A 57671-nucleotide genomic window follows, 5' to 3' on the forward strand; every position below is an offset into this window, starting at 1 on the left:
AGCATTCTTGTAATTGCCGAACACGACAATCAATCGATCAAGGCTGCGACCCTGAACACGGTGGCCGCCGCGCTGCAGTGCGGCGACGACGTGCATGTGCTGGTCGCGGGCAACGACGCGAAGGCGGCGGCTGACGCGGCCGCGCAGATCGCCGGCGTGAAGAAGGTGCTGCTGGCCGACGCGCCGTACTTCGGTGACGGCCTGGCCGAGAACATCGCCGACGAGGTGGTGTCGATCGCAGGGGCGTACTCGCACATCCTGGCGCCGGCCACGGCGTATGGCAAGAACATCGCGCCGCGCGTGGCGGCACTGCTGGACGTTGCGCAGATTTCGGACATCACGAAGGTCGACAGTGCCGACACGTTCGAGCGTCCGATTTACGCGGGCAACGCGATTGCGACGGTGCAAAGCGCGGACAAGGTGAAGGTGATCACGGTGCGCTCGACGGGGTTCGATCCGGTCGCGGCAAGCGGTGGCAGCGCAGCGGTGGAAGCCGTGGCGGCGACGCCGGACGCGGGCGTGTCGCAGTTCGTGGGTCGTGAAGTGACGAAGCTGGACCGTCCGGAACTCACGAGCGCGAAGATCATCGTCTCGGGCGGCCGGGGTCTGGGCAGCGGGGAGAACTACACGAAAGTGCTCGAGCCGCTGGCGGACAAGCTGGGCGCGGCACTGGGCGCCTCGCGCGCGGCGGTCGATGCCGGTTACGTGCCCAACGACTACCAGGTCGGTCAGACGGGCAAGATCGTGGCGCCGCAGTTGTATGTGGCGGTGGGCATTTCGGGCGCGATCCAGCACTTGGCGGGGATGAAGGATTCGAAGGTGATCGTGGCGATCAACAAGGATCCGGAAGCGCCGATCTTCTCGGTGGCGGATTACGGTCTGGTGGGCGATCTGTTCACGGTGGTGCCGGAGCTGACGGGCGCGCTGTAAGCGAGTTCGGAGGTGAGGCTGCGGGATCGTCTCCCGCAGCCGATCCGCATGAGGAGGCTGGCCTGCGACGGTGTGGCGTCTTCATGCGAATCGGAAAGTCACGAAGGAACAGCGATGGATAAAGTCGATTGCGTGGTGATCGGCGCGGGCATCGTCGGGTTGGCCGTCGCACGGGCGATGGCCATGGCCGGCCGGGAAGTGATCATCCTGGAATCCGAGCGCGCGATCGGCACCGGCACCAGCTCGCGGAACAGCGAAGTCATTCACGGCGGCATTTACTACCCACCCGGCTCGCTCAAGGCGACGTTGTGCGTCGAAGGCAAGCATCGCCTGTATGCGTTTTGCGCCTCGCATGGCGTGGCGCATCGGCGTTGCGGCAAGTTGATCGTCGCGACCAGCGATCGTCAGGTGGGCGAGCTCGAGGCCATTGCCGCCAACGCGCGCGCCAGCGGTGTCGACGACCTGCAATGGCTCACTGCAGGCGAAGTCGCGCGGCGCGAGCCGGCACTCAACACCTTTGGTGCGTTACTGTCTCCGTCAACGGGCATCGTTGACAGCCACGGTTTGATGCTCGCCTTGCAGGGCGATGCGCAGAGCGCGGGGGCCATGCTCGCGTTCGACGCGCGCGTCGTCGGTGCCCGGGTGGGCCACGCAGAGGGCATTGAACTGGATGTCGACACGGCAGGTGTCACGTCGACGCTGCGCGCCAGCATCGTCGTCAACAGCGCAGGTCTTTATGCTGTGGATGTCGCGCGTACGTTCGTCGGCCTTGCCCCCGAATACATTCCGCCGCGCTATTACGCGAAGGGAAGTTACTTCACCTGTGCGCAGCGCGCGCCGTTCTCGCACCTGATCTATCCCGTGCCGGAGCCGGGCGGGCTGGGCGTACACCTGACGCTCGATCTCGCGGGACAAGCGCGTTTTGGGCCGAATGTGGCCTGGGTCGACGAGATTGACTACACCGTCAATGCCGCCGATGGCGATGGCTTCTACGCGGCGGTGCGGCGCTATTGGCCGGCATTGGCAGACGGCGCGTTGCAGCCCGGCTATGCCGGCATTCGACCGAAGATCAGCGCACCCGGCGAGCCGGCGGCAGACTTCCGCATCGATGGGCCGGCGGTGCATGGTGTCGCGGGACTCGTCAACCTGTTCGGTATCGAGTCCCCTGGACTGACGGCGTCACTCGCGATTGCCGAAGCGGTGCGCGCGGCGCTTTGACGTGCGTTTCGATGTGAAAACGCGCGAGGTGACCGGTGGTCACCTCGCGCGCATTAGGCCGCTATCTGGCTAACCCCGTCGTGCGGTTCCAACGGTGCCGCGGGCGTTGCGCGGCATGCCTGTCGGACAAGAATCGGTGTGAAGGTGGTCGTGGTGGGTTTGCCGATCAGCGGACGGCAACCGGCGGCTTCCACGAGGCCGGGTTGGTCCAGAACACCCCGCGCAGGCGATCGGTGTCGCCGCAGGGCGTGCTGCGGGTCGGCTTGCTGATCTGACCCGCGCAGGTGCTGATGTCGCGGCCCGATTGTTGCAGGCGCTTCAGGATCGTATCGAGCATGCCTGATTCGCGCCACTCGTTGAGTTTGCGGCGGCAAGTCGGCACGGAGGGGTACTGCATGGGCAGCTTGGACCAGCTTTCGCCCGTGAACAGCACCCACAAGACAGCATTAGTCAGCGTGCGCTGCTCGACTTGAGGGCGGCCACGCCGCTCCGTACGGACCGGACGGTCACAAATCAGATCACGCAGGGCGTGCCATTCAACGTCGCTCAGTTCAGTAAACATAACACCTCGACCCAAAACAAACGGAGGCGCCGCAGGGGGCGAGTCCGAGCTTCACGATCCGGCAGGTACCGATGCAATCCGGTAAGTGCTTATTCGTGAAACCTCGGCCAAGGCGGCGTCGTTCCCCGATGCTGGAAATACAAGCAACAAGCATGCCAGATCATCGGGTTCTCTTATGAAGAACGCCGCGGGCGGGGGCGAACCACACTGCGAAGGGAGCGTTTGACCAGCAAAAAAACGCCCACTTGGCAGGTGGGCGCAGCTCCTGGGTGGCTATTGGGATAGGCAATCGCAAAAGCGTCAGGAGAAAAGGAATACGTGCCTTTTGGCCAGTCCGGATCGTTTATTATTCTCGGCCCCGGCCAGAGTGTCTCGCTCCACATGCGCCAGCTTGTCAAGCTTGCAACCGCCATGATGACAAAAAGCGCGCGTCGACGCGCTTCGGAATTACCCCCATTGCGGTGCATTGGCCGTGTTGCCGGCGAGTCGCCCAAGATGGGTGCTCACTTGCGCCCCGATAGGGCATGGTGACGCGAGGTAGGGCGCAACTCCGCGCGTACGCGGTGCAACCGAGTCTCGGGAGATGAGAAAGTGGCCTGGTCGCCGCGTGGCGTTTCGTCATGGCCCGACGGCGGGCCTGTGGCCTATAATGTGCGCCTTCGATGAATATCGTCTATCGGTTGCGCGGCACGCCTGCACACCGGTCGGCGCCAGCGTGCGCAAACGGCATGAGCAACGACAGCGATAACAAATACTCCGTCCCGGGCCTCGAGCGCGGACTGCGCGTTCTGATGACGTTCTCGGCGCGCGAGCCCGTGCTGGCCGGCGCCGACTTGGCGCGACGACTCGGCATCCCACGCTCGACGGTGTTCCGCCTGTTGCAGACACTCGAAGCCGAGGGGTTCATCGAGAAGGCGGGGGACGATCGTCACTATCGGTTGGGCGTGGCAGTGCTTCGCCTGGGTTTCGAGTATCTGAATTCGCTTGAACTGACCGATCTCGGAACGCCGGTCATCGAGAAGCTGCGCGATGCCACGGGTTTCTCCAGCCATATTCTGATTCTCGATCAGCGCGACGCGGTGTTTGTCGCCAAAGCGGCGAGCCGTGAACTGGTGTTCGGCACGGTCCGCGTGGGCACTCGCCTGCCAGCCCATGCGACGGTCGTCGGACACATTCTGCTCGGCGACTACTCGCTGCCGGCGCTCAAGCAGCTTTACCCGGAAGCCAAGCTCGAAGGCTATACGGCCCACACGCCAACGACCGTGGAAGCGCTGTACCGTGTGGTCCAGGACGACATCGCCCGCGGGTACAGCATGAGCCAGGCATTCTTCGAGCAGAACATCTCGACGATCGCGGCGCCCGTGCGCAATCATCTCGGAAAGATCGTCGCCGTGATCAGTGTGACGATTCCTCAGTCGCGCGTAGAAGCGGACCTGCTCGAGAGCGGCATCGTCGAGAAGGTCGTGTCCGCCGCGGACGAACTCTCGCACAAGCTCAACTACCGCTCGGATCGCGCAGGCGCAACGTCGGCGGCGACGAAGTAAAGCGCGCCAGCCCACGCGCCATGCCTTCGGCGTGTCGTCAGCATGTCGTCGACGGTGCACCCGCATCAGTGGGTCTGTATCAGCACGCCTTGATCGCGCGCCTCTCCAGATTGCGCTTGTCTCGCTGAAACCACTTCGTCATAATTGTTTCGCCTAATAACCATCGTTCCATATTTGGTTAATGTGAGGCGAACAAGGTGCCGCTGTCCCGCGGCTTATTACGAGATTCATCATGTCAGTTTCCCTGCGTCCGTCTGCGGCTCAGCGCCCGTCGCGCGTGCGTTTCTGGATGCTCTTCCTGGTCTTCGTCGGCACGGTCATCAACTATGTCGACCGCGCCAATCTCTCCGTGGCCGCCCCGATGCTCAAGCAGGAGTTCGGCCTGGACCCCGTCGCGCTGGGCTTTATCTTCTCGGCGTACGCGTGGACCTATGTCATCGCGAACATTCCCGGCGGATGGGTCATCGACCGGTTCGGTACGCGTGCGATTTACGGCGTCGCGATTCTCGGTTGGTCGATGCTGACATTCATGCAAGGCTTCGCCTCGCGATTTGCCGCGTTGTTTGCCATGCGTCTGGGCGTGGGTATCGCCGAAGCGCCGACGTTCCCGGTCAACAACCGCGTGGTCTCGATTTGGTTTGCGCAACGTGAGCGTGGGGTGGCCACCAGTGTCTATCTGGTGGGCCAGTACATCGGCATGGCGGCCCTCACGCCCGTGCTGTTCTGGATCGCCCACACGTGGGGCTGGCGCGAGATCTTCTACGCGACCGGTCTCCTGGGCATTGTCTGGGCGGGCGTGTGGTTCGTCGGCTATCGCGACCCGGATCAATGTGCCTGGGTGAACGCCGCCGAGCTGGCGCACATTCGTCGCGGTGGGGCGCTTGTCGAGGTGGCGCCAACCGATCGGTCCGCCGCGAACGCTTTCCCGTGGCGCAAGTTGCTCGCGCTGTTCCGGAATCGTCAGATCATCGCGATCTGCGTGGGCAAGTTCGCGTCGCTCTCGTCGTTGTACTTCTTCCTGACGTGGTTCCCGACGTACCTGATCACCGAGCGCCACATGACGGTGCTCAAGGCGGGCGGCATGGCGTCCGTGCCTTTCGTTGCGGCGTCCATCGGCGTGGTTTGCGGCGGTCTGCTCTCGGACTGGCTACTGCGTCGCGGCGTGGCCGTGGGGACGGCGCGCAAGACGCCCATCGTGACCGGCTTGTTGCTGGTGCCGACCATGTCGCTTAGCGTGCTGACCGACGCCAACGGCCTCGTGATCGCCATCATGTCGTTCGCGTTCTTCGCGCAAGGCGTGGCCTCGGCCTCGTGGTCGCTGGTGGCCGACATCGCGCCGAAGGGCATGGTGGGCATCACGGGCGGGGCGGTGAACTTCGCCGGTAACCTGTCGGGCATCGTCACGCCGATTGCGATCGGGTTCATCGTCAAGGCGACCGGCTCGTTCGGCTGGGCGCTCGGGCTTATCAGTCTCTTCGCGATTGCCGGCGTGTTGTGCTACCTGTTGCTGCTGGGCGAGGTCAAGCGCATCGAGCTCGATGACGACGCGCCCGGTGAGCGGGGCGAGCGGGGCGAGGGCGATGATGTCAACGCGGATGCGCGCGCGGTTTGAACGGCCAGATCGGCGTCACGCGGCCACGGCTTGACGGCGATAGTCGCCGGGACGCGCCCCGGTCCATTTTCGGAACGCACGAAAGAACGCGCTCGGATCGGCAAAGCCCAGCGACAGGGCAATCTCCAGCATCGGCTTGGACGTGTGGCACAGCGCATGAATCGCGAAATCGCGCCGCAGTTGGTCTTTGATCGACTGATACGACTGCCCCTCGTCCTCCAGTCGCCGACGCAACGTCGACGGTGTGGTGTGGAACTCGCCCGCCAGCGCTTCGAAGGCCGGCCAGCGATCGGTCGGCATCGTCTTCAAACGCCGCCGCACGCGCGCGACCATGCCCTTCGTATTCTTGTATTTGAGGATGATGTTGCCCGGCGCCGCGCGCAGGAATTCCTTCACGGACTCGTCGTTCTGCACCACCGGCAGGTCCAGGCAGGCCGCATCGAATTCGATGGCCGTATGTGTCGCGTGGAACACCAGACGCGGCGAGTACATCGTCCGATACTCGTCGCTGTATGCCGGCTCGGAAAATGAAAAATAGGCTGTGCTCAACGGCACTCGACGCGCGATCAGCCAGCACGTCAGCGCATAGAAGAGAATCAGCAGTGTTTCGTGCCCGAAGATGCGTGGCGACCGTTCGTCTGCGCGCTCACGGACTTCGAGTCGGGCCAGCGCGCCGTCCCGCACCAGATGCATCTGCAGGTCGTCGAGCAAGAGCCCCATGAAACGCGTTGCGCGTTGCAGCGCCTGCTCGAGGGTGCGGCACGCGACGACGGTGTGACACAGCATCGCAAAGCTGCCGACTTTCATGCGGCGCGAATCCTGCCCGAAGAATTCGTCGTCGAGCGCGACACTGATCAGCCGCCACAGCTGCGCATAGCGATCCGCGGAAACGCGGGCTTGCGGGTGCGCGAGCAGCGATGGCGCGATATCCGCGGCATGCAGCAATGCCGCTGGATCGCCGCCGAGCCGCTCGACATGCGCCAACGCGTTAATCACGAAATGAATCGAAATGCTGCCTTTTTCCATGCGTCGCGAAACGGAACATCGTAGCAAGGGGACGCAACGATTCTAGCAGTGCGGCCCCTGATGACGCCTCCGATGCCGTCTGAAAACAGGATCGGCGCTTTCCGAATTCGCGTGCAGCGTACGACAGCGATACTGGCGACGACTTATTTCGGTGCCATGCGCAGCGCGCCATCGAGACGAATCACCTCGCCGTTGAGCATGACGTTCTCGACGATGTGGCGCACTAGCGCGGCATATTCCGACGGACGGCCGAGGCGAGGTGGAAACGGCACCGAAGCGCCCAGTGCGGCCTGCACCTCCGGTGTCATGCCGGCCATCATCGGCGTTTCGAAGATGCCCGGCGCAATCGTCACCACGCGCACACCAACGCGCGCCAGCTCGCGCGCGGCCGGCAGCGTCAGGGCGGCAACGCCGCCCTTCGAGGCCGCATACGCGGCTTGCCCGATCTGTCCGTCGAACGCGGCGACCGACGCCGTGTTGACGACCACGCCACGTTCTCCCTCGGCGTCGGCATCGCCCGCGGCCATGGCCGTTGCCGCGATGCGCAGCACGTTGAACGTGCCGATCAAATTCACGTTGACGATGCGGGCAAAGCTGTCGAGTCGGTGCGGACCTTGCTTGCCCAGAATGCGTTCGCCCATGACGAGCCCAGCGCAGTTGACCACGCCGTTCAGACGGCCGAACGCGCTTTGGGCCGTGTCGACCAGGCGCTGAACGTCGTCTTCGCGGGTAATGTCGGTCGCGACGAAACGCGCGGCGTCGCCCAATGCCTCGGCCTGTCGGGCGCCGGCATCGGCATTGATGTCACCGAGCACGACCTTGGCGCCCGCGTCGACGAACATGCGGGCGGTGGCTGCACCGAGACCCGACGATGCGCCGGTGACGAGAAAGACACGATCCTTGATTTGCATGGGCTGCGATTCCTGAAAGAAAAGCGCGTTGAGGTTCAGACCGCGCCGGCGGACGTCTGCGCGGCCTTGGCGATTTCCTGGTTGCGCAAGATGAAGCGCTGAAGCTTGCCGCTCGGTGTTTTGGGCAGTTCGGCGACGAATTCGATTTCACGCGGATAGGCGTGCGTGGACAGCCGGTGGCGGACATGCGCCTGCAATTCCTGCGCGAGCGCGTCCGTCGGCGCGAACTGCGGGTGCAGCACGACGAACGCCTTGACCACTTCGGTGCGCTCCGGATCCGGCTTGCCGACCACAGCCGTTTCAACCACCGCGGGATGCTCGATCAGCGCACTCTCGACATCGAACGGCCCGATGCGATACCCGGCCGACGTGATGACGTCGTCGTTGCGTCCGACGAAGCTGATGCTGCCGTCCTCGTTGCGCTCGACAGTGTCGCCGGAGAGATAGTACTCGCCCACGAACGCAGGCGTGTCCCGCTCCCAGTAACCGTTGAACCACATCAGCGGCGATTGCCGTCGATCGAGGGCGAGCACGCCCGGCTGCCCGACCGCGCACTCGCGTCCGTCGTCACCTAGCACGACCACGCGATGTCCCGGCGACGCGAAGCCGGCAGTCCCGGCTCGCACGGGATGGGCCAGCGCATGGTGATTGCAGACGACCATGCCGAGTTCAGTCTGCCCATAGTGGTCGTGAATGGTTACGCCGAGGTGCTCGGCAAACCAGCGAATGACTTCGGGGTTGAGTGGCTCGCCCGCACTGGACACGGCGCGCAGCTGTCCTTTCACGGGCGCGGCCGCCTTGTCGCCGCCCGCGATCAGCAGGCGAAAGGCGGTCGGTGAGCCGGCCAGATTCGTGATACCCAGTTTCTGGATGATTCGGTACGTACTTTCGACGTTGAAGGGGCCGTCGTAGAAGGTCGTGGGAATGCCCATCGCGAGCGGGCCCGTCACGGCGTAGTACAGGCCATAGGCCCAACCCGGATCGGCAATGTTCCAGAACATGTCGGTCGGTCGCAGATCGACGGCGTCGCGCATGTAGCCCACGAACGCCAGGATCGCGCGCAATGGCACCATGACCGGCTTTGCAGTGCCGGTCGTGCCCGAGGTGAACATCATCAGAAACGGATCGTCGCCGCTGCGCGGCACCGGCGCGAAGTCGGGGGCGTGTTGCTCGACTTCATGCCAGAAGCTGAAGTCGCCCCGGCGCACCCCTTGCCCGCGCGGCCCGCTGACCGTGGCGACGGGCGGGCAGTGGGCCACTTCGTCGAGCTTGGCCCGATTGGCACCGTCGGTCACCACGAGCTTGCTCTGGGCGCTGTGCAACCGGTGTTCGATGGCCTTCGGGCCGAACGCCGTGAAGAGCGGTTGATACACCGCGCCCGCGCGCCAGGTGCCAAGAATCGTCACGAGCAGTTCGGGTGTGCGCGGCAACAGCCCGCTCACGCGGTCGCCGGGCTGCACGCCCTGTTCGCGAAGGAAATTGGCAAAGCGCGCGGAGAGCGTTTGCAATTGGCGAAACGTCCACGTTTGGCTCGTGCCGTCTTTCCCTTCCCAGAACAGGGCGATGCGCCCGGGAAGCGCATGGCGGTCGCAGCACTCGACGCACGCGTTCATCGCGTCGAGTTGGCCGGCAAGTGTGGCGCGCACGGTCGCGTCGAGGTCGAACGCGCGGTAGGTGTCGGCGTAGTCGGCAGTCATGGGTCGTCTCCTGTGGTCGGATGCCGGTCTGCAACCGCGCGCCTATGATGGAAAGGCTCGGGCACGCATCGCGGACCGCCGTGGCGCCGTCTTGATCTGGGACGCGGCGCTCACTCGGCATTGGCAAAATTCATCCTAATGCGTGGCGTCGGCGAGAGGCAATGCCCAAACGGGTCAGAGTATGTGAGGGATTTATCCACTCCGTCAGTGGGGACTTGAATGGTGGCGGGGCTCCCCGCCGGGCAAGGCGTTTCGGTGACGCAGACCGAACCGAGGGTTTTACCGAGGGTGGCTTCGTCCGTTTCCGATGGCAATTCCGCTCATGCAATTTGCTGCTTTTGGCTATGGTGCCGATGCGGCGCGATCCCTACACTGATCCCATCGATAGGGCACTGGTGCTGGCGATCCCTTCGGATAACGGCAGGGTGCAGGAGACAGAACATGGATTTCTATACCGAAGACCAACGCATGATTCGCGACATGGCGCGCACGTTTGCCAGCGAGCAGCTTGCGCCGAATGCGGCACAATGGGACCGCGACTGCGCGTTGCCCAACGCCATGGTTGCGCAAATGGGCGACCTGGGTTTGCTGGGGATGATGGTGCCCGAAACGTACGGCGGCTCGTACACGGATTACACGGCGTATGCCCTGGCGATGGAGGAGATTGCCGTCGGTTGTGCGTCGACCGCCACGATGATGTCCGTTCACAACTCCGTGGGTTGCGGGCCGATTTTGAAATTCGGCACCGACGCGCAGCGTGAGCGCTGGTTGCCGGATCTGGCTGCCGGTCGGAAAATCGGGGCGTTCTGCCTGACTGAACCGCAGGCCGGGTCGGAGGCCAATAATCTGCGAACGCGTGCCGAGCGCCGCGGCGACAAGTGGGTGCTCAACGGCAGCAAGCAGTTCGTGACGAACGGCAAGCGCGCGGCGATCGCTATCGTGTTCGCCGTGACGGACCCCGCGGCCGGCAAGCGGGGCATCTCGGCGTTCATCGTGCCGACGCAGACCCCGGGGTTCGAAGTGGGGCATCCCGAGCACAAGCTGGGTATTCGGGCGTCGGATACGTGCCCGATCACGCTCGTCGACTGTGAGGTGGGCGACGATGCGCTCCTTGGCGAACCGGGGCAGGGACTGAAGATTGCGTTGTCCAATCTCGAAGGCGGGCGGATTGGTATTGCCGCGCTCGCGCTCGGCGTGGCGCGGGCGGCGTTCGAAGCGGCGCTGCGGTATTCCGGCGAGCGCCAGCAGTTTGGCAAGCCGATCCGTGAGCATCAGAGTATCGCGAACATGCTGGCGGACATGACGACGCGTATCAACGCGGCGAGATTCCTGATCCTGCACGCGGCGGCGTTGCGCACCCAGGGATTGCCGTGCCTGTCCGAGGCGTCGCAGGCCAAGCTGTTCGCGTCGGAGCTGGCGGAGTCGGTGTGCTCCGACGCCATCCAGATTCACGGCGGCTACGGCTATCTCGAGGACTATCCGGTGGAGCGTCACTACCGCGATGCCCGTATCACGCAGATCTACGAGGGCACCAGCGAGATTCAGCGTCAGGTCATCGCCCGCGCGCTGGACTGATCGCGAAACGGCAACGGTGGCAAGCGATACGGCGACGAGATCATGGGCCTGGCGGCGACGATCGGCGCAGCATGGCTAAGGGGGAGGGGGAGTGACTCAGCATGAGCGCGCCGTCGAGGCGCAAGACGAAGTGTTGTTCGACGTGGTCAATGGGTTCGGCGTTATCACCCTGAACCGGCCGAAAGCGTTGAACGCGATCACGCACGGCATGGTGCGATCGATGTGGCGCCAGCTCAATGCGTGGGCCGACGACCCCGCGGTGCGGGCCGTGCTGATCGAAGGCGCGGGCGAAAAGGCCTTCTGCGCGGGCGGCGACGTGCGAGCGCTTTATGAAAGCCGCGTGAACGAAGCGAGCGATCACCAGGCGTTCTTCATCGACGAATACCGTCTCGACTATCTGATACACCGGTATCCGAAGCCATATATCGCGCTGCTCGACGGGATTGTGATGGGAGGCGGGATGGGCGTCGCGCAAGGCGCGGCGCTGCGCATCGTGACGGATCGCACTCGACTGGCGATGCCGGAGACGGGCATCGGCCTGTTCCCCGACGTGGGCGCCAGCTGGTTCCTCGGGCATCTGGCACCGACGCTTGCGCGCTATCTCGGTCTGACCGGCGCAACGATTACTGCGGCCGACGCTCTGTATTGCGGGCTCGCCGACGTCTGGCTCGAAGGAGACGCGCCGCAGCAATTACGTGCGGCACTCTTGCATGTCGATTGGCCGGAGGGCGCCCCCGCCAGCGATGCGAAGCTCGGTGCAGGACGGGCTGGACCGGCGTGCGACGCGAGCGAGGCCCACGATGCAGGCGACGCAAGCCGGGCAGACCGCCATGCGTCGGTATCTGCGTCCGCCGATCTGCTGGAACGGCTTCGATCCGCTATCCTCCCGCTGGGGCGCACGTGGACCGACGCCGCGCCGTTGGCGCACGTGCGCGCCACCCTCGACCGGCATTTCAGTGCGATCGACGTACGGGGTATCGTGGCATCGCTCGCCAGCGACGCGCAGACCTCCTGGGCCGTCGACACGCTCGCGTTGTTGCAGCAGCGCTCGCCGCTGAGCCTGTGCGTGACCGACCGACAATTGGCGAAGGGACGTCGGCTCGATCTGGCCGACGCGTTTCGCATGGAGCTGGTGCTGGGATATCACGCGTTCGCGTCCGGTGATTTCGTCGAGGGCGTGCGCGCCCTGCTGATCGACAAGGACAAACAGCCGCGATGGCGCTACGCCACCCTGGATGAAGTCCCGCAGGCACAGGTCGAGGCCTTCTTCGTCTCGCCGTGGCCGCAAGGCGAGCATCCCCTGAAAGCGTTGGGAGATCATTGAACTTCGGCGAACGCATGCGACAATGCCCGCTTTGCGGGGGACCGCACCATCCGTTGGAGTCCAGATGCTTGTCGAAATCGCCCGTCTACTCTTAGACCTCGTCTTCTCGCTATTCGGCGCGTTGTTGCTGTTGCGCGTGTGGATGCAAGCGACGCAATTGCCTCCGCGCAATCCGCTCTCACAAGGGGTGTTCCAGTTCACCAACTGGATGGTGTTGCCGTTGCGGCGTATCGTGCCGGGCGTGGGCGGCATCGACTGGGCGAGCGTGATCGCCGCATGGCTGTGCGGCATCGTCTATCTGGTGCTGATCACCGCCGTCGTGGGCGTCTCGCCGGTCGCGGTGTTCCCGCGCGGCTTGCTGGTGGCGTTGGTGTTGGTGGCCAAGTGGGGCGCCAACCTCGTGATGTGGATGACGCTGCTGATGGCCGTGCTGTCCTGGGTCAATCCGCGTGCCGCCGCCATGCCGATTCTCCAGCACTTGCTCGACCCGCTGCTGCGCCCGATCCGTCGCGTCATTCCGATGGTCGGCGGCTTCGATCTGTCGCCGCTGGGACTGTTCCTGCTGATGCAGATCCTGCTGATCGTGCTCGCGCGCTTAAGCCTTTTCTTCGCGACGCTCTGATGCATTGGCGGGCAGCGTCGCTGCCTGCCGACACTCACGGGCGGTTGAGCCGACGGGCCTTCCCGTTGACTCCATCGACCCCGCTGCCGCTGCCGTCCTCGCTGATGCGGTCGGTGCGGACCGCCCGCTGACGACACGCCCTCCCGCTTGCCCTGCGCGATGCGCGTGCGCCATCGTTGGCCGCGCCGCTTACACGCGCTCTCCGCCCGCTCGCGCCAGCCCCAGCCGATGCAGGACGCGGCGACCATCCTCGGTCACGATCACTTTGGCTTGTCCCTCGTCGACATTGACATGCACCAGGTGCGCTTGCTCGAGCGCCGCGAGGTCCGGCGGTTCGAGCGCATCGGCATCGATCGGGCCAAGGGATGCGGCCGCCAGCAACAGCGTGGCGATTTCATGCGGGCTCAGCATGGTCATGCTCCTTGAGGCAAAGGCTTCTCGTCAGCGTACCGGGCAAATGTAAGCCCTCGGCTACGCCATGTTTACCGCACGTTACGACTCGCCTCCGACCCCACCTCCCCAGAAGATCCTTCGACAGTGCTGTGGTGCGGCGGCCTGACGGTTCACGTCGGTCGCAAATCGCCGCGCGGTGACGCCGTACGCCTAACGTCGGATCGCAAAGCGTCCGGCAAGTTCGTGCATTCGGGTTTCCCCTAGTATGACCGCTTTTTGCGTCTCGATGGCGGGCTTCCCCCTTGTTTTGACAGGGGTTGCCGCGAAACTCGAGGGGACGCGCGCTCGCCTCGCCCTCATTTGAACTATTTTTTTTCTTTTGACGGGGGGTCAATGAAAATATACTTTCTTCGTCACCCATAGAACGCCTTGGTCCATGATTAACGCCGATTCGTTGCCCGCCGATTTGCCGCTCACCGAGCGCATCGTGCGCGCCATGCCCGATCTGACGCCCGCGCAGCAGCGCATGGCGGCGTTCGTGCTCGAAAACACGTTTCGTGCGGCGACCATGCGTATCGACGAATTTGCCGACGCCGTCGGCGTGTCGCTCGCCACTGTCAATCGCTTCGCCCGCGCGCTCGGCTTCGACGGCTATCCGCAATGCCGGGCCGCGATGGTGCGCGGGTTCGAGGCGACACTGGCCCCCATCGAAAGCCTGCGCACGAGCAAAGCGCAGGCGAGCGCCAGTGCCGATGTGATGGCGGCGTCATTGGCGCAAGCCGCCGAGAACCTCGAATGGACGCGTCGCACGCTCGACGCAGCCACTTGCGAGCGTGCCGTCGACGCGATTCTGCAGGCGCGGCGCATCTACGTGCTGGGGCTGGGCGCGAGCGGTTATCTCGCCGGCCTGCTGCATCACGGTCTCGATCCATACTGTGAGAACGTGCAGGCAGTGGTCGGCGCCGGGGGATCGACGCATGCTGCGCGCCAGCTCTTCAAACTGCGCGAGGGCGATCTGGTGATCGCGCTCGCCTTCCCGCGGTATGTGACGGACACCATCACGCTTTGCCGACGCCTGCGCGGGCGCGGCGTGCCCTTGTTGGCGCTCACTGACAGTCCGACGTCGCCGTTGGCTCCGCTTGGCGACATCGTGATTTTCGTGCGCAGCAAGCCGCGGCTGTCCAGCAACTCGGAAGCGAGCGTGCTGGCGATGATCGACGCCCTGTGCGACGCCGTTGCCCAACGCGCCAAACACGCCGTCGATCGCGCGACGGAACTCACCGATTTCCTGCTGCCGTGGCTCGATTCCGCCTCGCTGGCCCCGGCGGCCACGGCAGGCCGTCCGGCTAACGTGCCGGCAGGATCGGCCGTGGGTCAAATCGTTACGCCGCAACGCACGGTGGCCACCACGGCCACGGCGAAGGCGTTGACAAGCGCGACCACGGCGGCAGGCGTCACGATGCAAAGCCAACCGAACCCGGCCCCACCGGCCATGCCCCGCCTTGCGCCGGGCCGTCAGGACAGAAAGGACAAAGCCTCATGAGTCACGCCCAACGCGCGGTCATTGCCATTCATGGCGGTGCCGGAACCATCAGCCGCGACACCTCGCCGGCGGAAATCGCGGCCTATCACGAGGCATTGGCCGACGCCTTGCGCGCGGGCCAAACCGTGCTCGCCGCGGGCGGATCGGCGCTGGAGGCCGTCACCGAAGCCGTGCGTCACCTCGAAGATTGTCCCCGCTTCAACGCGGGACGCGGCGCCGTGTTTACCCACGAGGGGACACACGAACTCGACGCGGCCATCATGGACGGTGCCACGCTCGACGCGGGCGCCATTGCCTGCGTGCATCGCGTGCGCAACCCGATTCTCGCCGCCCGCTCGGTGCTCGAACATAGCCCGCATGTGTTGCTCATGGGCGAGGGCGCGGAAGCCTTCGCGGCGGCCAACGGCGCCGAACTGGTCGAGTCGGGGTACTTTTTCACCGAAGGTCGCTACGCCCAATGGCAACGCGCGCTGGCCGATGCGGCGGTTGCGCTCGACCACGACATGCCGCTCAAGAAAGAGCCGATCGATCCCGACACCAAGTTCGGCACAGTCGGGGCCGTGGCATGCGACATGCAGGGACACGTGGCGGCCGCGACGTCCACCGGGGGCATGACGAACAAGGCAGTCGGCCGCGTGGGTGACACGCCGCTCATCGGCGCCGGGTGCTATGCGAACGATGCGACAGCGGCCGTCTCGGCGACGGGGACCGGCGAGGCGTTCATCCGTACGGTGGCGTGTTACGAAGTGGGCGCGCTGATGGCCTACGCGGGCCTGTCGCTCGCCGATGCCGCCGAGCGCGTGATTCATGAGCGGCTGCCGCGCGTGCAGGGTCGTGGCGGCCTGATCGCCGTCGACGCGCAAGGCAACGTCGCACTGCCCTTCAATACCGAAGGGATGTATCGAGGCGTGGCCCGCGTGGGCGAGACGCCCGTGACGTCCATTCACGAGTAACGCTCCAAGGCGAGGGGCCTGGCCGTCATCGGTCTGGCCCTCGGTATCGCCTGGCATCACTTGGCGTCACACGGCATCACACGGCATCACGCCGAATCAAGATTCAGACCAGCAAGCGAAGATTAGCGAGGACAGGCGTGGCAGAGCGCAAGACAACCCCTACGATTTCGTTGCCCGACGAGCGCGTGCTCGACGTGCGCGGCCTTACCGTGCAGTTCGCGACGTCCGAGCGCATGGTCACGGCCGTGCGCGACCTGTCGTTCCATGTCGACCGTGGCGAGACGCTCGCCATCGTGGGCGAGTCGGGCTCCGGCAAGTCGGTGACGTCGCTGGCCGCCATGCGCCTCGTCGAGACCGGGGGGGGACGCATCGCCCAAGGCTCGATGGTCATGCGCCGCCGCAACGGCTCGCTCGTCGACCTCACGCGCGCGAGCGGCAGCACCATGCGCAGCATTCGCGGCGCGGACATGGCGATGATCTTCCAGGAGCCGATGACCTCGCTCAACCCGGTGTTCCCGGTGGGTGAACAGATTGCCGAATCGATTCGCCTGCACCAGGGCAAGGACACCGCCGCCGCGCGTGCCGAAGCCCTGCGCATGCTCGAACTCGTGCGCATTCCCGAAGCACGCCGCGTGCTCGACCGCTTCCCGCATCAACTCTCGGGCGGAATGCGTCAGCGCGTCATGATCGCGATGGCGTTGTCGTGCAAGCCGGGCCTGCTGATTGCCGACGAACCCACGACCGCCCTGGACGTGACGATTCAGGCGCAGATCCTGCAGTTGATTCGTGCGCTGCAAGAGGAGATGCACATGGGGGTCGTATTCATCACGCACGACATGGGCGTGGTGGCGGAAGTGGCCGACCGCGTGCTCGTCATGCATCGCGGCGACGCGGTGGAAGAGGGGCCGTCGCGCGAGATTTTCGCGGCGCCGCGCGAGCGCTACACACAGGCACTGCTCTCGGCCGTGCCGCGTCTGGGCTCGATGCAGGGGACCGACCTGCCGGCGCGTTTTCCGCTGCTGCGCTACGACGCCCCGGCCGACGCCAAGCCCGTGGCGGAAACGCCGCAACCGCCGGTGCGGACCGACGCCGGCCCGATCCTGCGCGTGAAGGATCTGGTCGCCCGCTTCGATGTGCCGTCGGGGTTGTTCGGCGGCGTGAAGCGACGCGTGCACGCCGTCGAGCGCGTGAGTTTCGATCTGTATCCCGGCGAGACGCTGGGTCTCGTGGGCGAGTCCGGATGCGGCAAGTCGACCACTGGCCGCGCGTTGTTGCGTCTGGTCGCCAGCCAGGGCGGTTCCATCGAATTCGGCGGCAAGCCGATTCAGGATCTCGCAGGGCGCGCGCTGCAGCGGTTGCGCCGCGACATCCAGTTCATTTTCCAGGATCCGTTCGCGTCGCTCGATCCGCGCCTCACCGTGGGCTTCTCGATCATGGAGCCGCTGCTCGTGCACGGCGTGGCCAGCGGTGCCGAGGCCGAGCGGCGCGTGGCCGAATTGCTTGAGCGGGTTGGACTGCCGGCCGATTACGCCCAGCGCTATCCGCACGAGTTCTCGGGCGGGCAGCGCCAGCGTATTGCGATTGCACGGGCGCTGGCTCTCAAGCCGAAGGTCGTGATCGCCGACGAATCCGTCTCGGCGCTCGACGTGTCCGTGCAGGCGCAGATCATCAACCTGATGCTCGATCTGCAGAAGGAGTTCGGCATCGCGTTCCTGTTCATCTCGCACGACATGGCGGTCGTCGAGCGCATCAGCCATCGGGTGGCGGTGATGTTCCTCGGCCAGATCGTGGAGATCGGGCCGCGTCGCGCCATCTTCGAAAACCCGCAGCATCCGTACACGAAGAAGCTGATGTCGGCGGTGCCGATTGCGGATCCGTCGCGTCGTCACGCCAAGCGCGAGTTGTTGACGGAAGAGATTCCCAGCCCGATCCGCGCGGTCGGCGATGAACCGCAGGTGCAGCCGCTGGTGGAAGTCGGCGCGGGGCACTTCGTGGCGCGTCACCGCGTGGCCGGCGCTTATTGAAGGTGATTCAGTAGTTCAGGCAGTCCCCAGTTGCAGTTCTCGTTGTAGCCACAATGCCCGCCAAGGGACGCAGTCGCAAGACGCGCTCGCGGCGACCCCGTCAGACAAGAAGGAGAAAGACAGATGTCGAAAAACGCTTTGTTGGGCGCTCGCTGGAAAACCGCGATCGCGTCCGTCGCCATGGCGTCCGCGGTGCTCAGTGCAGCCCCGGCGTTCGCCGCCAAGGATGTCGTGATGGCCGTGCAGTCGACGTTTACGACGATGGACCCGTACGACGCCAACGATACGCTGTCGCAAGCCGTTGCCAAGTCGTTCTACGAGGGCATGTTCGGCTTCGACAAGGACATGAAGCTCATCAACGTGCTGGCCGACAGCTATACGGTGTCGCCGGATGGCCTCGTCTACACGATCAAGCTCAAGTCGGGCGTGAAGTTCCAGGACGGCACGACCTTCGATGCGGCCGCCGTCAAGGCCAACTTCGACCGCGTGACGAACCCGGACAACAAGCTCAAGCGCTATAACCTGTACAAGGAAATCGCCAAGACGGAAGTGGTCGATCCGCATACGGTGAAGTTCACGCTCAAGGAGCCGTTCTCGCCGTTCATCAACACGCTGGCGCACCCATCGGCCGTGATCATTTCGCCCGAGGCGCTCAAGAAGTACGGCAAGGACATCGCCTCGCACCCGGTCGGCACCGGCCCGTTCGAGTTCGTCGAATGGAACCGCACCGATTACGTGAAGGTGAAGAAGTTCGACGGCTACTGGAAGAAGGGCTATCCCAAGGTCGACACGATCACCTTCAAGCCGGTCGTCGACAACAACACGCGCGCCGCCGTGATGCAGACCGGCGAAGCCGGGTTCGCGTTCCCGTTGCCGTATGAGCAGGCCGCCAGCCTGAAGGCCAGCGGCAAGGTCGATGTGATCGCCGGCCCGTCGATCATCCAGCGTTATGTCAGCTTCAACACCCGCCAGAAGCCGTTTGACGATGTGCGCGTGCGTCAGGCGATCAACTACGCCATCAACAAGGAAGCGCTGGTGAAGGTGGCCTTCTCGGGCTACGCCACGCCGGCTGAAGGCGTGGTGCCGAACGGGGTGGATTACGCCGCCAAGACCGGCCCGTGGCCGTACAACCCGGCCAAGGCGAAAGAGCTGCTCAAGGAGGCCGGTTACCCGAACGGCTTCGAGACCACCCTCTGGTCGGCTTACACGTTCACGACGGCGCAGAAGGTGATCCAGTTCGTGCAGCAGCAACTGGCGCAGGTCGGCATCAAGGCGCAGGTGCGCGCGCTCGAAGCCGGTCAACGTGTCGACCTCGTCGAGTCGGCGCCGGATCCCGACAAGGCACCGGTGCGTATGTACTACGTGGGCTGGTCGTCGTCGACGGGCGAAGCCGATTGGGCGCTGCGTCCGCTGCTGGCCTCCGAGTCGTTCCCGCCGAAGCTGTTCAACACGGCGTACTACAAGAACGATGCGGTGGATGCCGACTTCAACAAGGCGCTGCTCACGACCGACCGCGCCGAGAAGGCCAAGCTCTATACCGACGCGCAGAAGAAGATCTGGAACGACGCGCCGTGGGCGTTCCTCGTGACGGAAAAGCTGCTGTATGCGCGCAACAAGAACCTGTCGGGCGTCTACACGATGCCTGATGGATCGTTCAACTTCACCGATATCTCGATGAAGTAAGCGCCGCGCGCAAGTGTGACGTGCCCGCGCCGCCGGCATTGGCTGGCGGCGCGGTTTACCGCAAGACATGGTTTGGCAAGACGTTCGGCAAGACTGCGATGCTCAATTACTCTCTCAAGCGCCTGTTCGGCCTGATTCCCACGCTGCTGATCGTGGCTGTGCTGGTGTTCGCCTTCGTGCACATGTTGCCGGGCGATCCGGCGCGTCTGGCCGCCGGTCCGCAGGCGGACGAGGCGACCGTGGCGCTGGTGCGCCAGGATCTCGGCCTCGACAAGCCGTTGCTCACGCAGTTCACGAACTTCATCACGCACGCGGTGCGTGGCGACTTCGGGCTGTCGATGCGCAGCAAGCAGCCAGTCTCCGAAGAGATCGGCAGCCGCTTCATGCCGACGCTGTGGCTCACGCTGGTGAGCATGATCTGGTCGGTGATCATCGGCATGGGCCTCGGGGTCGCCTCGGCGGTCTGGCGCAACCGCTGGCCCGACCGGCTGGGCATGACGTTCGCCGTCTCCGGTATTTCGTTCCCCGCCTTCGCGCTGGGGATGCTGCTGATGCAGGTTTTTTCGGTGCAGCTCGGCTGGCTGCCCACGATGGGCGCCGATTCGTGGAAGAGCTATATCCTGCCGTCGATCACCCTCGGGGCGGCCGTGGCCGCCGTGATGGCGCGCTTCACCCGCTCGGCGTTCGTCGACGTGTTGCACGAGGACTTCGTGCGAACGGCGCGCGCGAAGGGGCTCAATGAAATGCGCGTGGTCTTCAAGCACGCGCTGCGCAACGCCATGATTCCCGTCGTCACCATGATGGGCTTGCAGTTCGGTTTCCTGCTCGGCGGCTCGATTGTCGTCGAGGTGGTCTTCAACTGGCCGGGGCTCGGGCGTCTGCTGATCGATTCGGTCGAGATGCGCGACTACCCCGTGATCCAGGCGCTGGTGCTGCTGTTCTCGCTCGAGTTCATTCTGATCAACCTCGTGGTCGACGTGCTGTACGCCGTCATCAACCCGACCATTCGCTACAAGTGAGGCACGCACCATGAACGCGGGTCAACCGACTACTACCGCCAACGCCGCGGCCTCCGCCAGCCAAACGCGCGTGCGCACGCCGTGGCGTGAGTTCTGGCGCAAATTCAAGAAGCAGCACATCGCGATGGTCGCCGGGGCGTTTGTGCTCGCCCTCGTCATCATCGCGATTCTCGCGCCGCACCTCGTGCCGTTCGATCCGGAGAACTATTTCGACTACGACGCCCTGAACGCCGGGCCGTCGGCGACGCATTGGTTCGGTGTCGACTCGCTGGGGCGCGACATCTTCAGCCGCGTGCTGGCGGGCACACGGATTTCGCTGGCCGCCGGGTTCGGATCGGTCGCCCTCGGTGCGGTGATCGGCACGGTGCTCGGGCTGCTCGCGGGCTATTACGAAGGCTGGTGGGATCGCATCGTCATGCGCATTTCCGACGTGCTCTTCGCGTTCCCGGGCATTCTGCTCGCCATCGGCGTGGTGGCTGTGTTGGGAAACGGCATGATCAACGTGATCGTCGCCGTCGCCATCTTCTCGATCCCGGCCTTCGCGCGGCTCGTGCGTGGTAACACGCTGGTGCTCAAACATCTGACGTATATCGAAGCGGCGCGCTCCATCGGGGCGTCGGACTGGACGATCATCATGCGGCACATCCTGCCGGGCACGGTGTCGTCCATCGTCGTGTATTTCTCGATGCGTATCGGCACATCGATCATCACCGCCGCGAGTCTGTCGTTCCTGGGTCTGGGGGCGCAACCGCCCACGCCGGAGTGGGGGGCCATGCTCAACGAAGCCCGCGCGGACATGGTCAACGCCCCCCACATTGCCATCTTCCCGAGCCTGGCCATTTTCCTGACCGTGCTCGCGTTCAACCTGCTGGGCGACGGCCTGCGCGACGCGCTCGATCCGAAGCTCGATCGGCATTGATGTCTGCGCAGGAGCGCCGCATGATACCGTCGACGGACCCGCGCGAAGCCTTGTTCGGTGCGCCCTACGTGGGGCATCTGCCGGCCGGGCCGCGCCATGCGATCACGGACGTGCCGGGCGTGTACGTCGGTCATGCCACGCTCGCGCAAGGCCCGGTGCAGACGGGCGTGACAGTGGTGTGCCCGACGCCCGCCAACGCTGCCGCCGCGGAAGTGCCCGACGCCCGCTGGGACCCGTTCCGGAACAAGATTCCGGCGGCCGCGGCCGTCATCAACGGATTCGGCAAGAGCGTCGGTCTGATGCAGATCGACGAACTCGGCGTGCTCGAGGCGCCGGTGGCGCTCACCAACACGTTTTCCGTCAGTCACGTGGTGCTTGGCCAGTTGCGCGCGGCGATCGCGGCGAATCCGGACATCGGCCGTGGCAGCCCGTCGCTGAATCCGACGGTGCTCGAATGCAACGACGGTTATCTCAACGATATGCAGGCGTTTGCCGTGACCGAGGCGCACTATGCGCAGGCGCTGGCGAACGCGTCGCGCGATGTCGCGCAAGGCGCGGTCGGCGCGGGGCGCGGCATGTCGAGCTTCGGTCTCAAGGGCGGTGTCGGCTCCGCGTCGCGCATGCTCGAGACGGCCGGGGCGACCTTTACCGTCGGCGTGCTCGTGCTGTCGAACTTCGGCCGTCCGTCGCAACTGACGATCGCCGGCCGCCATGTCGGGCCGGTGCTCGATGCGCGTCTGGCGCAGCCGGCGCTGAGCGCGGCGCCTGAGCGCGGCTCCATCATCATGCTGGTGGCCACCGACGCGCCGCTCGATGCGCGCCAATTGCGCCGGGTCGCCACGCGTACCGGTGCCGGCCTGGCGCGCACCGGGTCCGTGTACGGTCACGGCAGCGGCGATGTCGCACTCGCCTTCACCACAGGCTATACGGTGTCGCATGACGCGACGGGCCGCGTCGCCCCCGCCGCGCTTGTGCCGGACGCCTTGCTCGATCCGATTTTCCAAGCCACGGCGGACGCCACCGAGCAGGCGATCCTGCACGCGCTCTTTGCGGCCGAGTCGGTGCTCGGGCGCGACGCGCACGTGCGCCGTGCCCTCGCCGACGTGCTGCCCGACTGGGCCTCGCTGTAAGCCTTTCACGACAGAGCCGACATCATGCGAATTCTGATCTCCACCGATATCGAAGGCGTCGCGGGCGTCTTCCACGCCGAACAGACCCGGGCGGGCAATGGCGAATACGAACGCGCGCGCCGCTGGATGACGCTCGAGGCCAATGCGGCGGTCGAAGGCGCGTTTGCCGGCGGCGCGACCGAAGTGATGGTCAACGATTCGCACGGCGGCTTTCGCAACCTGCTGCCGGACGAACTCGATCCGCGCGCCCGTCTCGTGCTGGGCAAGCCGCGCTATCTTGGCATGGTGGCGGGGGTGGAGGCCGGTTGCGATGCGCTCTTCATGATCGGCTACCACAGCCGATCGCAGAGTGCCGGGATCCTGGCGCATACGATCAACAGCTTCGCCTTCGCGCGTGTGTGGCTCGCGGGGGAGGAAGCGAGCGAGGCCATGTTGTACGGCGCGCTCGCCGGCGAGCGCGGTGTGCCGATGGTCATGGCCAGCGGCGACGACGTCTTCTGCGAAGAGACGCAACTGATCTTCCCCCATGCGCATTACGTGCAGACGAAGGCCGCCTGGGGACAGGGCAGTGGCATGACGCTCAACCCGAACCAGTCGTGCGACCTGATCCGCGACGCCGCCAAGGCATCGCTCGCGGACCCGCGCACGTGGCATGCCTACCGGGTCGAGACGCCCGTCGAGGTGCGCCTGCAGGCACAGACCCCCGCGCTGGCCGACCTCTTCTGCCAGTGGCCGACGCTCGAGCGCGTCGACGGCGTGACGCTGCAATTCGTCGCGCCAAGCGTCGAGGCGGCGGTTCGGGTACTGAACTGCCTCTCGGCGATGTCGTTCATGTTGCGCTGAGTGCCGTTTGGGCGCCGCCCCCCGTCCCATGTTGTTAAGGCGCTACTGAATTAGGGTTAGCCGTCACGAAATGTCAATGCCTGGCATGCGATAATCCGTAATATTTCGTAACGGCGGCGCCGTGTTATCGGTCGCCCCCTGGATTATTGAGCACCGGCGGGGCCGGGCGAGGCATCATGGATATCAGAAACGCCCGACGGTGGGCGGAACCCGGCGCGAAGCGTTACGTCGGGGCGTTGCTCGTGGTTTTTGCCGCGTTTCTCGTGCGCAGCCTGCTGCACCCGGTGCTCGATCACTCGATGCCGGGCATCTTCTTTACCTGCGCCGTCATCATTGTCGAATTCACCTGGGGATTGGGGCCGGCGATCATGGCCATGATCATCAGCATCCCGATTTTCGACTTCTTCTTCGTGCCGCCGTTTCGCGACATCGCCCAGTTTGACCGGCGCGATGTGCTGATCGTCTCCGGCTTTCTGTTGATTACGCCGCTTGCCGTCGTGCTGATCGAGCGTTTGCGCCGTGCCCAGTATCGCGCCGAGCTGATCGGCGAGGTCGCGCAGACACGCTATGAGATGCTGCTGCGCGCCGAAAACGAGCGCATGCTCCTGTCCGACTCGGTACAACTGGGCAATGCGCTGATGACGTATCTGACGAAGCACCTCGATACGATCTTCTATCTGTCCAATCCGGCCGCGCATTACGAATACATCGACGAGCATTTTCGCCGGGCGACGGGCGTCGCGCCCGACGTCGTCAAGCGCGAGGGGCTGCGCGCGCTGCTGCATCCGGAGGACGCACAGCGTATGGCGGGGCTGTTTGCCGTCGATGGCGAGCGCCCCCATCATGGCGCGCACAATCTGCGCATCCGCACGCGCGACGGCGGCTACGAGATGTGCCATTGCGAATTGCAGTATTTTCGCGCGCACGTTGGCACATACGTGATTTTGCGCTTGCATGCGGGGCCGACGGTGCGTCCGGTTGCGCCGCTGCAGACGCTCACACCGGCAGCCACGGCGCACGCTGTCACCGAGACGCCCGTCGTCTCCGGCGGGATTTGACCATGTTCCAGGACGATATTTTCTACAAGGGCGGCGAGCACGCGGTGCTGATGCTGCCGGGGCTGTCGAGCACGCCGCTCGAAATGCGTCCGGTGGCGAAGGCGTTGCATCGCGAGGGCTACACCGTCTGGGTGCCACACATCGAAGGCTACGGACTCGGCGGGCCATGCTCGGACTGGCGCGCCTGGATTGCCGCCGCGCGGGCGAAGTATCGTGAACTGCGGGCGACGCACGCGATGGTGTCGCTGTGCGGTTTGTGTATCGGCGCCACGTTGAGCCTGGCCGTCGCGGAGGAGGAACCGGATGTGACAGCGCTCTCGCTGCTCTCCGTCACCCTCGTGTACGACGGCTGGACCATCCCGTGGTATTACCCGCTCATCGATCTGGGCTTCCATACGCCGTTGCGCCACTACTATCGCTATCGCGAGCGCGCGCCGTTCGGCCTGAAGAACGAAGTGCTGCGCGCACGCGTGGCGAAGTCGATGTCGCTGCACGATGCGTCCGAAATCGGCGCGGCGTCGCTGCCCCTCGCGCACCTGTATCACGCGCGACGTCTCGCCGCCCATGTGCGCGCGCGCCTGGACCGGGTAACGGCGGATTGTCTCGTCATTCACGCGGTGGACGACGACACGTCGAGCCCGCACAACGCGCGCATCGTCTACGACGGGGTGTCGTCCAAGGTGAAACAGAAGTGCCTGCTCGGCGAGAGCTATCACATTCTGACGATGGACAACGAGCGTGAAACCGTTGCTGACGAGACGCGCCGCTTCTTCCGCGACGCCGTGGCGCGCCGTACCGGCGCCGCCACGTCCGAGACGCGCATCATCTCGAAGGCGCTGCTGCGCGCCAAGCGCCGGCAGTCCGCCGCCTGACAGAACGCGCCGAAGGCCGGCGCGTGGTGTCATCAAACTGCCATCGATGGGCGGTTATGGTCGTGGTTTTCCGATACGGCCACCCGCGTTAGTTGAGGGTGGCGCTGCGCTCATCTGGCCATGTCCTCGCTCATCATCGAATCCGTCTGCAAGCAGTGGGGCAATACACGTGCGCTCGACGGTGTGAGTTTCACCGCCGAAGCCGGCTCGCTGGTGGTGCTGCTGGGCCCGTCCGGCTGCGGTAAGTCGACGCTGCTGCGCATGATCGCAGGCCTCGATACGCCGAGCGCCGGGCGCATTCTGCTTGGCGGCGCCGATGTGACCGCGCTGCCACCTGCGCGTCGCCAGCTCTCGATGGTGTTCCAGTCGTACGCGCTCTTCCCGCATCTCTCGGTGCGCGAAAACCTGTTGTTCGGGCTTCGCGTGCGCGGCGAACCGGCGCGCGAGTATCCGCAGCGTCTGGCGCGTGTGGCGTCGCTGCTCGGGCTGGCGCCGTACCTGGAGCGCAAGCCGTCGCAACTCTCGGGCGGTCAGCAGCAGCGTGTGGCGCTGGGCCGCGCGGTGATTGCCGAGACGTCCGTGTGTCTGATGGACGAACCCCTCTCGAATCTCGACGCCCAACTGCGTCAGGAAATGCGTCGCGAGATCCGGGCGCTGCAACAGCAGCTCGGCATGACGCTTGTCTACGTGACCCACGATCAAACCGAAGCGATGAGCATGGCCGATCAGGTCGTGCTGCTGCGAGAGGGCCGCATCGAGCAGTGCGGTGCCCCGCACACGCTCTACGCCACCCCCGCGACGCACTTTGCCGCGAGCTTCATCGGCACGCCGCCGATGCAGTTGTTGCGTCTCGTCCGCCATGGCGACGCTCTGGTGCCCGCCGGGCAGTCCGGCCCGGCGCTGGCGGCGGCCGGTGCGCGCAACACCGCGCTGCTCGGCCTGCGCCCGGAGCATGTGCGCGCGGTTCCGCCCACGTCGCTGGGCGCAGTGCTCGCCCGAGTGAGCGCCATCGAATATCTGGGCGCGGACACGCTCGTTGCCTGCACGCTTGGCGACGCGGGCACGATCACCACGCGGGTGCCCGGCCATCGGCCGTTCGCCGTGGGCGACGCCATCGGTCTGCAATGGGCGGCGACCGACCAGCATCTGTTCGACGCGACCTCCGGGGAACGCCTCGTGACGGGCGCAGCGGGCGGTGTGGCGATCGACGCTGCCGAGTCCGTCGTTGCACCGAAGACCGCGCATGCACCGGCGCGGCCGCTTCCGGGGGCCACAGTGATGTTGCAAAACCCAGAACAACACGTCTGACGCGAGGGCGGCCACTGGGCCTGACGCATCGGCTCGGTGCGGCGCGACAGCGGCCCTGCATCGACAACCTGTCACATCACCACGACGCTTACATGGGGAACCAAACGATATGCGACGCACGATTCTGAAAACGTTTTCGGCCAGTTTGGCCGCACTGGCATTGGGTGGCCTGAGCGGCTCGGCCATCGCGCAGGCGAAGCCGGTGGAACTCACGTTCTATTACCCGGTGGCCGTCGGTGGTCCGGTGACGAAGATCATCAACGATCTGGTGGCCGACTTCGAAAAGGATCATCCGAACATCAAGGTCAAGCCGGTGTATGCCGGGACTTACCAGGATTCCGTCGTCAAGGCCCTGACGGCCGCGAAGGCGGGCACGCCGCCGCAACTGGCTGTGCTCGCTGCCGCCGACGTGTTCACGTTGATCGACGAAGACGCGGTGGTGCCCATCGACAGCATCGCCAACACGCCGGCCGACAAGCAGTGGCTCGACGGCTTCTACCCGGCGCTGATGTTGAACTCGCGCGTCAACGGCCACACGTGGGGTGTGCCGTTCCAGCGCTCGACCATCGTCATGTACTGGAACAAGGACATGTTCCGTGAGGCGGGTCTCGACCCGGACCGCGCGCCGGCGAACTGGGCCGAACTGGCCAGCGACGCGCAGAAGCTCACCAGGCGCGACGCATCGGGCAACGTGACGCAATGGGGTATCAAGGTGCCGTCCGTGGGCTTCCCGTATTGGCTGTTCCAGGCGTTCACCACGCCGGCGGGTATCGAACTGATGAATCCGTCGGGAACCAAAACGTTCCTGAACGCGCCGCAGGCCGTCGAGTCGTTGCAATACTGGGTCGATCTCGCGACGAAGTACAAGGCGATGCCGACGGGGGCGATCGAATGGGGCACCACGCCGAAGGACTTCCTCGAGAAGAAGGCGGCCATCATCTACACGACCACCGGCAACCTGACCAACATCCGGACCAACGCCACGTTCCCGTTCGGTGTCGGCAAGATGCCGGCCAAGGTGCGCGGCGGCAGTCCGACGGGCGGCGGCAACTTCTATGTGTTCAAGAAGACCTCGCCGGAAGAAAAGCAGGCGGCGATGACGTTCATCAAGTGGGCCACTTCGCCTGAGCGTGCGGCGCAGTTCGGTATCGACACGGGCTACGTGGCCGTGACGCCGGCGGCTTGGGAAACCCCGGCGATGAAGCAATATGTGCAGAAGGTGCCTGCTGCGGCCGTGGCACGCGATCAGCTCGCGGTGAGCGTGGCCGAGTTCTCGACGCACGACAACCAGCGCGTGACGAAGGCCCTGAACGACGCCCTGCAAGCGGCGCTCACCGGCACCAAGTTGCCCAAGCAGGCGCTGGACGACGCGCAACGTGAAGCGGATCGCATCCTGCGTCCGTACGCTCGATGAGTCTGGCGCTCGCCCGACTTCGCTGTCAGTCTCGTTGAAATGCGGGGCCCTGAACGTCGCGGCGATCGCGATCTTCACGGCCTCGCCTGTTGAATCGATGGACCGTCGATGAATCGCTCCTCTGCTTCGTGGGTGCCCTGGCTGCTGTTGTCTCCGGCGCTGGTGCTGCTCGTCGCCTTCACCCACTATCCGGCCGTCGCCACGCTGTGGCACAGCTTTTTCTCGACGGGTCGCGCCGGGATGCCGTCTGTCTTTGTCGGCACCGAGAATTATCGGCTTCTGATCGACGACCCCGACTTCTGGCAGGCGCTGCGCAACAACCTCCTGTTCGCGCTGGTCACCGTGCCCGTTGCGATTGCGCTCGCGATCGCCATGGCGCTGTGGGTGCACCGGCAGGTGCCGGGGCGCACGTTATTGCGCCTCGCCTACTTCACGCCCGCGATTTTGCCGATGATCGCCGTGGCGAACATCTGGCTGTTCTTCTACACGCCGCAGTACGGTCTCATCGCGCAGATTTCGCAGGCACTCGGGTGGGGCGATCACAACTGGCTCGGGCAACCCGACACCGCACTCCCGGCGCTGATGGTCGTGACGATCTGGAAAGAGGCCGGGTTCTTCATGATCTTTTACCTGGCCGCACTGCAACAGATTTCGCCCACCCTTGCCGAGGCGGCGGCGCTCGAAGGCGCCTCGCGCTGGCAGTTCTTTCGCCGCGTTCAGTGGCCGTTGCTCATGCCCACGACCGTGTTCGTGGTGATCAATGCCGTTATCAACGCGTTCCGTCTCGTCGATCACATTATCGTGATGACGCGCGGCGGACCCGATAACGCCACGCAACTGCTCCTGTACTACATCTATCAGGTGGCCTTCAGTTTCTGGGATACCTCATACGCGGCAGCGCTCACCGTGGTCCTGCTCACGCTGCTCGCCGTCGTCGCCTTCGTGAAATTCCGTCTGCTCGACTCACGCACGCATTATCAATGACGACCTCTGCCCGCCCGAACACGCGCCCCCGCCGGCCCACAAAGCCAGGCGCCGCGCTTGCGGTGTTTTCCGCAACCGGTCACACGACGCCGCTCGACGTCGTCGGTGCATGGCTGCTCGGCCTGCTGTGGCTGCTGCCGTTGCTCTATGCGCTGTGGAGCGCGTTCCATCCGTCGGCCTACGCCACGCACTTCTCCATGAGTGCGCCGCTCACGCTCGCGAATTTCGTGCAAGCATGGCAGGCTGCCCCGTTTGGGCGCTATCTCGTCAATACCTTCGTTCTGGTGACGGTGATCCTGGCGGCGCAACTCGTGCTGGGCACGCTGGCCGCCTATGCGTTTGCCCGCTTCACGTTTCGCGGCAGCGAGGTGGCGTTCATGGTCGTGCTGCTCCAACTGATGGTCATGCCCGACGTGCTGATCGTCGAGAACTATCGCACGATCGCCTGGATGGGACTGCGCGACACGATCTTCGGCATTGCGTTGCCGTACTTCGCGTCGGCGTTCGGCATTTTTCTGTTGCGTCAGGCATTCAAGACCGTGCCGCGCGAATTGGACGACGCGGCGCGCGTGGAAGGCGCCAACGCGTGGCAGGTGCTCTGGCGCGTGTATGTGCCGCTCGCCCGCCCGGTGTATGTCGCCTACGCGCTGGTGTCGATCAGTCACCACTGGAACAACTTCCTGTGGCCGCTCATCGTCACGAACTCCGTCGAGACACGTCCGCTCACGGTTGGCCTGCAGGTGTTTGCGTCGACCGATCAGGGCATCGACTGGACGATGATCACGGCCGCGACGCTGATGACCGCCGCGCCGCTGTTCATCGCATTTCTGCTCTTTCAGCGCCAGTTCGTGCAGTCGTTCATGCGTGCGGGCATTCGATGAAAGGCATGGCGGCGCGCGGCGTCGCGCGACCGCAATAGCAAAACGGCACGCTGGGGAGCGTGCCGTCGTGTCGCTTGCGCTGGCGAAGCCGGGCGCTTGCGGGATTACTTGTCGGTGGCCTTGACCAGCAGGATCGGCAGCGTGGTGATGCGCAGCAGCGTTTCGGCAACGCTCCCCAGCAGCAGTCGGTTGATGCCGCGGCGACCGTGCGTACCGAGCACGATCACGTCGGCATTCCACGCTTGCGCTTCGCGCAGCACTGCGTCGGCAATTTCGTCGGTACCGGCTTCGAGCGTAATCATGTTCGTCTCGGCATCGACCCCGCGCTGCTTCAAGTCGGTTTGTGCCTTGGCCAGAATTTCCGCGGTTTCCTTCTCGAACGACTCCTGGCTCTCCAACGGCACGAAACCGCTGTAGGCGCCGGCGGCGTAGGCGTTGGCTAGCGAGGGAACGACCGACACCAGGCGAATCTTGCCCTGGCTGAGCGCCACGAGCTTGACGGCTTCATCGATGGCGCGGTTCGACGGCGTGCTGCCGTCGATCGAGACCAGAATGCGTTCGTACATGATGGTGTCCTCTATGTGCGGGAAGTGCGTGAAGGCTTGACGCCTGGGCGGCATCGCGACGGCGATGCACGACAATTCGTTGGAATATTTTTCATTCTCGCATCGCGGGCATCGAAAGTCATCCCGCGACATGACGCGACTTTGACCGCACGCAAGCATCCATCGGAATGTCACGGGTCGGCGCGTATCCGCCGGGGGCGACTCGCGTCGAGCGGGGAAGGGAGTTTCAACGTCCGGAACGCCGGTCGGCCTTGGGGACCGCGTGACTTAGTTCGGCCGGCAGGCGATCACGAGATGGGCGACACCGTCCGTCACGTCGCGCGTGAGGACGTCGTAGTCCTTTTGTACGCATTGCGTGCGGGCGCGCTGGTCGCAGTCGCCGGCAGTGCTGGCCGAGCACCGAATTTGCTGGGTGGGGCGGCCGTCCGAGGTGAACAGCGGGGCCGACGAGCTGCAAGCCGACAGCGCAACCGTCATAAGCCCCGAGGCGAGCAGCGTGGCGATCTTGGCGAGATTTGTCATAGAGGTCGTCTTATAAGCTCTCGGGAGTATAGCGCGGCGCCGCGACGTTGCTGCGCAAGGCCGCCCGCCTTTGGGGCGACGCCTCGAGCGGGCTCAACGGGGCGTGTCGGCACGCGTGGCAACACTGACCCGTCGCTGGCGGCGCAGCGTGCGCAGACTGTCGAATACGATGAGCGCAACGCCGAACCAGATGGGCACGTACGTCCACAGTCCGCGCGCCGTGAAAGGCTCGCCGAGCACGAAGATCGACACGGCGAACAGCAGCACCGGCTCCACGTACCCGAAAATGCCATACAGGCCGATGGGCAGCAAGCGCGCGGCACCCAGTGTGCTCGCCAGTGCACTGGCGCTGAGCAGGCCGAGCGCGGGCAGCCAGAACCAGTAGCGCGGCTCGCCGAGCACCGTGACGTTTTGCGGCCACGCCTGCCAGAGCACGACGACGGCCACCGGCGTCATCGCGAGCACTTCCATGATGAAGCCGCTGAGCGCGTCGAGCCTCAGCCGGCGGCGCAGCAAGAAGTAGGGCGGATAGCCGAACACAATGAGCGCCGTGACCCAGGACAAGGCGTGCGTTACCCAGAGTTCATGTGCGACGCCCAGCGCGGCGACGATGACGGCCGCCGTCTGCAGCCGGCTCAGACGCTCGTGATAAAACGTGCGGCCAGCGAGCACCATCGTGAGCGGCAAGAGAAAGTAACCGAGCGAGACGTCGAGCAATCGCTGTTGCAGCGGTGCCCAGACGAACAGCCAGAGCTGAACGCCCAGCAGCGCTGAGCACAGCAGCACGGCGCCGAGCAGCGCAGGGCGATGCAACACATGCGAGAGCGTGCTGCGCAGCACATGCCACCGGCGCAATGCCGTCACGATGACGAGCGTGCCGGGCAGCGTGAGCAGCATGCGCCAGGCGAAGACGTCCAGCCCGGACAGGGGCGCCAGTTGCGCGACGAGCGCCGGCATAACGGAAAACATGACGGATGCCGAGACAGAGAGCATCACGCCGCGACCGGAAAGCATGGGGGTCCTGTGAGCGGGGCAAGGAAAGGGCGAGGCCCGGGTCAGATCGCGAGCATAGCAAATTCGCACCAGATCGGGGCGTGCCCGCCGTAGGGCAGCGGAACCGTCCGCGATGCCCGCGAACGCGTATGATCGCGATTCGTCGAGCGTTTTCCATTATTGCCGCCGCGTGCGGCATCTTTGCAGGAGATTCGTGCATGTCGTGCGTACCCGCTGTTGCCGAGTATGCGGCTTTCGCCGCTTCGATGGCCGATGCTGTGAGACCGCTGTCGTTGGGGTGGTTCCGCCGGCGCCTGGCGGTTGACGACAAGGCCGATGAGAGCCCGGTCACGATTGCGGATCGCGAGGTCGAGACGGCGCTGCGCGCGCAGATTGCAGCGCGCTACCCGTCGCACGGCATCTGGGGCGAAGAGTTCGGCAAGCAGGGCGTGGACGCGGAATTCGTCTGGTCGGTCGATCCCATCGACGGCACGCGCAGCTTCATCACGGGACACCCGCTGTGGGGCACGCTGCTTGCCCTGTTGCACCACGGCCAGCCAGTCGTTGGCCTGATCGACATTCCGGCGACCGGCGAGCGCTGGATCGGCGTGAACGACGCCGCCAGCGGCGTGCGCGAGGCCCGCTTCGGCGGAGCGGTGTGCGCCACCAGCCCGGTGACGACGCTGGCCGACGCGACCGTCTATGCGACGTCGCCCGACATCTTCGACGCGGCGGAGTATGCGCAATTCGAGCAGCTGACGAAGGCGGTCAGCCGTCGCCGCTTCGGCGGAGATTGCTACGCCTACGGGCTGCTGGCGAGCGGACACATCGAATTGGTCATGGAAGCGGGATTGCAGACCTACGACTATCTGGCCGTGGCGCCGGTGGTCGAGGCGGCGGGCGGCGTCATCACCGATTGGGAGGGCCGGCCGCTTACGCTTACCTCGCAGGGGCGCGTGCTGGCCGCCGCGAATGCCGAGCTGCACGCCGCCGCGCTGGCGTGTATTCGCGCGGACTGAGGCCGTCGACGGTAGTCATCGCCCGGTCGTCGTTGTGCCGGCCATCCTCGCTGGTGGGTTACGTGATCGGGCGCGCAAGCCCCTGCCAGATGCGCGGCAGCAACACCCCCAGCACGATGCCGCGCGTCGCGAGAAATGCCATGAGGGCGACCCACAAGCCGTGATTGCCCCAGGCATCGAGCGTGAACGGCATGACCGCGCCAAAGACCAGCAGGCCGATCAACGAGGACGTCAGCAGTTCCCTCGTACGCGTCGCGCCGATGAAGACGCCGTCGAGCTGGAAACACCACACCGCCACGAGCGGCGAGAGCACGGCCCAGGGCAGGAATTCGCGCGCCGTCGTGCGCAATGCCGGCTGATCGGTCAGGGCATCGATGATCGCGCCACCCGCCACGGCGTAGACGAGGGCAAACGCGACGGCGCAGCCCAGCGCCCAGCCCAGCGACAACCGGATGGCATGCAGCAGCGCCGCTCGCTGACGCGCACCGACATAGGCGCCCACAAGGGCTTCGGCCGCGTGGGCGAAGCCGTCGAGGCCGAACGCCATGAACGTCTGGAAGTTCAGCAGGAGCGCGTTGGCGGCGAGCGTGATGTCGCCAAGTCTCGCCCCCACGCGAGCGAACCAGGCAAAGGCGAGTTGCAGAAACAGCGTGCGCAGGAAGATATCGAGATTGAGCCGCAGCAAGCGCCACAGGGCGCCGCGCTCAACCAGCATGGCCAGTCGCAGCGGCGGCAAGCCGGGCGTACGTGCGAGCCAGAGCAGCCAGGCGCCCAGCGCAAAGCCGAGCACATCGGCCAGCGCGGTTGCCCCTGCAATACCTGCCACCCCCCAGTCGAAGCCGCGCACGAAGATCAACACCGCCACGATGTTCACGAGATTGATGAACACCTGCACGGCAAGCCCTTGCCGCACGCGTTGACACGCCAGCAGGTAGCCGAGCACCACGTAGTTGCCGAGCGCCAGCGGCGCGGCGAGCACGCGGATGCTTGCATATTGTCGTCCTAAGGATTGGACTTGGGCGCTTCCTCCCAGCCACGACACGCCCAGCGACACCAGCGGTTCGCGAAAGACAAGCAACACGGCGCCAATCGCGAACGCCAGCGTCAGCGCACGCGCGAGCGTGTCGCGCAGACGCTCGGCGTCGCCGGCACCGAACGCCTGTGCCGCGAGGCCCGTGGTGCCCATGCGCAGGAACGAGAAGCCCCAGAAGAGCAGGTTCAACAGCAGCGCACCGAGGGCGACGCCGCCTAGATAAGCGGCGCCCGGCAGATGACCGGCCACGGCTGTGTCGACGGCCGAGAGCAGGGGCTGAGTGAGATTGGCGAGCACGATAGGCACCGCCAGACGAAGCAGTTGCCGGTGGCCGACGGCCGCAGGGGCAGGGTTCATGAGTGAGCTGGGCGGAGGCCGGTCAGGGCGGCCGCCATCGAATCGGGGAATCGGGTCATCCGCAAATCCGGGAAACCCGGTATTCGGGAAGCCGCAAGCGGCGGCAGGTTGCGAGTGCGCCGATTATAAGGTTTGGCAGCCGTCCGGGCGATGGGCGTCCGCTGCGGCGATCGGGGGTGTGCCATCCCCGAACGGTACAATGCCCGACGTCTCCGTTCGTCATGAAAGGCCGCATATGCCGTCTTCGCCGTCCTCGCCCTCGTCCCGGATACCCTCGGCTCGCGCTTCTGTTTCGAGGCTCGCGTCGTTCGTCCGACTGTCGGCCTTGCGGGTTGCCCGCCATCGTCATGCACTGGCTGCCGCCTTGTGTCTGCTGAGCCTGCCGGCGCTCGCCGACGTGACCCTCCAACGCGGCCCGCCACCGCCGCGCTTCGAGGATCCCCACGCGGCGCCTACGGGACAATTCTGGGTGCCAGGCTACTGGCAGTGGAAAGACGGCCGCTACGACTGGGTCGACGGGCACATGGAACCCAAGCGCCCGGGCATGCGCTACACGCCGCCGCACTGGGAGCAGACAGGCCGTGACGAATGGACGCTGCGCGACGGCGCCTGGGCGTCCACGGGCTGGGGGCCGGGCACGATTCACGAGATTCGCGCGCCCCAATGACGCCGCGGTGTGAGGCCAATGTGAAGCGCACCGATGGGCGTTGATTCAGCGGTAATCCGATCGATAGGGCCGCACCGCACACGTCAATAAAAATGCCCGCGCGAGGCGGGCAAAAATCACTACAGGGGAAGTCACGCGATATGAGTGGCGATCGGGCGAAAGAGTTCCCCGCGTTTTGCGACTGGCAGGGGGACACTCGATCGACGTAAAATGGCGCTTTGTCGCTACATCCCCCTCATGTCGGACGCGGCGCACGACGCCGGTGGACGACATCAGCGCGGGGTGAGATTTTCAGGTGTCGAATGTCGGTAAAGCCGGTCGTGCGGAGTTGCCTCCTGTTGGCCGCGTGCCTGAATGCCGGGATGCCGGTGGGCGCGTACGCACAATCCTTGTTCTCGGATATCAATCCACCCTGTTTTACTGAGCAGAACGCAGTGTCCTACGGGTTGTGGGATCGCGGTCTCGCACCTCAGTATTTCGTGCCGCCACCCCCGGCGCCTGCGCCGCCGGTGGCCACGGATCCTGATGCCGCCTCCGACCCCATTGCCTTGTTCGCGGGGGACGATCCGAACGCGGTCGCCGCCGCCGTCGAGCGCGACGCCGCCAAGCGCGCTGCGCCATCGGTGGCGAGCGACGTGGTCGCTGCCGGGGACGCGGTGGCCGAGGCCCCGCAGCCGGCATCGGACGCACAAGCGTCGCGCGTCGATCCGTCGCAAGAGGCGCCGGGGGCGGACAGCACGGCAAGCGCGCCGTCGGCACAAGCGCCGGCGCCATCGCCGCCACTACCGGCCGCCGATTTTGCCGTGGCGCCGGAGCTGAGCGCTGACGGCACGGCCATTTCCGCCGTCGACCTGGATGCGGCGGCATCGGCGGCATCGGCCGAGCGCGGCGAGCCGACGCCGGCCCCGGACATCGCGCCGCCCAATGCCTTCCTTGCGCGCGCCTCGTGTCTGCGCGGACTGCCGCGACACGAGAGTCGCGCGGATCGCAACATCCGCATGTTGATGCGTGGAGGGCTCGTGGTGCGCGACGCGCAGTTGCCGTTCGTCGCCACGCTCAGCCGCACGCCCGGCGAGGGGGCCGTGGGCCTCCAGGTGATCAACGAGCGGCCCTACCAATTCAACGTCGGCATGAACAACAGCGGCATGACCTCCTCGGGCAAGATGCAGGGCACTGCGAATCTGTTGATGAACAATCCGCTGGGCATGTACGGGAAGTTCAATACGACGCTCAGTCAGGATTTGCAGAATGCGCGTCGCGATGCGACGAACCGCGATCTGTCCGCCAATTACTCGGTGCCGATCGATGCCGACTGGACCGTCGGGATCACCGGCAAGGCCAACGCGGCGAAGGACCAGATCGACGCCGGCATTACGCAGACGCAGACATTGCAATGGCGCGTGCGCCGCGCGTTCGACTTCACGGCGAATGGCTCGACGGGGCTGGAATTGCGCTACAACAGGAGTCGCTCGGAAGACCCGAACGCGCTTCACACCTACGACAGCTATGCCGAGGTGGGGCTGAGCCACACGCACAATTTCGGGGCGTCGAGGCTCGATCTGTCGGTAATGCAGCGTCTGAACGCGCCGTGGATGCCATCGTCGAGCGGCCTGCCGGGCTGGTCGTATCGCTTCCAGTCGGTCGACGCGAAGCTCACCGTACCTTTCTGACGAAATCCATGACGGTATCGAGCGATACCGTGCGCACGAGCGTCGCGGGCATCTCCGCGAAATGCTCAACGTCCCCGAACAGAATGACGGGCTTGCCGTAACGCACGGCGAGCCCGACTTCGTCGCGTGTACCGTGCTGGCCGGGCAGAGCGACGATGACATCGCTAGAAAGGACGTTGATGTGATTGCGCGAGAACGTGCCTGGCGGCGCATCGGGCAGATGGCGCGGCAACGGGCTCACGATGGGCACTTCCACGAACGGATTCGGATAGCCGGGCGCGGGGCGGAACCTGACTGGCTCGTCATCGTTGCCGACGGCCTCGGTCGGCACGATGCCAATGCAGCGGCCCAGGCGCTGCGGTACGGCACAGAACGCTTCGCTCACGCTCGCCATCACGCCCTGTCCCCCGCCGGTGAGCAGGTGGAACCCGGCCATGGCGATCGCCCGGCCGAGCGGCGCGGCAAGTTCGGTCCACGGCTGTTTGCCGGAACCCATGACACCAATGGTTTGGGGACGCACGGATTGGCTCATATCGGATGGCGGGGTCGGGAGGAGGGGAAGCAGCGGTGCCGATGATAAACGACTTTGCCTGGCGCGATCGACGGCAGGCAACGTCGAAGACGTGTCGGGCTCTCCAAAAGGCGTTGGCAGATTGTCGGGATGACCGAGCAGCGGGGGGGCAAACGGGCAAAAAAAACCCGCCGGTTTGGCGGGTGAGGAAGCAGGCCTTCCACGGGGAAGTGAAAGCCCGATCTCGCGAGGTGTTTGCGAGACCCGTGTAGTATCGTGACCCAAACGTCTGCTGGCTATGGGCCAAGTCCTAAAGTGGATGTAAGACGCTTTCCATTTCCGTTTCCCAACCTTTCTGACGTACACGGGGCGATAGATGACCGAACCGACTGACAATACGCCGGCCAGTGCCGCCCACATCGCCGCCATGCAGGCGTTGCGCGCCGCGCTGCTCGCCCAGCACAAGGTGCTGATCGCCAACGATCGTCTGCAATACGAAGCAGTCTTCGGACCGGTACCCACCGGACGCTTCGTGCAGTTGCTCACCGAAGACGCCTGGTTTCGCTGGCTCGACCCGCTCTCGCGTCTGATCGTCGCCCTCGACGAATGGCTGGAGCAGACGCCGCCGCAGGCAGACGCCGGCATTGCCCTGGCCGACGAAGCGGCCAAGCTGTTCCGTCACACCGACGTCGAGTTCGGCGAGCGCTATCGCCTGGCCTTGCAGCAGGCGCCGGACGCGGTGCTCGGGCAGAGTCAGGTGGTGGCGGCGCTGCGCGGCGCGCCGCAGTCGCCGCCCAATGCGTCCGGGAAATCCGATGCGCCGGTTGCGAAGGAGCCCGATGCGTCGGCAAACGAAGGCGACGGCGCCTGAGCAGGGAGGGGGAAGACCGTCAAGCCGAAAATTTGTTCCGCGGCTGATCGTTTTTTGAGCATGGCTCTTGACAGCCTTTGTTCGTGAGGCGTTCGAGAAGGTCAGGGCAGGTTATCCAGTGGGTTATCCACACAGGGTGTGGACAACTTTTGCCGGCGCGGCGCCGGCGGCAGGTGGCTTGCGCGCCGTCGAGCGAGACCCGCGCGCACCGGTTTCGCCGTGGCAACCGAGCGACGAGGGGCGGGCGACGTGAATCGATGACGTGGGGAGCGGCGATCGCGGAGCGGTCTGGCCCCGTAGGAATCCTTCACGTTGGCCCTATCTCGATGAGATCGCCGCTGCGACAATGACGCTTTGCGTGCTGTCCGACGCGGGCGGCGTGAGTCGTCCCCCCCGGCATCCGCCCGCTGCGATTCATTCCCATGACAACCACGCCCATTGTGCTGCTGGTGCTGCTCTCGGCACTGATGCACGCCACCTGGAACGCCTTCCTCCACGCCAGTCCCGATCGCGTCTGGCAAGTCGGCATGATGGCGGTGCCGCAAGGACTCGCCGCCGTGGCCGGCATCGTGTGGTTGCCGCTGCCGCCGGTACAGGTCTGGCCGCTTATTCTGCTCTCCGCCGGCGCGCAGGTCGCGTACACGGCGGCGCTCATCCGGGCCTATCGCGTCGGTGAGTTCGGGCAGATCTATCCCATCGCACGCGGCATTTCTCCGTTGCTGATTTCGGGGGCGGCGTTGCTGCTGGCGGGCGAGTGGCCGACAGCGATGGCGGCGTGGGGCATCGTGGGTATCTGCGCCGGCATCCTGACGCTGGCGTTGCGTGGGCGCCGCTTCTCGGGCGACAGCGTGCCTGCGGCGTTGCTCACGGGGGTGTTCATTGCGGCGTACACGATTGTCGATGGATTCGGCGTGCGATTGTCGAACGGCAACGGCTTCGGGTACCTCGCATGGGCCTACCTTTTCGCGAGCGTGCCGGTGATCGGTGCCGTGGCGAAGTGGCGGGGCGGATGGCGCGGCATGTTCATTGCACCGCGCCGCCGCGTGGCCGAAGCGCTGGGGGCGGGCATCGTCGCGCAATGCGCCTATGCCATGGTGGTGTTCGCGCTGCAATACCTGCCGATGGGTGTCGTGTCGGCGCTGCGCGAGTCCAGCGCCATCATCGCGGTGCTGCTGGGCTGGTTGTTCCTGCGCGAAAAGCTCAATGCCCGCCGTCTCGTGGCGTGCGGCCTCGTGGTCGGCGGGGCGGTACTCATCAAACTGAGCGCGTAGACGCCCATCAAAGAGGCGCCCAAGCGGCACCTGAGCGGCACCGACGTGGCGACGCCCGTCACTACGTCAGTCGCCACATGGGCGATGCCAACGCCCGAGCGATATTCCTGAGCTATGCTCAGCTGCGCGGCCAGAGTTCGGCGCGATGCGCCGTGATCGCCGCCACGACGATCTCGCGCATCCCATGTCCGTCGGTGGATTCGAGGTGTTCGAGAATCGTCATGCGCATGCGCGGCGCCCAGAAGCGTCGCAGGTGGCCTGCAATGTTGTCGAGCGCCTCGCTGCGGTCGGGCATCGTCTCGAAGAAATCCCCGATCTGATTGGCCATCTTGACCAGATTGTCGGTGTCCATGATCTGTTGTGTCCCCTGAATTCGTTCTCTGTGCGTTGGCCGCCGTCATTCACGTGGCCAATCGCGCGTCCGCCGCACCGTCTGATGGCAATCGACGGTGAGGCTCGCCGCAGCCGCCGGCGATGGACGCGGATTGTCCGTCGCAGCGCACCGCCTCGAAGGTCTCCCCGATGACGCGGCGCGCGTTGCTTCCCCTTTTCCTGCCCCGACTTAGTTCGCGTTGGCCTCGGTCGCACCACGCGCGTGTTCGAGGAAGGCCTCTTGCTGACGATTGAAGTCCGAGTACTGACGCTGCCATTCCGACGGCTGCGCCACCGGCGTGACCTGCACCGCTGTCACCTTGTACTCGGGGCAATTCGTCGCCCAGTCCGAGTTGTCGGTGGTGATCACGTTCGCGCCCGACTCCGGGAAGTGGAACGTTGTGTACACCACGCCGGGCTGCATGCGGTCGCTCACGACGGCACGCAGCACGGTCTCGCCCGCGCGGCTCTGAATGCCGACCCAATCGCCGTCCTTCACGCCGCGTTCTTCTGCATCGTGCGGATGGATTTCGAGCCGGTCCTCGTCATGCCAGTGAACGTTGTCCGTACGGCGCGTTTGCGCACCGACGTTGTACTGCGACAGAATCCGCCCGGTGGTCAGGATGAGCGGGAAACGGCGCGTGACCTTTTCATCCGTCGGCACGTACTGCGTGATGAGGAACTTGCCCTTGCCGCGCACGAATTCGTCGATGTGCATGACGGGCGTGCCGTCCGGTGCCGCTTCGTTGCACGGCCACTGCACGCTGCCCATCTGGTCGAGCTTCTCGTAGCTCACGCCGGTGAAGGTCGGCGTGAGGCGGGCGATCTCGTCCATGATTTCCGACGGGTGCGAGTAGTGCATCTCGTAGCCCAGTCGCTTGGCCAGTTCGATCGTGACCTCCCAATCGGCGTAACCGGCGCGCGGCGGCATCACCTGACGCACGCGCGAGATACGACGCTCGGCGTTGGTGAACGTGCCGTCCTTCTCCAGGAACGACGAGCCCGGCAGCAGCACGTGCGCATACTTCGCCGTTTCGTTCAGGAAGATGTCCTGCACGACGATGCACTCCATCTGTTCGAGCGCATGGGTCACGTGTTGCGTGTTCGGGTCGGATTGCACGATATCCTCGCCCTGGCAGTACAGGCCCATGAAGGTGCCCGCAATCGCCGCGTCGAACATGTTCGGAATACGCAGGCCCGGCTCGGACTGGATCTCGACGCCCCATTCCGCTTCGAACAGCGCGCGGGCGGTCGAATCCGACACGTGACGGTAGCCCGGCAGTTCGTGCGGGAATGCGCCCATGTCGCACGAGCCCTGCACGTTGTTCTGGCCGCGCAGCGGGTTCACGCCCACGCCTTCACGGCCGATGTTGCCGGTGGCCATGGCGAGGTTGGCGATACCGATCACCGTCGTGGAACCTTGTGCATGCTCGGTCACACCCAGGCCGTAATAGATCGCCGCGTTGCCGCCCTTGGCATACAGACGCGCGGCGCCGCGCACGAGGTGCGCCGGCACGCCGGTGTGCACTTCGGTCGCTTCGGGCGAGTTTTCGGCACGGGCAGTGAACTCGCGCCACTGCTGGAACGCGCGGTCCTCGCAGCGCTCGGCAATGAACGCGTCGGCCATCAGGCCTTCGGTCACGATGACGTGCGCGAGCGCGTTGATCATTGCCACGTTCGTGCCGGGACGCAGTTGCAGATGGTAGTCGGCCTTGATGTGCGGGCTGTTGACCAGATCGATGCGGCGCGGATCGATCACGATCAGCTTGGCGCCTGCGCGCAAACGCTTCTTCATGCGCGAGCCGAACACCGGGTGACCGTCGGTCGGGTTCGCGCCCATCACGAGAATCACGTCCGAGTGTTCGACCGACTTGAACGTCTGCGTGCCGGCCGACTCGCCGAGTGTTGCCTTCAGGCCGTAGCCGGTCGGCGAGTGGCACACGCGTGCGCAGGTGTCGACGTTGTTGTTGCCGAACGCGGCGCGCACGAGCTTTTGCACCAGGTAGTCTTCTTCGTTCGTGCAGCGTGACGACACCAGCCCGCCGATCGAATCGCGCCCGTACTTGGCCTGAATGCGCTTGAACTCCGACGCCGCATAGTCAAGCGCCTCGTCCCACGACACGTCCTGCCACGGATCGGTGATCTTCTTGCGAATCTTGGGCGTAAGGATACGGTCCTTGTGCGTGGCGTAACCCCAGGCAAAGCGGCCCTTCACGCAGGCGTGGCCTTCGTTGGCCTGACCGTCCTTGTGCGGCACCATGCGCACGACTTCGTTACCCTTCATCTCCGCCTTGAACGAGCAACCCACGCCGCAATAGGCGCAGGTGGTGATCTTGGCGTGCTCGGCCTGGCCGAGATGGATGACCGACTTTTCCTGCAGCGTCGCGGTCGGGCAAGCGGCCACACAGGCGCCGCACGACACGCACTCGGAGTCCATGAACGACTGATCCTGTCCCGCCGAGACGCGCGCTTCGAACCCGCGGCCCGAGATCGTCAGCGCGAATGTGCCCTGCGTTTCCTCGCAGGCGCGCACGCAGCGGTTGCAGACGATGCACTTCGAGGCGTCGTAGGTGAAGTAGGGGTTCGACTCGTCTTTCTGGCTGTCGAAGTGATTGTCGCCGTCGAAGCCGTAACGCACTTCGCGCAGGCCCGTCACGCCGGCCATGTCCTGCAGTTCGCAGTCGCCGTTGGCGGCGCAGGTCAGGCAGTCGAGCGGGTGATCGGAGATGTACAACTCCATCACGCCCTTGCGCAGTTCCTGGAGCTTCGGTGATTGCGTGCGCACCTTCATGCCCGGTTCGACGGGCGTGGTGCACGACGCGGGGTAGCCGCGTCGGCCTTCGATCTCGACGAGGCAAAGGCGGCACGAGCCGAACGGCTCGAGCGAGTCGGTGGCGCACAACTTGGGCACGTTCACGCCGCCTTCGGAGGCGGCGCGCATGATCGACGTGCCCGCGGGCACGGTGACCTGTTCGCCGTCGATCTCCAGCGTGACTTCCTGCGTCGATTCGCGGCGCGGGGTGCCGTAATCTTTCTCAAACATCGGGTCCATCATGGTGGGCGATCTCCTAGGCGGCCTGGGTCGGCAGATTCGACGGTTCGGCCGCGCCGAAGTCTTCGGGGAAATGGTTCAGTGCAGACAGCACGGGGTAGGGCGTCATGCCGCCCATCGCGCACAGCGAGCCGGAGAGCATGGTGTCGCACAGGTCGCGCAGCAGTTTGATCTGCTTGGGACGGTCGCGTCCGTCGATGATCTTGTCCATCACTTCGACGCCGCGCGTCGAACCGATGCGGCACGGCGTGCACTTGCCGCACGACTCGATGGTGCAGAACTCCATCGCATAGCGCGCGAGCTTGGCCAGGTCGACGGTGTCGTCATGCGCCACGATGCCGCCGTGGCCGAGCACCGCCCAGAGTGCGGCGAACGCTTCGTAGTCGAGTGGGGTGTCCCATTGCGATTCGGGCAGATAGGAGCCGAGCGGGCCGCCGACCTGTACCGCGCGCAGCGGGCGGCCGGTGATGGCGCCACCGCCGAACTCGTACAGGATGTCGCGCAGCGTCACCCCGAAGGCCTTCTCGATCAGGCCGCCGTACTTGATGTTGCCCGCGAGCTGGATGGGCAGCGTGCCGCGCGAGCGACCCATGCCGAAGTCCTTGTAGAACGCCGCGCCGCGATCCATGATGATCGGCACCGACGCCAGCGAAATCACGTTGTTGATGACTGTCGGCAGGCCGAAGAGCCCTTCGATGGCCGGCAGCGGCGGCTTGGCACGCACCACGCCGCGCTTGCCTTCGAGACTTTCCAGCAATGCGGTTTCTTCGCCGCAGACGTAAGCCCCAGCCGCCTTGCGCACTTCGAGATGGAAGGTCTTGCCCGAGCCCAGGATGTCATCGCCCAGGTAGCCCGCCTTGCCGGCGTTGACGATGGCTTCGTTGAGCACATCGATGGAATGCGGATACTCGCTGCGTACGTAGATATAGCCACGCGTGGCACCCACGGCGATGCCGGCAATCGTCATGCCCTCGACGAGCACGAGCGGATCGCCTTCCATTAGCATGCGGTCGGCGAACGTGCCCGAATCGCCTTCGTCCGCATTGCAGACGATGTATTTCTGGGCGGCAGGCGTGTTGAGCACCGTCTTCCACTTGATGCCGGTCGGGAACGCCGCACCGCCGCGACCGCGCAGGCCCGATTCGGTGACTTGCGCGACGATGGCAGCGCCGTCCAACGCGAGCGCATTGCGCAGACCGCGATAGCCGTCATGTGCAACGTAGTCGTCGACCGATACGGGATCGGTGATGCCAACGCGGGCGAACGTCAACCGTTCCTGCTTCTTGAAATACGGAATCTCTTCGGTCAATCCGAGGGCGAGCGGATGATCGCCGCCGGCCGTGACGTTGGCATCGAACAGACCCGGGACGTCGTCGACATCGACCGGACCATAGGCGACGCGCCCCGCCGGGGTCACGACTTCGAGCAACGGTTCAAGCCACAGCATGCCGCGCGTACCGTTGCGTACCAATTCGATGTCGAGACCGCGCTGGGCGGCCTGCGCCACGATGGCGTCGGCGACGTCGTCGGCACCGAGCGCGAGCGCGGCGGAGTCTCGCGGCAGATAAAGCCGTACCTTGCCGGAGGACGACTGGGCGGAAGTGGAGGATTGGCTCATGCGGCATCCTTGGCGCGGGCGACCAGACGGTCGAATTTCTCGGGGGTGACGCGCGCGTGAAGCTTGTCGTCGATCGTGATCGCGGGCGACGTCGCGCATTGGCCCAGGCAATACACCGGTTCGAGCGCAACGTCGCCGTGATGACTGTGCATCGTGCAGCCCAGCACGCGTTCGGCATGCGCGACAAGCGCGTCGGCGCCCATGCTCTGACACGCCTCGGCGCGACAGATCTGCACGACGTGGCGCGGCGGCGGGCTGGTGCGGAAGTGATGGTAGAACGTGATCACGCCATGGACTTCGGCGCGAGACAGGTTGAGGGCGTTGGCGATGACGGGCACGGCGTCCGGGGGGACGTAGCCGAAAGCGTCCTGAACGTCATGAAGGATCGGCAGAAGCGGACCTTCCTGAGCCGAATGAGCGTCCAGAATCGCGTGCACCGTGGCGATGGAAAAAGCCTCGCGCATGGCTGTTGTCTCCTGTTTGGCACCCTGCGGGGAACGGGGCGCCTGAGGGTGTGAGTTATCTGTTCTTGTCTTGCCCTGGGGCGAGAGGCCCAATGGTCACATCCGGCGACGCTGCTCGGGTCTAGCGATCAGCGCGGCGCCGGACGAGCGTGCGGCACATAGCCCCCACCATATGCCGCACGAGCTCGGCCTCTCGCCCGTGGCTTACTTCGTCAACCTGCATCAACAAATCGGTGCTGCGGTACATCCGTATGTGAAACACGATATATTATATACGGTATACGTGCAATAGATTCGGCGCGGGTTTGACAGGCTCGTTTACCCGAACTGGGAGGGAGCAGAAGGGATGACAGCGTGACGCGGGGCGTGGGCGGGAACGCGAAAGGGCGGGGGCAAAAGAAAAAAGCCAGCGACATACCGATGTCACTGGCTTTTGTTCGGCTCGCGTCCGTTGCCGGGCGCGGTGCAGCGGTAGCAGCGCGTTATTCGAGGAAGTCGCAATGCTCTTCGACGAAGGCGGCCAGACCCAGGGTATGGTCGCGCGCGAGCTTCTCGGCGAGTTCCGTGTCGCGCTTCTCGAGGGCGGTAATGATCTTCAGGTGATCGACAATCGAGCGGGCGGCTCGGTCGTTCTGAGCGATCGTCACCTTACGGATGGCGCGCACGTGGATGAACAGGTTCTTGATCGTATTGGCGATGGCTTGCGAGCCGCCAAGATTGATCAGCGCCTGATGGAAGTCGATGTTCGCGTCTGAATACTCTTCGATATGATCCGTCGGCGGCGCATTGACGAACTCGTCGAACAGATGACGGAGCCTGACGATGTCCTCGTCGGTTGCGTGCAATGTCGCCAGACGCGCGGACATCCCTTCGAGCGCTGCCCACATCTGAATCATCTCGACGATTTCGCGCTTGGTCTTGCGGATGATGAAGATGCCCCGGCGCGGTACCGTCCGCAGAAAACCTTCCTGTTCCAGCAAGGTCATGGCTTCGCGAATCGGTGTGCGCGAAACGCCAAGCACCTGGATGAGCTGACGCTCGTCCAGGCGAATTTCTTCCTTCTGGTTATAAATGTCGGCATCGGCGATGGCTTTTTTCAGCAGCGCATACGCCTGATTGCGAAAACTCGTGGTGGTGTCGATCGGCTCCAGCGCGAGCGGAGTCACGCGCGCCGGAGTTGGGGTGATCAGGGACATGCAATAGTCTCCTAGGTATTACGGCCCCTTCAGAGGCGCAATGCTTGCTGCCCCACGATGGTTGCCGGCTTTGTGACGAGTTTACCCGATTCATTTGCCTGCGTGGTTTCCGCCAGGTAGGCGAAGCGGCCGTTCTTTTCGGCCTTTTCGAGCATCGAGGCCGGCAGGGCGACGAAGAGGTGAACCATCGCAACACCGGTGGCAAGGGCGGAAGCAAGGGCAAGCAAAGTCAGCGCAGCGACGAACATGGTGATACTCCTGATAAAAGTTGACGAATGAAATGTGGGGGAGAACTTGCTTTGCATTGTATGTCGCGCTGCAACAAGTCTCAAGATATACCACATACCAAATACCAATATTTATCGTTTTTCGGGACGTTCCCTGTGTCGTTGCGATGCTTGACTGCCCGGATTTGTCTTTTTTTCCGATTTTGTTCTGTGGGTCGAGGGTGGCGGTGAACCTCCTGGGTGGTCCGTCAGGCTTGCATTGGTGCGGATTTCGGGACGCCCCTGGCGCGCGTGGTTTCAGGGAGAACCCGAAGTGCTCTGAACGTGGTGCAAAGGCGAATTATTGCGTTGCCGCGAAACCACATCGGCAATGGCGTGGTTCGGCGCGGCGGGTCGCGGGTTGTCGGTGAAAAATCGTCCGCGGCCGGCGATTCGGTGGCGGCCCACTCGAACGACGGCAGGCCCGGGCGATGAACCCATTCCTGCCCTCGCTTGCGTACGCCGCCTCTCTATATATAGAGGGGCTCATTCTCGCGGGGCAGTCCTGTCAGTCCCGCGAGGGGTGTTTCATGAAAACAACGTTCGGCTCAGGCCGCTTTGGCCAGACGCGCTTGTGCGGCCTCGACGGCATCGGGCTGCGTCATGAACTCACGCTGTTTGATCAGCGCCAACACCACGTCGAGCGTCGGTGTCGGCACGTTGGCGAGGCGTCCCATCTCTTGCACCACCGAGACGAGCGGATCGATTTCCATCGCGCGGCCACGCTCCAGATCCTGGAGCATCGACGTCTTGTGGGCGCCAACGGCACCCGCACCGTTGATGCGACGCTCCACGTCGACGCGGAAATGCACGCCGAACTTGTCGCCGATCGCCTTGGCCTCGAGCATCATGGCGCGCGCAATGGCGCGCGTGCCCGGATCGCTCGCGATGATATCGAGCGTGCCGTGCGTGAGTGCCGAAATCGGGTTGAAGCAGAGGTTGCCCCAGAGCTTGAGCCAGATTTCGTCGCGGATATTCTCGCGAATCGGCGCGTCGAGCCCACCGGCGGTCATCAACTGCGAGAGCTTCTCCACACGCTCGGTACGCTCGCCGCTGGCTTCGCCCAACGGGAACTTGTTCCCGTAGACGTGCTGGATCACGCCGGGGGCCACCACTTCAGTAGCCGGATAGACCACGCAGCCGATGGCGCGCTCGGGGCCGAGCTGACGCCACTGACGGCCGCCCGGGTCGATGCTCTCGAGCGTCGTGCCTTCAAGCGCGCCGCCGTGCTTATAGAAGTACCAGTAGGGGATGCCGTTCACGGCCGTGACGACCGCCGTATTCGGACCGATCAGGGGCTGCATCGCGTCCAGTACCGCGGGGACCGAATGCGCCTTCAACGCGATGATCACGTAATCCTGCGGACCGAGTTCACGCGGATCGTCCGTGCAACGCAGCTGGGCGACGCGTTCCTCGCCATCGATCAGCAGCTTGAGTCCGTGCTCGCGCATGGCGGCCAGATGCGGGCCGCGGGCCACTAGGCTGACATCGGCTCCGGCGTGTGCGAGTTGCACGCCGAGATAGCCACCGATGGCACCGGCGCCATAGATGCAAATCTTCATGAAGTCTCTCCCTCCAAAGGTGAATCGAAATCTGGGCCTGGTACTGGCCATTTATTCTTCTAATACCAAATGTTGTATATCGTATATCACAAGATCCGGGGCGCCAAGCCTTCTGGGGGCAATTCCCGTCATGGTTTCCCCGCAGACGCACCCAAAACCGGCGTCCGGATGTGTGAGCGCATCCGGCATGAGAAGCGGGCCTGGAAAACGCGTTGTGCATTCCTTAGGTGAATTATTACGGTGTATTACAAGGAATTCGCGAGAATGCCGAAAGAGGGCTTCTTGTGAGAAAAACTATCGAAAATATCGTCTTGTGCTGGTTTTAAAAATTGCCAAGGAGGCCGATATAAAAAGGCGGAGTGCCTTATTGGGCAAGCCTCTCTGATCAGGTTAACTCCTTAGTATTTTCGCATTGCGTTGTTGCGTTGCTCGGGCCTACAGTGGCGTTACTGTATCTAGCCGCCACTTAGAACAGTGCCTCGTGTGCCGGAATGGTTTTCGCTGCAATGGACGAAAACGACTGCGGTACACGAAGCGGACGACGAGGATCGCAATAAATTAGTGTTGACTTATATCTGATATATCGTATATTTCGTTCGGTATATTTACGGGGAATGCAATGGACCCCGTAAGCATCAGAGACAAGTCGACGAGGCGAAGACCTCGTAAAGCATACCCAGGGGGCACAGACCCCATCCGGAAGGTGTTGTTGTTGTGAAGCTGCCAAACAACTGGAAACCGATGGAGGAGGTACAAGTGGAGACGACTAATCAACACGGTAAGCAATCCGTGTTCGCGAGCCCTTGGGTTCAGCTCGTGTTCGGCGTGATTTGCATGGCGATGATCGCCAACTTGCAGTACGGGTGGACGCTGTTCGTCAACCCGATCGATGAGAAGTATCACTGGGGCCGTACGGCCATTCAGGTGGCGTTCACGATTTTTGTTGTGACCGAAACCTGGCTGGTGCCGATCGAAGGGTATCTGGTCGACAAGTTCGGCCCGCGCCCGGTGGTGGTCGGGGGTGGTCTGTTGTGCGGTGTCGCCTGGGTGTTGAATGCCCATGCCTCGTCGCTGCCGATGCTGTATTTCGCGGCGGCCGTGGGCGGGGTGGGCGCCGGTGCGGTATATGGCACCTGCGTGGGTAATGCGTTGAAGTGGTTCCCGGATCGCCGCGGCTTGGCTGCGGGCTTGACCGCCGCGGGTTTCGGCGCGGGTTCTGCACTGACGGTGGTGCCGATTGCCAACATGATCAAGTCGAGCGGCTACGAAAACACCTTCCTGACCTTCGGTCTGGGCCAGGGGATCATCGTGCTGCTGCTGGGTCTGGCGCTCTGCAACCCGCCGGCATCGATCGAGGCACTCAAGAAGTTGGCCCCGGGTGCCATGCGCTACAACGCCAAGCCGACGGAAGTGATGCGCTCGCCGGTGTTCTGGATGATGTATCTGATGTTCGTGCTGATGGCCGCCGGCGGTTTGATGGCGACGGCGCAGCTCGGTCCGATCGCCAAGGACTACGGTCTCGATCAGGCGCCGGTGTCGATCCTCGGTCTGACGCTGCCCGCACTCACCTTCGCACTGGCTATCGACCGTGTGCTCAATGGGGTGACGCGTCCGGTGTTCGGCTGGATATCCGACAAGATCGGTCGCGAAAACACGATGTTCATCGCCTTCGCGATGGAAGCCGTCGGGATTTATGCCTTGGCCAAGTTCGGCCAGCATCCGGTGGCCTTCGTGATTCTGACGGGGCTGGTGTTCTTCGCCTGGGGAGAGATCTACAGCCTGTTCCCGGCGACCTGTGCCGACACGTATGGCTCGAAGTACGCCGCCACCAACGCGGGGATGCTCTACACCGCGAAGGGGACCGCCGCGTTGCTGGTGCCCTTCTCGAGCATCATCACCACGTCGACCGGCAGTTGGCAGGCCGTGTTCATGATCGCTTGCGCCATGAACGCCTTCGCTGCCTTCCTCGCCTTGTTCGTCCTCAAGCCGATGCGTGCCCGTCTGGCACAGCGTTACGCCAGTGACTACAAGGCGCAAGCCAGCGAGCCGGTCGTGCAGGCGGATCTATCGCGCAGTACCACGTAACGTGAACTGACGATATGAAGACGCCGCCAGAGCGGCTGGATTGAAGAGATGTTTGACCGGCGTGCAATCCGTGCCCTTGTGGGGCCGGTTGCACGGCCGGGTGAGCAAGTAGCGCAGCAGTTTGGGAATACCCATTAATCGTCAGACAAGACGACGCAACACTGAAACCGGAAAAATTGGAGGAGAGAATTATGTCCATTGCGATGACCGTGCCAGTCGGCAAAGCGGAAAACGACACCGCGGGCAACACGCTCAATGACACCAGCCGACACGCGAACATCGTGTCCGAGGCAGCAACGACTGATGGCTTCCATCTGATCATTGACGCCCTGAAAGCGAACGACATCGACACCATCTTCGGTCTGGTGGGGATTCCCATCACCGATCTGGCTCGACTCGCGCAAGCCGAAGGCATGCGTTTCATCGGCTTCCGCCACGAACAGCATGCCGGGCATGCCGCAGCCATCGCCGGCTACATGACGCAAAAGCCCGGCATCTGCCTGACCGTGTCGGCCCCCGGCTTCCTGAATGGCCTGACCGCCCTCGCCAACGCGACCACCAACTGCTTCCCGATGATCCTGATCAGCGGTTCGAGCGAGCGTGAGATCGTCGACCTGCAGCAGGGCGATTACGAAGAGATGGACCAGCTCAATGCGGCCAAGCCGTATTGCAAGGCGGCCTACCGCGTGCTGCACGCCGAAGACATCGGCGTCGGCCTGGCCCGCGCCATTCGCGCCGCCGTGTCGGGTCGCCCGGGCGGCGTCTACCTGGATTTGCCGGCCAAGCTGCTGGCCCAGACCATCGACGCACAGAAGGCGAAAGACTCCCTGATTCGCGTGATCGACGCCGCACCGCGTCAGATCCCGGCACCGGATGCCGTCCAGCGCGCGCTCGACGTCATCAAGGGCGCCAAGCGTCCGCTGATCTTGCTCGGCAAGGGCGCTTCGTACGCACAAGCCGACGCCGACATTCGCGCCCTCATCGAGAAGACCGGCATTCCCTACCTGCCGATGTCGATGGCCAAGGGGCTGCTGCCCGACACGCATGAGCAATCGGCCGCGGCCGCACGTTCGTTCGTGCTGCAGGAAGCCGACGTTGTCGTGCTGATCGGCGCGCGCCTGAACTGGCTGCTCGCGCACGGCAAGGGCAAGACGTGGGGCGCCGCCCCGAAGAAGTTCGTGCAGATCGACATCTCGCCGACGGAAATCGACAGCAACGTGGCCATCGCGGCCCCGGTGATCGGTGACATCGGCTCGTGCGTGTCGGCACTGCTCGCCGGTGTCGATGCCAACTTCGGCAAGCCGTCGACCGAATGGACCGGCGCCATCGCCGAGCGCAGGAGCAAGAACCTGGCGAAGATGGCGGCAACGCTGGCGCAGAATCCGTCGCCGATGAACTTCCACAGCGCGCTGGGTGCGATTCGCGACGTGCTCAAGCAGCATCCGGACATCAACCTCGTCAACGAAGGTGCGAACACGCTCGACTACGCGCGCGCCATCATCGACCAGTACCAGCCGCGCAAGCGCTTCGACTCGGGTACGTGGGGCGTGATGGGCATCGGCATGGGCTTCGCCATCGGCGCGGCCGTCACCAGCGGTCAGCCGGTCGTGGCCATCGAAGGCGACAGCGCATTCGGCTTCAGCGGCATGGAGCTCGAAACCATCTGCCGTTACGAGCTGCCGGTCACCACCATCATCTTCAACAACAACGGTGTGTATCGCGGCACCGACGTCAATCCGACGGGCGGCAAGGACGTGGCACCGACGGTGTTCGTCAAGGGCGCGCGCTACGACAAGATGATCGAAGCGTTCGGTGGCATCGGCTACCACGTCACCACGCCGGAAGAACTGACGAAGGCGCTGCAGGCGTCCATCGCAGCAGGCAAGCCGGCGCTGATCAACGCCGTCATCGACGAAGCGGCGGGCACCGAAAGCGGCCGTCTGACGAACCTGAATCCGCAAAGCGCGGCGATGAAAAAGTAACTCGAGTCAATTAAGGAGACATGACATGAGCAAACCCCTCGAAGGTATCAAGATCATCGACTTCACGCACGTTCAAGCCGGCCCCGCCTGCACGCAGTTGCTGGCCTGGTTCGGTGCGGACGTCATCAAGGTGGAACGCCCGGGTTCGGGCGACGTCACGCGTAACCAACTGCGCGACATCCCCGACGCCGACGCCTTGTACTTCACGATGCTCAACAGCAACAAGCGCTCGCTGACGCTGGACACGAAGACGCAGGAAGGCAAGGAAGTTCTCGAAAAGCTGGTGCGTGAATCCGACGTGCTGGTGGAAAACTTCGGCCCGGGCGCGCTGGATCGCATGGGCTTCTCGTGGGAGCGTCTGAACGAACTCAACCCGAAGCTGATCATGGCCTCGGTGAAGGGCTTCTCGGACGGTCACCACTACGATGACCTGAAGGTGTACGAGAACGTGGCACAGTGCGCAGGTGGCGCGGCGTCGACGACGGGCTTCTGGGACGGCCCTCCGACGGTGTCGGCCGCGGCGCTGGGCGACAGCAACACCGGGATGCACCTCGCGATCGGCATTCTGACGGCCATCATCGGCCGTGGTCAGACGGGCCGTGGTCAGAAGGTCGCCGTCTCGATGCAGGATTCGGTCATCAACCTGTGCCGCGTGAAGCTGCGCGACCAGCAACGCCTGGACCGTATCGGCTACCTCGAAGAGTATCCGCAGTACCCGCATGGCGAGTTCAGCGACGTGGTGCCGCGCGGCGGCAACGCCGGCGGTGGCGGTCAGCCGGGCTGGGTGCTCAAGTGCAAGGGCTGGGAGACGGATCCGAACGCGTACATCTACTTCACGATTCAGGGTCACGCCTGGGAGCCGATCTGCCGCGCGCTGGGCAAGCCGGAGTGGATCGAAGATCCGAACTACGCCACGCCGCAAGCGCGTCAACCGCACATCTTCGAGATCTTCGCGACCATCGAAGCCTGGCTGGCCGACAAGACGAAGTACGAAGCGGTGGACATCCTGCGCAAGTTCGATATCCCGTGCGCACCGGTTCTGTCGATGAAGGAAATCGCGAACGACCCGTCGCTGCGCGCGTCGGGCACGATCGTGGAAGTGCCGCACAAGGAGCGTGGTACGTACCTGACCGTCGGCAGCCCGATCAAGTTCTCGGGTCTGAAGCCGGAAATCACCGGTTCGCCGCTGCTGGGTGAGCACACCGACGAGATCCTGGCCGAGCTGGGCTACAGCAAGGACCAGATCGCGAACCTGCATTCGTCGCGGTCGGTTTAAGTCCGCGAGGCGGCGAGTCAGGCCAAGCCTGGCTCGCCGCCAATGCGCCGTCTGTGCCGACGCCGCCTTTGGGCGGTGACGGCGAGCGGGGCGCAAGGCAGGGGTTCATGGGTGCGGCGCCGAGCGGAGCCAGCACCCATTTTTATTTTCGGGACCGTGTTGTCCTCTAATTGATGTACTTTATTGGCATGTTTGGTATCGCTGCCAATCGCATTCCCCACAAGATTATTGGAGACATCATGAGCGCATCCGTCGACGTCAGTCAGTTGGTCCAGGTAGTGGGCGACGCCATCGTCGTGGCCGATCCGAACAACATCATCACGCTGTGGAACAGCGGCGCGCAGAAGATGTTCGGCTTCTCCGAGGCCGAGGCGCTCGGGCAGCCGCTGGACATCATCATTCCCGAGCGGCTGCGCGCGCGCCACAATGAAGGCTATGTGAAGACGATGGAGACCGGGCAGACGAAGTACGGCAGCGATCTGCTCAAGGTGCCCGCCGCGCACAAGGACGGCCGCGCCATGTCGATTGCGTTCACCGTGGCGTTGTTGCATGGCGAGGGCGGCGAAGTCACCGGCATCGTGGCCGTGATTCGCGACGAGACGGCGCGCTTCCAGGAGGATCGTCAGTTGCGCAAGCGCGTCGCGGAACTCGAGGCGAAGGTGGCCGCCACCGCCGGCTGATCGCTCGATGCCGGTCGACATAGCGCGGTGCGCCTGGGGTCGCCGCTAACGCCCAGCCGTCACCGCAAGAGACAGGAAGCACCGATTCGCAACGCACCCGAAAGGGCGGCGTCGCGAATCGGTGCTTTTTTGCATTTCGGCCGCCAGGCAAAGACGATGCGGCGGGGTGTGAATATTTTGTATTCAATATATTCACTGGGCTTGCCAGGAATCCGCATCGCAGGAGACCGAATTTCATCGCGGTGACACATGCCTGTAAACCCGTAGCCCGGTCGGATCGCATGGACCATGTTGCAGTGCGGACTCCCTTGATACATGGGGATTCCGGCGATTTTTTGCCGATCGATGCGGCGAGACAGCAAATCTCATCGGCAACAAAAAGCCGTTGATAAAATATCGTGTATGAAATACTGTATATCACAGCAATCGATCCACGATGGGGATGGCGCCCGCAGAGGCGACAACCATCGAGCGATCAGGCGAGCCCCGCGTGTCGTCGCGTCTCGCGCACCGATTACATAAACGCCGTCGCATCAGGAGGAGACAAACCATGATCATCGTCGCCAGTATCCGGCGCGAAGCCCGCCCAGCGCGTGGCACGCACATTGAGCAGGTCGCGGCATGTGCCGTGCGCCATGCGCGAGTTCAACTGTCGGCTTCGGGCGCAGATGCCCGGACCACGTGCTGAGCGGAGCCGATCATGGGTAAGGCACTTGAAGGTGTGCGCATTCTCGACTTCACGCACGTGCAGTCGGGGCCGACGTGCACACAGTTGCTCGCCTGGTTCGGCGCGGACGTGATCAAGATCGAACGCGCGGGACATGGCGACGTGACGCGCGATCAACTGCGCGACATTCCCGACGCGGACAGTCTCTACTTCACGATGCTCAACAGCAACAAGCGTTCGATCACGCTCGACACGAAGCACCCGGAAGGCAAGGCGGTGCTCGAGCGCATGATCCGCGACTGCGACGTGCTCGTTGAGAACTTCGCCCCCGGCGCACTCGATCGCATGGGCTTCACGTGGGAGCACATCCACGCGTTGAACCCGCGCATGATCGTGGCTTCGGTCAAGGGCTTCGGACCCGGTCCGTACCAGGACTGCAAGGTCTACGAGAACGTGGCGCAGTGCGTGGGCGGTGCGGCGTCGACGACCGGTTTCGACGACGGCCCGCCGATGGTCACGGGGGCGCAGATCGGCGACTCGGGCACGGGGCTGCATCTGGCGCTGGGCATCGTTACGGCGCTGTATCAGCGCACGATGACCGGACAGGGCCAGCGCGTGCTCGCCGCCATGCAGGACGGGGTGTTGAACCTGTGCCGCGTGAAGCTGCGCGATCAGCAGCGCCTGGAGCGCGCGCGCGTGATGGAAGAGTATCCGCAGTTCCCGAACGGCGAGTTCGGCGATGCCGTGCCGCGTGCTGGCAATGCGTCGGGCGGCGGTCAGCCGGGCTGGATTCTCAAGTGTCAGGGCTGGGAGACCGACCCGAACGCGTACATCTACTTCATCGCCCAGGCGCCCGTGTGGGGCTCGATCTGCAAGGTGATCGGCAAGCCCGAGTGGGTCGAGCATCCCGACTACGCCACGCCGCGTGCCCGTCTGCCGCGTCTGCGCGAGATCTTCGACACGGTTGAGCATTGGACCATGACCAAGACGAAGTTCGAGGTCATGGCGATCCTCAACGAGTACGACATCCCGTGCGGTCCGATTCTGTCGATGAAGGAGATTGCCGAGGATATGTCGCTGCGCGAGACCGGGACCATCGTCGAAGTCGATCACCCGAAGCGCGGCAAGTACCTCACCGTCGGCAACCCGATCAAGCTCTCGGCCAGCCCCACGCATGTGGAGCGCTCGCCGCTGCTTGGCGAACACACCGACGACGTGCTTTCGGAATTCGGCTACAGCACACAGCAGATCGCGGCACTGCGCGAAATCGGCGCGGTATAAGCGGCGCCGTGCAAGCGTCGTCGCACGAACGCAAGTCGTCTGCACGAGGCAGATGGGAATGACGTCACGACATCGCGTCCGGCGCGCGAACGGCGAACCCTGCCGTAGCGCCGGGCGGTTACAGATAAGGCATACGCATGAAGCTCTGGACCCGTTTCAAGACCGCGCATGGTCGCATCGGCTTTGGCCTGCTGCAGGACGACCATATTCTCGAACATCGCGGCGATCTCTACGATCAGCCGATCGCCACGGGCGCGACGATCGCGCGCGATACGGTCGATCTGCTGTGCCCGTGCGAGCCCTCGAAAATCGTGGCGCTGTGGAACAACTTTCACGCGCTCGGCGCGAAGCTCGGCAAGGCCGCGCCGTCGCATCCGCTCTTTCTCATCAAGCCGGCCACGTCGCTGAACGGGCCCGGCGCAGTGATTCAGCGTCCCCCGTCGTATGCGGGCAAGATCGTGTTCGAGGGCGAGCTGGGCGTTGTGATCGGCAAGCGCGCGAGCCAAGTGAGCGAGGAAGCCGCGCGCGATTACATCCTCGGCTACACGTTGGTCAACGACGTGACCGCCGCTGAAATCATCGAGCAAGACGGCAACTTCGCACAGTGGACGCGGGCCAAGGGCTTCGACACGTTCGGCTGTCTCGGCCCCGTCATTGCCCAGGATTTCGACTGGCGCGAGGCGGAGGTCGTCACGCGGCTCGACGGCACGGAGCGTCAGCGCTATCCGCTCGCCGACATGATCTTCAACCCGTGGCAACTCGTCGCGCGTATCTCACACGACATGACCCTGATGCCGGGGGATGTGATCGCCGTGGGCACCTCGATTGGCGTGGGCTCGATGAAAGAGGGCGCGCTGGTCGAGGTGAGCATTGACGGACTGGGGACGTTGGCCAACCGCATGGGCGGCTGAGGGAGCAATCGATTTCACGGTGGTCGGCCGGGGTGGCAAAGGCCTGAGTCGATCGCCCTTTTTCATTCGGCGGATCCGGGATCTGTCCGGCGCGAGGCGGCGTGATCGCCGCAGCGCGCAGCGGGAGGCGGCACGGGACTCTTGTAGGCCATCATGCCGTCGATGAGCGCAGCGCCTTCGGCCAGCAGGAATTCCCGGAAGGCGAGCGCGACCGGCGGCAACCGCTTGCTGCGACGATGCACGACGTACCAGCTTTGCCAGGCCGGAAAGCCCTGGACGTCGAGCACCGTCAACTGACCGGTCTGAAGCTCCATGCCAACGGTATGGGCCGACAGGAAGCTGATGCCCATGCCCGCCACGACCGCTTGCTTGATGGTTTCCGTGCTGGCGATCTCCATCGTGATCTTGAGTCGCTGGGTGCGCTGACCGAAGGCATCCTGCAGGGAATTCCACGTGTCGGATCCGCGCTCGCGGCTGATGAACGGTTCTTCCGTCAAACGCGAGAAGGGAATCTGACGCTGGCTGGCCAGCGGATGATCCGGCGGTGCCACGATGACATAGGGATGGGGCGCGAAGGCTTCGTTGATCGTGTCGATCTCCGGTGGCGGACGCACCATCACCGCTAGATCGGTGAGGTTTTCGGTGAGCTGATGCAGAAGTTCCTCGCGGTTATGAACCGTGAGATTGAGCGTCACACCGGGATGGCGTGCGGTAAAGGCCGCGAGCAACCGGGG

At 64.4% G+C, this 57671-nt stretch carries 50 protein-coding genes (1 of these 50 running past the window's edge); 32 read left to right on the forward strand and 18 right to left on the reverse strand.

The features are described from left to right. The coding region (locus PCE31106_RS17155; RefSeq protein WP_254441143.1) for an electron transfer flavoprotein subunit alpha/FixB family protein at positions 1-930 on the forward strand (930 nt) is incomplete at its 5' end. Between the two features lie 114 nt (positions 931-1044). Then, positions 1045-2148, forward strand: coding sequence for an NAD(P)/FAD-dependent oxidoreductase (locus tag PCE31106_RS17160; protein ID WP_150564119.1), 1104 nt, complete (start codon positions 1045-1047; stop codon positions 2146-2148). A gap of 166 nt (positions 2149-2314) precedes the next feature. Here the strand turns inward: PCE31106_RS17160 and PCE31106_RS17165 are convergent, their stop codons facing one another. Beyond that, entirely contained in the window at positions 2315-2710 is a 396-nt protein-coding gene (locus tag PCE31106_RS17165; protein WP_017233651.1) for a transposase, read from the reverse strand. 728 nt (positions 2711-3438) lie between these two features. On the opposite strand from PCE31106_RS17165, the gene PCE31106_RS17170 reads away from it, so the two are divergent. Next, positions 3439-4254: an IclR family transcriptional regulator gene (locus PCE31106_RS17170; RefSeq protein WP_017233652.1), complete on the forward strand. Its 816-nt coding sequence runs from the start codon at positions 3439-3441 to the stop codon at positions 4252-4254. A gap of 232 nt (positions 4255-4486) precedes the next feature. Beyond that, positions 4487-5866, forward strand: coding sequence for an MFS transporter (locus PCE31106_RS17175; protein WP_017233653.1), 1380 nt, complete (start codon positions 4487-4489; stop codon positions 5864-5866). 15 nt (positions 5867-5881) lie between these two features. On the opposite strand, the gene PCE31106_RS17180 is transcribed toward PCE31106_RS17175, so the two are convergent. From PCE31106_RS17180 to PCE31106_RS17190, 3 genes are all read right to left on the reverse strand, one after another. Further along, positions 5882-6892, reverse strand: coding sequence for an AraC family transcriptional regulator (locus PCE31106_RS17180; RefSeq protein ID WP_017233654.1), 1011 nt, complete (start codon positions 6890-6892; stop codon positions 5882-5884). 143 nt (positions 6893-7035) lie between these two features. Next, the gene (locus tag PCE31106_RS17185; RefSeq protein WP_017233655.1) at positions 7036-7803 is read right to left on the reverse strand and encodes an SDR family NAD(P)-dependent oxidoreductase; all 768 of its coding nucleotides are present in this window, start codon (positions 7801-7803) and stop codon (positions 7036-7038) included. A 35-nt stretch (positions 7804-7838) separates the two neighbouring features. Beyond that, positions 7839-9500, reverse strand: a complete 1662-nt coding sequence (locus tag PCE31106_RS17190) for an acyl-CoA synthetase (RefSeq protein WP_150564120.1) — start codon at positions 9498-9500, stop codon at positions 7839-7841. 441 nt (positions 9501-9941) lie between these two features. Between PCE31106_RS17190 and PCE31106_RS17195 the strand changes: the two genes are divergently transcribed. From PCE31106_RS17195 to PCE31106_RS17205, 3 genes are all read left to right on the forward strand, one after another. Further along, on the forward strand, positions 9942-11075 hold the full coding sequence (locus tag PCE31106_RS17195; protein WP_017233657.1) for an acyl-CoA dehydrogenase family protein: 1134 nt from the start codon (positions 9942-9944) through the stop codon (positions 11073-11075). A gap of 91 nt (positions 11076-11166) precedes the next feature. Continuing rightward, positions 11167-12399, forward strand: a complete 1233-nt coding sequence (locus PCE31106_RS17200; protein WP_150564121.1) for an enoyl-CoA hydratase/isomerase family protein — start codon at positions 11167-11169, stop codon at positions 12397-12399. A gap of 64 nt (positions 12400-12463) precedes the next feature. After that, positions 12464-13021: a YggT family protein gene (locus PCE31106_RS17205; RefSeq protein WP_150564122.1), complete on the forward strand. Its 558-nt coding sequence runs from the start codon at positions 12464-12466 to the stop codon at positions 13019-13021. 189 nt (positions 13022-13210) lie between these two features. Here the strand turns inward: PCE31106_RS17205 and PCE31106_RS17210 are convergent, their stop codons facing one another. Then, positions 13211-13432: a hypothetical protein gene (locus PCE31106_RS17210; RefSeq protein WP_150564123.1), complete on the reverse strand. Its 222-nt coding sequence runs from the start codon at positions 13430-13432 to the stop codon at positions 13211-13213. A 418-nt stretch (positions 13433-13850) separates the two neighbouring features. On the opposite strand from PCE31106_RS17210, the gene PCE31106_RS17215 reads away from it, so the two are divergent. From PCE31106_RS17215 to PCE31106_RS17280, 14 genes are all read left to right on the forward strand, one after another. Further along, a complete protein-coding gene (locus PCE31106_RS17215; protein WP_150564124.1) occupies positions 13851-14957 on the forward strand; it encodes a MurR/RpiR family transcriptional regulator in 1107 nt (368 codons plus the stop codon). Further along, positions 14954-15910, forward strand: coding sequence for an isoaspartyl peptidase/L-asparaginase family protein (locus PCE31106_RS17220; RefSeq protein ID WP_150564125.1), 957 nt, complete (start codon positions 14954-14956; stop codon positions 15908-15910). The genes PCE31106_RS17215 and PCE31106_RS17220 overlap by 4 nt, the downstream gene beginning before the upstream one ends. Positions 15911-16047: 137 nt before the next feature. Then, positions 16048-17934 (forward strand): dipeptide ABC transporter ATP-binding protein, encoded by a 1887-nt coding sequence (locus PCE31106_RS17225; RefSeq protein WP_150564126.1) that lies wholly within the window; start codon positions 16048-16050, stop codon positions 17932-17934. A gap of 123 nt (positions 17935-18057) precedes the next feature. After that, positions 18058-19617, forward strand: coding sequence for a glutathione ABC transporter substrate-binding protein GsiB (gene gsiB / locus PCE31106_RS17230; RefSeq protein WP_150564127.1), 1560 nt, complete (start codon positions 18058-18060; stop codon positions 19615-19617). A 98-nt stretch (positions 19618-19715) separates the two neighbouring features. After that, on the forward strand, positions 19716-20636 hold the full coding sequence (gene gsiC / locus PCE31106_RS17235; RefSeq protein ID WP_026131899.1) for a glutathione ABC transporter permease GsiC: 921 nt from the start codon (positions 19716-19718) through the stop codon (positions 20634-20636). 10 nt (positions 20637-20646) lie between these two features. Continuing rightward, the gene (gene gsiD, locus PCE31106_RS17240; RefSeq protein WP_017233666.1) at positions 20647-21555 is read left to right on the forward strand and encodes a glutathione ABC transporter permease GsiD; all 909 of its coding nucleotides are present in this window, start codon (positions 20647-20649) and stop codon (positions 21553-21555) included. 20 nt (positions 21556-21575) lie between these two features. Then, positions 21576-22685, forward strand: a complete 1110-nt coding sequence (locus PCE31106_RS17245) for a DmpA family aminopeptidase (RefSeq protein ID WP_254441145.1) — start codon at positions 21576-21578, stop codon at positions 22683-22685. A gap of 24 nt (positions 22686-22709) precedes the next feature. After that, positions 22710-23528 carry a M55 family metallopeptidase gene (locus tag PCE31106_RS17250; protein ID WP_150564128.1) on the forward strand — a complete coding sequence of 273 codons (819 nt, stop codon included), beginning with the start codon at positions 22710-22712 and terminating at the stop codon, positions 23526-23528. A 176-nt stretch (positions 23529-23704) separates the two neighbouring features. Beyond that, positions 23705-24586, forward strand: a complete 882-nt coding sequence (locus tag PCE31106_RS17255) for a DUF4118 domain-containing protein (protein WP_150564129.1) — start codon at positions 23705-23707, stop codon at positions 24584-24586. A 2-nt stretch (positions 24587-24588) separates the two neighbouring features. Beyond that, positions 24589-25458, forward strand: a complete 870-nt coding sequence (locus PCE31106_RS17260; protein ID WP_150564130.1) for an alpha/beta hydrolase — start codon at positions 24589-24591, stop codon at positions 25456-25458. Positions 25459-25578: 120 nt separating this feature from the next. After that, positions 25579-26766 carry an ABC transporter ATP-binding protein gene (locus PCE31106_RS17265; protein ID WP_017233671.1) on the forward strand — a complete coding sequence of 396 codons (1188 nt, stop codon included), beginning with the start codon at positions 25579-25581 and terminating at the stop codon, positions 26764-26766. 109 nt (positions 26767-26875) lie between these two features. Next, on the forward strand, positions 26876-28180 hold the full coding sequence (locus tag PCE31106_RS17270) for an ABC transporter substrate-binding protein (RefSeq protein ID WP_150564131.1): 1305 nt from the start codon (positions 26876-26878) through the stop codon (positions 28178-28180). Between the two features lie 108 nt (positions 28181-28288). Further along, on the forward strand, positions 28289-29164 hold the full coding sequence (locus PCE31106_RS17275) for a carbohydrate ABC transporter permease (protein WP_150564132.1): 876 nt from the start codon (positions 28289-28291) through the stop codon (positions 29162-29164). Positions 29165-29226: 62 nt separating this feature from the next. Continuing rightward, positions 29227-30045 carry a carbohydrate ABC transporter permease gene (locus PCE31106_RS17280; protein ID WP_017233674.1) on the forward strand — a complete coding sequence of 273 codons (819 nt, stop codon included), beginning with the start codon at positions 29227-29229 and terminating at the stop codon, positions 30043-30045. Positions 30046-30149: 104 nt separating this feature from the next. On the opposite strand, the gene PCE31106_RS17285 is transcribed toward PCE31106_RS17280, so the two are convergent. From PCE31106_RS17285 to rarD, 3 genes are all read right to left on the reverse strand, one after another. Beyond that, positions 30150-30611: a universal stress protein gene (locus PCE31106_RS17285; RefSeq protein WP_017233675.1), complete on the reverse strand. Its 462-nt coding sequence runs from the start codon at positions 30609-30611 to the stop codon at positions 30150-30152. 267 nt (positions 30612-30878) lie between these two features. Beyond that, complete coding sequence (locus PCE31106_RS17290; protein ID WP_017233676.1) at positions 30879-31133, reverse strand: YgdI/YgdR family lipoprotein; 255 nt, start codon at positions 31131-31133, stop codon at positions 30879-30881. Positions 31134-31226: 93 nt separating this feature from the next. Continuing rightward, the gene (gene rarD, locus PCE31106_RS17295) at positions 31227-32147 is read right to left on the reverse strand and encodes an EamA family transporter RarD (protein WP_017233677.1); all 921 of its coding nucleotides are present in this window, start codon (positions 32145-32147) and stop codon (positions 31227-31229) included. Positions 32148-32344: 197 nt separating this feature from the next. Between rarD and hisN the strand changes: the two genes are divergently transcribed. Beyond that, on the forward strand, positions 32345-33145 hold the full coding sequence (gene hisN / locus PCE31106_RS17300; RefSeq protein ID WP_026131901.1) for a histidinol-phosphatase: 801 nt from the start codon (positions 32345-32347) through the stop codon (positions 33143-33145). Positions 33146-33203: 58 nt separating this feature from the next. On the opposite strand, the gene PCE31106_RS17305 is transcribed toward hisN, so the two are convergent. Further along, positions 33204-34535 (reverse strand): MATE family efflux transporter, encoded by a 1332-nt coding sequence (locus tag PCE31106_RS17305; RefSeq protein ID WP_017233679.1) that lies wholly within the window; start codon positions 34533-34535, stop codon positions 33204-33206. A gap of 325 nt (positions 34536-34860) precedes the next feature. Here PCE31106_RS17305 and PCE31106_RS17310 point away from each other — a divergent pair, with 325 nt between their 5' ends. Then, the gene (locus PCE31106_RS17310) at positions 34861-35202 is read left to right on the forward strand and encodes a hypothetical protein (RefSeq protein ID WP_254441147.1); all 342 of its coding nucleotides are present in this window, start codon (positions 34861-34863) and stop codon (positions 35200-35202) included. A 434-nt stretch (positions 35203-35636) separates the two neighbouring features. Next, positions 35637-36872, forward strand: coding sequence for a ShlB/FhaC/HecB family hemolysin secretion/activation protein (locus PCE31106_RS17315; protein WP_150564135.1), 1236 nt, complete (start codon positions 35637-35639; stop codon positions 36870-36872). Here PCE31106_RS17315 and PCE31106_RS17320 read toward each other — a convergent pair. Then, positions 36856-37368 (reverse strand): SLOG cluster 4 domain-containing protein, encoded by a 513-nt coding sequence (locus PCE31106_RS17320; RefSeq protein ID WP_150564136.1) that lies wholly within the window; start codon positions 37366-37368, stop codon positions 36856-36858. The two genes, PCE31106_RS17315 and PCE31106_RS17320, sit on opposite strands and share 17 nt — an antisense overlap. A gap of 391 nt (positions 37369-37759) precedes the next feature. Between PCE31106_RS17320 and PCE31106_RS17325 the strand changes: the two genes are divergently transcribed. Then, the gene (locus PCE31106_RS17325; protein WP_150564137.1) at positions 37760-38254 is read left to right on the forward strand and encodes a hypothetical protein; all 495 of its coding nucleotides are present in this window, start codon (positions 37760-37762) and stop codon (positions 38252-38254) included. A gap of 422 nt (positions 38255-38676) precedes the next feature. Next, entirely contained in the window at positions 38677-39525 is an 849-nt protein-coding gene (locus PCE31106_RS17330) for an EamA family transporter (RefSeq protein WP_150564138.1), read from the forward strand. A 118-nt stretch (positions 39526-39643) separates the two neighbouring features. Here PCE31106_RS17330 and PCE31106_RS17335 read toward each other — a convergent pair whose 3' ends face one another. The 7 genes from PCE31106_RS17335 to PCE31106_RS17365 form a co-directional block, all read right to left on the reverse strand. Further along, positions 39644-39877 carry a formate dehydrogenase subunit delta gene (locus PCE31106_RS17335; RefSeq protein ID WP_017231705.1) on the reverse strand — a complete coding sequence of 78 codons (234 nt, stop codon included), beginning with the start codon at positions 39875-39877 and terminating at the stop codon, positions 39644-39646. A 210-nt stretch (positions 39878-40087) separates the two neighbouring features. Beyond that, positions 40088-42952 carry a formate dehydrogenase subunit alpha gene (fdhF, locus tag PCE31106_RS17340; protein ID WP_150564139.1) on the reverse strand — a complete coding sequence of 955 codons (2865 nt, stop codon included), beginning with the start codon at positions 42950-42952 and terminating at the stop codon, positions 40088-40090. A gap of 13 nt (positions 42953-42965) precedes the next feature. Then, entirely contained in the window at positions 42966-44567 is a 1602-nt protein-coding gene (locus PCE31106_RS17345) for a formate dehydrogenase beta subunit (protein WP_150564140.1), read from the reverse strand. Then, entirely contained in the window at positions 44564-45031 is a 468-nt protein-coding gene (locus PCE31106_RS17350) for a formate dehydrogenase subunit gamma (protein ID WP_150564141.1), read from the reverse strand. The genes PCE31106_RS17345 and PCE31106_RS17350 overlap by 4 nt, the downstream gene beginning before the upstream one ends. A 482-nt stretch (positions 45032-45513) precedes the next feature. After that, a complete protein-coding gene (locus PCE31106_RS17355) occupies positions 45514-46227 on the reverse strand; it encodes a GntR family transcriptional regulator (RefSeq protein ID WP_017231700.1) in 714 nt (237 codons plus the stop codon). A gap of 29 nt (positions 46228-46256) precedes the next feature. Beyond that, positions 46257-46475, reverse strand: a complete 219-nt coding sequence (locus PCE31106_RS17360) for a hypothetical protein (RefSeq protein WP_017231699.1) — start codon at positions 46473-46475, stop codon at positions 46257-46259. Between the two features lie 566 nt (positions 46476-47041). Continuing rightward, positions 47042-48055 carry a 2-dehydropantoate 2-reductase gene (locus PCE31106_RS17365; RefSeq protein WP_017231698.1) on the reverse strand — a complete coding sequence of 338 codons (1014 nt, stop codon included), beginning with the start codon at positions 48053-48055 and terminating at the stop codon, positions 47042-47044. A gap of 741 nt (positions 48056-48796) precedes the next feature. Here PCE31106_RS17365 and oxlT point away from each other — a divergent pair. The 6 genes from oxlT to PCE31106_RS17395 all read left to right on the forward strand — a co-directional run bounded on the left by oxlT (position 48797) and on the right by PCE31106_RS17395 (position 56937). Next, on the forward strand, positions 48797-50140 hold the full coding sequence (oxlT, locus tag PCE31106_RS17370; RefSeq protein ID WP_017231697.1) for an oxalate/formate MFS antiporter: 1344 nt from the start codon (positions 48797-48799) through the stop codon (positions 50138-50140). 191 nt (positions 50141-50331) lie between these two features. Further along, entirely contained in the window at positions 50332-52122 is a 1791-nt protein-coding gene (gene oxc, locus PCE31106_RS17375; RefSeq protein WP_017231696.1) for an oxalyl-CoA decarboxylase, read from the forward strand. 25 nt (positions 52123-52147) lie between these two features. Next, positions 52148-53398 carry a formyl-CoA transferase gene (gene frc, locus PCE31106_RS17380; RefSeq protein ID WP_017231695.1) on the forward strand — a complete coding sequence of 417 codons (1251 nt, stop codon included), beginning with the start codon at positions 52148-52150 and terminating at the stop codon, positions 53396-53398. 239 nt (positions 53399-53637) lie between these two features. Next, the gene (locus PCE31106_RS17385; RefSeq protein ID WP_017231694.1) at positions 53638-54078 is read left to right on the forward strand and encodes a PAS domain-containing protein; all 441 of its coding nucleotides are present in this window, start codon (positions 53638-53640) and stop codon (positions 54076-54078) included. A 700-nt stretch (positions 54079-54778) separates the two neighbouring features. Next, positions 54779-56026: a formyl-CoA transferase gene (frc, locus tag PCE31106_RS17390; RefSeq protein ID WP_130025388.1), complete on the forward strand. Its 1248-nt coding sequence runs from the start codon at positions 54779-54781 to the stop codon at positions 56024-56026. A 137-nt stretch (positions 56027-56163) separates the two neighbouring features. After that, positions 56164-56937: a fumarylacetoacetate hydrolase family protein gene (locus PCE31106_RS17395; protein ID WP_150564142.1), complete on the forward strand. Its 774-nt coding sequence runs from the start codon at positions 56164-56166 to the stop codon at positions 56935-56937. A gap of 62 nt (positions 56938-56999) precedes the next feature. On the opposite strand, the gene PCE31106_RS17400 is transcribed toward PCE31106_RS17395, so the two are convergent. Then, positions 57000-57671: the 3' portion of a LysR family transcriptional regulator gene (locus tag PCE31106_RS17400; RefSeq protein ID WP_150564143.1), read on the reverse strand. Its footprint extends 324 nt past the window's final position; the window shows 672 of its 996 coding nt (coding positions 325-996); its start codon lies off the right edge, out of view — the gene reads right to left on this strand; the stop codon is at positions 57000-57002.

Source organism: Pandoraea cepalis (assembly GCF_902459665.1).
GTDB classification, from domain to species: domain Bacteria; phylum Pseudomonadota; class Gammaproteobacteria; order Burkholderiales; family Burkholderiaceae; genus Pandoraea; species Pandoraea cepalis.

Bases quoted from the DNA above. Each gene is read 5' to 3' on its own strand.
- PCE31106_RS17180 (WP_017233654.1), bottom strand. From the start codon at position 6,892: ATGGAAAAAGGCAGCATTTCGATTCATTTCGTGATTAACGCGTTGGCG.
- PCE31106_RS17170 (WP_017233652.1), top strand. From the start codon at position 3,439: ATGAGCAACGACAGCGATAACAAATACTCCGTCCCGGGCCTCGAGCGC.
- PCE31106_RS17285 (WP_017233675.1), bottom strand. From the start codon at position 30,611: ATGTACGAACGCATTCTGGTCTCGATCGACGGCAGCACGCCGTCGAAC.
- PCE31106_RS17305 (WP_017233679.1), bottom strand. From the start codon at position 34,535: ATGAACCCTGCCCCTGCGGCCGTCGGCCACCGGCAACTGCTTCGTCTG.
- PCE31106_RS17255 (WP_150564129.1), top strand. From the start codon at position 23,705: ATGGATATCAGAAACGCCCGACGGTGGGCGGAACCCGGCGCGAAGCGT.
- hisN (WP_026131901.1), top strand. From the start codon at position 32,345: ATGTCGTGCGTACCCGCTGTTGCCGAGTATGCGGCTTTCGCCGCTTCG.
- PCE31106_RS17265 (WP_017233671.1), top strand. From the start codon at position 25,579: ATGTCCTCGCTCATCATCGAATCCGTCTGCAAGCAGTGGGGCAATACA.
- PCE31106_RS17260 (WP_150564130.1), top strand. From the start codon at position 24,589: ATGTTCCAGGACGATATTTTCTACAAGGGCGGCGAGCACGCGGTGCTG.
- PCE31106_RS17175 (WP_017233653.1), top strand. From the start codon at position 4,487: ATGTCAGTTTCCCTGCGTCCGTCTGCGGCTCAGCGCCCGTCGCGCGTG.
- PCE31106_RS17365 (WP_017231698.1), bottom strand. From the start codon at position 48,055: ATGAAGATTTGCATCTATGGCGCCGGTGCCATCGGTGGCTATCTCGGC.
- PCE31106_RS17270 (WP_150564131.1), top strand. From the start codon at position 26,876: ATGCGACGCACGATTCTGAAAACGTTTTCGGCCAGTTTGGCCGCACTG.
- PCE31106_RS17205 (WP_150564122.1), top strand. From the start codon at position 12,464: ATGCTTGTCGAAATCGCCCGTCTACTCTTAGACCTCGTCTTCTCGCTA.
- fdhF (WP_150564139.1), bottom strand. From the start codon at position 42,952: ATGATGGACCCGATGTTTGAGAAAGATTACGGCACCCCGCGCCGCGAA.
- PCE31106_RS17325 (WP_150564137.1), top strand. From the start codon at position 37,760: ATGACCGAACCGACTGACAATACGCCGGCCAGTGCCGCCCACATCGCC.
- PCE31106_RS17335 (WP_017231705.1), bottom strand. From the start codon at position 39,877: ATGGACACCGACAATCTGGTCAAGATGGCCAATCAGATCGGGGATTTC.
- oxlT (WP_017231697.1), top strand. From the start codon at position 48,797: ATGGAGGAGGTACAAGTGGAGACGACTAATCAACACGGTAAGCAATCC.
- PCE31106_RS17345 (WP_150564140.1), bottom strand. From the start codon at position 44,567: ATGAGCCAATCCTCCACTTCCGCCCAGTCGTCCTCCGGCAAGGTACGG.
- PCE31106_RS17320 (WP_150564136.1), bottom strand. From the start codon at position 37,368: ATGGGTTCCGGCAAACAGCCGTGGACCGAACTTGCCGCGCCGCTCGGC.
- rarD (WP_017233677.1), bottom strand. From the start codon at position 32,147: ATGCTTTCCGGTCGCGGCGTGATGCTCTCTGTCTCGGCATCCGTCATG.
- gsiB (WP_150564127.1), top strand. From the start codon at position 18,058: ATGTCGAAAAACGCTTTGTTGGGCGCTCGCTGGAAAACCGCGATCGCG.
- PCE31106_RS17215 (WP_150564124.1), top strand. From the start codon at position 13,851: ATGATTAACGCCGATTCGTTGCCCGCCGATTTGCCGCTCACCGAGCGC.
- frc (WP_130025388.1), top strand. From the start codon at position 54,779: ATGGGTAAGGCACTTGAAGGTGTGCGCATTCTCGACTTCACGCACGTG.
- PCE31106_RS17355 (WP_017231700.1), bottom strand. From the start codon at position 46,227: ATGTCCCTGATCACCCCAACTCCGGCGCGCGTGACTCCGCTCGCGCTG.
- PCE31106_RS17395 (WP_150564142.1), top strand. From the start codon at position 56,164: ATGAAGCTCTGGACCCGTTTCAAGACCGCGCATGGTCGCATCGGCTTT.
- PCE31106_RS17165 (WP_017233651.1), bottom strand. From the start codon at position 2,710: ATGTTTACTGAACTGAGCGACGTTGAATGGCACGCCCTGCGTGATCTG.
- PCE31106_RS17385 (WP_017231694.1), top strand. From the start codon at position 53,638: ATGAGCGCATCCGTCGACGTCAGTCAGTTGGTCCAGGTAGTGGGCGAC.
- oxc (WP_017231696.1), top strand. From the start codon at position 50,332: ATGTCCATTGCGATGACCGTGCCAGTCGGCAAAGCGGAAAACGACACC.
- gsiD (WP_017233666.1), top strand. From the start codon at position 20,647: ATGAACGCGGGTCAACCGACTACTACCGCCAACGCCGCGGCCTCCGCC.
- frc (WP_017231695.1), top strand. From the start codon at position 52,148: ATGAGCAAACCCCTCGAAGGTATCAAGATCATCGACTTCACGCACGTT.
- PCE31106_RS17160 (WP_150564119.1), top strand. From the start codon at position 1,045: ATGGATAAAGTCGATTGCGTGGTGATCGGCGCGGGCATCGTCGGGTTG.
- PCE31106_RS17245 (WP_254441145.1), top strand. From the start codon at position 21,576: ATGATACCGTCGACGGACCCGCGCGAAGCCTTGTTCGGTGCGCCCTAC.
- PCE31106_RS17350 (WP_150564141.1), bottom strand. From the start codon at position 45,031: ATGCGCGAGGCTTTTTCCATCGCCACGGTGCACGCGATTCTGGACGCT.
- gsiC (WP_026131899.1), top strand. From the start codon at position 19,716: ATGCTCAATTACTCTCTCAAGCGCCTGTTCGGCCTGATTCCCACGCTG.
- PCE31106_RS17210 (WP_150564123.1), bottom strand. From the start codon at position 13,432: ATGCTGAGCCCGCATGAAATCGCCACGCTGTTGCTGGCGGCCGCATCC.
- PCE31106_RS17185 (WP_017233655.1), bottom strand. From the start codon at position 7,803: ATGCAAATCAAGGATCGTGTCTTTCTCGTCACCGGCGCATCGTCGGGT.
- PCE31106_RS17290 (WP_017233676.1), bottom strand. From the start codon at position 31,133: ATGACAAATCTCGCCAAGATCGCCACGCTGCTCGCCTCGGGGCTTATG.
- PCE31106_RS17190 (WP_150564120.1), bottom strand. From the start codon at position 9,500: ATGACTGCCGACTACGCCGACACCTACCGCGCGTTCGACCTCGACGCG.
- PCE31106_RS17195 (WP_017233657.1), top strand. From the start codon at position 9,942: ATGGATTTCTATACCGAAGACCAACGCATGATTCGCGACATGGCGCGC.
- PCE31106_RS17220 (WP_150564125.1), top strand. From the start codon at position 14,954: ATGAGTCACGCCCAACGCGCGGTCATTGCCATTCATGGCGGTGCCGGA.
- PCE31106_RS17275 (WP_150564132.1), top strand. From the start codon at position 28,289: ATGAATCGCTCCTCTGCTTCGTGGGTGCCCTGGCTGCTGTTGTCTCCG.
- PCE31106_RS17360 (WP_017231699.1), bottom strand. From the start codon at position 46,475: ATGTTCGTCGCTGCGCTGACTTTGCTTGCCCTTGCTTCCGCCCTTGCC.
- PCE31106_RS17250 (WP_150564128.1), top strand. From the start codon at position 22,710: ATGCGAATTCTGATCTCCACCGATATCGAAGGCGTCGCGGGCGTCTTC.
- PCE31106_RS17330 (WP_150564138.1), top strand. From the start codon at position 38,677: ATGACAACCACGCCCATTGTGCTGCTGGTGCTGCTCTCGGCACTGATG.